Genomic DNA, 57671 nt, shown 5'->3' with positions numbered 1-57671 from the left:
AAGATGTAAACGTATATGCAGCAGTCTTGACAAAGCGCGATCGCATCACTCATTCTTTCGCACCTCAACGCTATGGCTGGCTGCAAGTAGCGCGAGGTACGGTTACGGTGAATGGGTTAGCCTTAGAGTCAGGAGACGGTGCAGCGTTGAATGAGGAAACAGATGTGGCAATAGCGGCAACAACCGATGCTGAAATTTTACTCTTCGATATCAGTTAAAATTAATCTAAGAGTTGCAAAGTTCACTAGATATCCCAAATAATAAAAGCACGCGAGCTAAAATTAAGATGGCACTTAAACCTTTAATCCAGTCTTCACTCAGGCAAGACTATCGCATTACACATCCTTATCATCGTCTGCGTTTATGGCTAGAAGGTCTGCGTAGCAAAGATAAGATTGTAATTTATCAAATGAGTAAGGTTGGCTCAACTACAATCTGGAAAAGTCTTGAGTCTTTAAATCTTGATATTCCCATTTATCATGTTCATACCCTAAGACATGAGCAGATCAGTAGAGCTATAGAAAGGGACAAAGCCAATTTTCCCAAACTACGCTTCATGTATCCTGAAACCATTCACTCAGAATACTTGCGAAGTCAACTGGATCAAAAGAATATAATGCATCCTTGGAGTGTGATCACTCTGGTCAGAGATCCGGTTGCGAAAATATTATCGAGTTTTTTTCAGAACCTAGAAAGAGAATTTATATTAGGACTTGATTATCGAAAAAAAATAAAAGTAGAAGGCGACACAAAAGTTTTGCAAGAAGTCATTGAAAGATTTTACCAAGAAAAGGTTGACAATTCCAGACGTAAACACCCATTTGAGTGGTTCAATTTTGAGTTGAAAGACAATTTGGATTTTGACATATTTGCTGCACCTTCCATAGCCGGGAGTAATTACTATATTTACAACACTAAGCTTGCCAGAATCCTTTTGTTAAAGTTGGAATCTCTAAATGATTCATACCAGAGTGCCTTTCAAGAGTTCTTGGGACTCCAAAACGCTAATCTTGTTCAGGCTAATGTAGGTCTACAGAAGCGATATAAGAGTCTCTACAAAAGCTTTCTGAGGAATGTTGATTTGCCTGTTGATTATCTTGATGAAATCTATCAAACAGAATTGGTTAGGCACTTCTACTCAGAATCAGAGATTGAGCAATTTTATCAACGATGGACAAGATCTTAGGTTGAATGCCACTGACTTAAAGATGGTGGGCAATGCCCACCCTACTGGCTTGGCAAGCTTAAAGTTGTGGGTAAAATTTTTCTGGATCGCTACTCCCATAAGGGTTCCTTGAAAATACTTGACCACTGTTTTAAGCTTGCCAAGCTACTACGATAGATAAAGGGTTTTGGCGCTCCCCAAATGCTTATTTCAGTGCTATTCATCTTAGGTTGAATGGCACTGACTTAAAGCTGGGTTTGTAGTAGGCACTTTAGTGCCAGAAGCGCTAAAGCGCTGACTACAAACTCTAAAGTCAGTGACATTCGACTTAAGGCTGGTGGGTAATGCCCACCAGCATACCATCTGAATGCAAGCGACATCCATCAAATTAGGGGATTATGCCACTACAGGGCTATCTGTTGAAATAGTAAAGCCACTTTATCCAAATCTTTATCTCCGGGCGATCGCTCAACGCCACTGGATAGATCAATCCCATCGGGGTGCAATCGTTTCAACGCTTCGCCAATGTTATCTGGGGTTAAGCCGCCAGCCAGAAACCAGGGTAAAGGGGGATTAAATTCAGCCAGGGTTTCCCAGTCAAGTGTTTTACCCGTACCCCCTAGCATCTGGGGATGATAAGCATCGAGTAACAAGGTATCGACACAACTGACATAGCGATCGCCTAACTGTAAATCTTCCGGCGTTTTCACCCTCAACGCTTTGATCAATTCAATCTCAGGCAGACATTGCCGCAATTGGCGGCAAAATCCGGGGGATTCACTACCATGAAGTTGAATGCCGTTCAATCTGGCTTGGGCAACCGTGGCGCAGATGTCTTCAACGGAAGCGTTGGCAAATACGCCGATAGTATCCATCGATATCGTCAATGAGTCTACGATCAATCCGATTTGATTGGGGGTGACGTACCGGGGGGAAGCGGCTACACATACGAATCCCAGGGCGGTTGCACCCTTTTGCGCGATCGCTTGTCCTTGTTCCGGTTTGGTAATGCCACAAATTTTAACCCGCATTGATAGCCCCATTCTCGTTTTTTGGTCAAATTGTTAAATATTACAACATTTTATGAATTTTATCCCGATAATTCTTTATCATTTTTTCACTTGTATCTGTTTATCAAGACCAGGAGAATATACAATGCTTAACACAACCTTATTCGCGGCGGTGCAATCGTCTGTACCCTCAACCCCTAGCTGGACTCCCACTGTGGGGCTAGTGATGATCATCTGCAACTTGGTGGTACTGTTTGCAGGGTACTACGCGATTCAAAATCCGGGTGTGGGACCGGATTTACCCCTGCCCAAACCCGCTATTTTCAAGCGTTTCGGTGTGACCGAACTGCTGGCAACGGCTAGCTTGGGACACCTGGTTGGCGCCGGTGTGATCTTGGGACTGAGTAACGCCGGGGCACTCTAAGTCGGGATTTCGAGATCCCTTCTTCCCTTATGAGATCCCCAACTTCTTGAAGAAGCTGGGGATCTAAAAGCTGATATCTTAGAATACGAATACTGAACCGTTTCCAAAAACTTAATCATAAGGATACATAAGTATACATAAGTATACATATCTAGGCAAAACTTAACTTACTGACCCCTAGTCCAGGTAAACGTCACAGGAAGCAAAAACCTTGATACAGTCAAATTGGCGAATTGGCTCATTATTTGGAATACCTTTCTTTATTGACCCGTCGTGGCTTTTTATCTTAGCCTTGGTGACCTTACTCAAGGCGGGGAATTTCGATCCGAGTTTTCAGTCAATTTCCGCCTGGAGTCTGGGGTTGGTGATGGCGCTATTATTGTTTGCTTCGGTGTTATTGCATGAACTAGGGCATAGTTTAGTGGCGCAATCGCAGGGAATTAAAGTCAATTCGATAACTCTGTTTATCTTTGGCGGCGTGGCGGCGATTGACCGTGAATCTCAGACACCGGGGGATGCGTTCCAAGTTGCGATCGCAGGTCCTGGGGTTAGCCTCTGCCTGTTTGGTCTATTCTATGGGTTAACTCAGGTACTGCCTACGGACAATCTGGGATATCTGGTGGCGGCGGATCTAGCACGGATTAATCTTGTATTAACCCTGTTTAATTTAATCCCCGGATTACCCCTCGATGGTGGACAAGTTCTCAAAGCGGCAATCTGGAAGCTGACGGGGAATCGCTTGCAAGGGGTGCGTTGGGCAGCACAGGGGGGTAAACTGATTGGCTCTTTAGCGATCGCGGTATCCGTAGGACTGACTTTGTTGACTGGAGTATGGACAATCCTGTGGTTGGCGTTGATCGGCTCTTTTGTGTATCGCAATGCCAATGCTTATGATCGCCTGACCATCTTACAAGAAGCCTTACTTCAGCTTCACGCTTCCGACGCCATGACCCGCGATTTTCGTGTCCTGGATGCCACCATGAGCTTACGGTCTTTTGCTGATGAGTACATTCTGGCAGATATTCAGACGAATAAGCCGTATTATGCCGCGTCGGAGGGACGTTATCGCGGTTTAGTTAAGATTCAAGATTTACAAACAATCGAACGCAGTCGCTGGGAAATGGAGTCCCTGGAGAGTCTGGTTCACCCGTTATCGGAAATTGCCACAGTTGAGGAGAAAACTCCGTTAATAGACGTAATTAATACTCTGGAAACTTGTCAGCTAAAGCATCTAACCGTACTTTCTCCCGCAGGCGCGATCGCGGGTGTTATTGACCGAGGCGATATTGTCCGGGCGGTGGCAGGGCGTCTCAATTTACCGATTTCCCAGGAGCAAATCCAGCAGATTAAGGCAGAGGGGAGTTATCCATCCTGGTTAAAGTTGTCTGCGATCGCTAAAGCTACAACGTCATAGAAGGCAGAAGGCATCTTATCTAGGGTTTGCTGAATAAGTCTTGTGGTGGGGAGAGGGAACACCTCGACTTCGCTCGGTGTGTCATAGGGAATAGGCTTTCTTGCAATGGTTTCAACCCTCTGTCGAGGGAAAATTTGGCGCTGACAGAGAAGGAACTACTGGAGCAGGGAATTAAAAAGTGCTAATGAAGCCCGTTTTGCTGTGAGTAAAATAGACCCGACAATGAGCAGTTTTATCGCGAGTGGCGCTAAAATCAGATTCAACACCAGACAAAGTAACGCAATGATTGTTGCCCCTACTTGCACTAATTCCTCTGCGACATGGGTATGAATGTAAACCGCGACGAGAGCGATCGCCAGAATCAGCAGGGACGGTATAATCATCGAACAGTGCCTCAATACAGCTTGTGATGGTTATTTTGATTATCGACTACATCCCCCAGTCAAGACTTCCGTAAAACTTCTTAATAGAACTACGCCGATTGGCTGAACGGCTAGATTGGTGGTTCATCACCTTCAGCTCCCTCTGCTCCCTCAGCTTCCCCTGCTTCCCCCGCTTCCCCTGCTCCCTCAGCTTCCCCCGCTTCCCCTGCTTCCCCTGCTCCCCCCGCTCCCTCTGTTTCTCTTAACCTGACCCTCCATTGAGTTAGCCTTGATTTACTGGGATAGGAGCGCCGCTATGATACAGTACAACCCATTGCAATATCTTCCCACTGCTGAAGAACTGCCCGACTCTGACGATACTCCTGTGGATAATGAACTGCAAAACCTGATTCCCAATCTGTTACGAGCAATTCTGGCTTGGCTATGGGCAGAGCGCATGGACTGGTTTTTAGGAATCAATATGGGGGTCTATTACTCTCCAGGTGCTGACGCGATTGTGCCGGATGGTTTTCTCAGTTTAGGAGTAGAGCGATTCAAAGCAGGTGGCAAGCTTCGACTGAGCTACGTCCTTTGGCAAGAACAGGACATTGTTCCTCAGTGGGTGTTAGAGGTGGTCTCGAAAACGCCAGGTGATGAGTACGACGGGAAAATGACCAAGTATGCCGAGATGGGTGTGCTGTACTACACTATCTACAATCCTGACTACTGGAAACGCGATAAGCATGACCCGTTTGAGGTTTATCGCCTGATGAATGGGATCTATGTACGTCAAAAGGGGACGAAAGTGTGGATGCCTGAAATTGGGCTAGGAATTGGTTGTGAACAGGGTACTCATGAAGGATGCACCAGGGAGTGGCTCTACTGGTATGACCAAGAGGGAAACCGCTTGCCCGCTCCCGCGAATGTCATTGAACAGGAACGACAGCGAGCTGAACAATTAGAACGGCAGCTATTTGACTTGCGTACCAAGTTACGAGAACAGGGAATTGACCCAGACCTTCTTTAAGTATCTTCCAACTTTGGGGTCTATTTTGTTGGGTTTCCTTGCGTTTTCCCAACCTACTGGACTGACACAGCTAAAATTGTGGAATAGATTGATGGTTAAATTGGGCGCAAGCCTTGCGCCCCTACAATTCTAATTCATCAAAATAAGGTGTGCCACGCCAATACAATGGGTTATAACTTATAATTCATCACCTCTTGCTTGACTCGTTGATACTCGGATTCAATGTGGGCAACGAGTTCACATAAGCCTGTTGTAACTTGAGACTTGCTTAAATTTTCTAAGTCTTGGCAAAGCTGGGAGAATTTAATTGCCCCTAATGCCGCACTGGATGATTTTAAGGTATGAGCCGTGTGTTGCAAAGTGGGTAAATTATTCTCTTGCAGGGCTATTTTAAGCGTTTCCAACATGGCGGGGGTATCTTCTAAATAAATATCAATTAATTGATGCAGCATTTCCGTCGCACTCTCGCCCATCATGTCGTGAAAGGTTTGTAAGACTTGGGGGTCAAGGGCTGACTCGGTTTGGGGTGCGGGTTCTGGGGGTTCCTCGGTTGGCTGACTCTGAGATAGAACCCGAACTAATTCATTGACGCGGATCGGTTTGCTGATATAGTCATCCATTCCTACCTCCAAACATTTTTCGCGATCGCCTTGCATGGCGTTGGCTGTCATGGCAATAATTCGCGGGCGGTTTGCGGGTAACCATTGCTGGCAAATATGGCGGGTGGCGTCTAAGCCATCCATTTCTGGCATTTGTACATCCATGAATACGACATCATAAGGCTGACGGCGCAGGGCTTCAATGACTTCCAATCCATTCCCGGCGACATCGGCGCGATATCCCATGCGCTGCAATAACTGCAAGGCTAATTGTTGATTCACTTTATTGTCTTCCGCCACTAAGATTCGCAGGGGGATTCGTTGCGCCAAAGTGGGATCAAGCGAGGGAGAACCTACAGGCGATCGCTTGATTTTTGTCGGTTGTCCACTCAGGATTTGCGTTAACAAGTTGTAGAGTTGCGATTGCTTAATCGGCTTACTTAAAAAGGCAGCAAAATTCGCTTCCACGACTCCAGAGGCAATCTCAGGTTTACCCATGGACGATAAGATTAATAAGGGGAACTCTTTACCCTTAAACTGTTGGTGGATTTTTTCCCCCAAGGTAATCCCATCCATTCCTGGCATTTGCATATCCAGAATGGCAATATCATATTCTTGCCCTTGAGACAGCCATGCTAATGCCTCTTGACCCGATTCCGTGGCTTGTGACAGCATCCCCCAAGACTGGGCTTGTCGGATTAAAATTTGGCAGTTTGTCGTATTATCATCGACAATTAATAGCCGTTTTCCAGCCAGGTGAGTGTCACAGATTGGTTGTTCTACTACGGCTGAATCGGGGATGGATTCAGACAAAATTGTAAAGTAAAAGGTTGAACCTCCAGAACTCTCTTCTCCGTTATCAGTGGCTATCCATCCTGGAGGTGGATTTCCGGCGACTGATCCACCACTTTCTACCCACATTTGACCTCCCATCATTTCGCACAGGCGTTTACAAATGGCTAATCCTAATCCTGTTCCTCCATATTGACGAGAGGTGGATGAATCAACCTGGCTAAAGGATTTAAATAGGCGATGAATCCGATCAGGGGGAATACCAATTCCTGTATCTTTTACCGCAAATTGTAACTGATAGCGATCGCCCTCATCTTCCCTATCTCCCCCATCTTCCCTATCTTCCCTATCTCCCTCATCTCCCCTATCTCCCCCATCTCCCTCATCCGCCAAAATCTGGGCGGTTACGGAAACCAAAACCTCTCCAGTTGGCGTAAATTTAACCGCATTACTAATTAAATTGACTAAGATTTGACGCAACCGCGTCACATCTCCGGCAATCCAGTTGGGGGTTTGGGAGTCAATTAAATAGGCTAATTCTAGATTTTTTTCGGCGGCTTTGGTAGTTAGCAGATCCAGGGCTTCCTCAATGCAGGTGCGGAGTTGAAAGGGTTGTTCTTCTAACTCCATTTTCCCGGATTCAATTTTCGAGAAATCTAGAATATCGTTAATAATCGTCAGTAGGGCATCCCCACTATTGCGAATGGTTTCGGCAAAATAGCGCTGATCTGAGGTCAAGTCAGTATCCAGAAGTAACCCGGTCATGCCAATTACGGCATTCATCGGTGTGCGAATTTCATGACTCATGGTTGCCAAGAATTCACTTTTGGCTTGGGTGGCGGCTTCGGCGGTTTGTCGGGCTTTTTCTAATGCTACATTTTGCTCGGTTAACTGTTGACGTTGGCGGGTTTCCTGTTCCCACAAATGTGCCTGGGCGATCGCAATCCCGACTTGATCAGCAACGGCTTCGAGTAATTCAATTTCATGACTTGACCAATGGCGATAGGAATCACACTGATGCAAGCCAATAATCCCATTCGGTTCCCCTTGATAGGAGGTGCGAATTGCCAGCATGGATTTTAATCCAATCTGACAACAGAGTTGGGTACAGCCTAACAACAATGGATCGGCATACACATCCGGTGAGGAGATTGCCTTGTCTTGTTTTAATAACTGTTGAACATGCGGATTTCTCTGAACAGGAACTTCTAATTGGAGAATGGATTCATATCCTGTTTCTAAATATTCTGCCACCAAAGGAATGGCTGGTGTCGGTTCCGTCAGGTAGGTATGAATAATACAGCGATTGACGCCAAAGGTTTGACCAATTTGGCTGGCGGTGGTTTGAAAGATTTCTTTGGTGTTTAAACTGCGGCGAATTTCTTGGGTGATTTGCTTTAGCAGAACGGTTCGCATTAATTGTTGCTGAAGCGCAATCTCGGCTTGCTTGCGATCGGTAATATCAATGGATACCCCTAAGACGGCGGGAACATCGGAGTCAGCGACACAAAAGGGTATTTTTGTAGTTTGCAGAATTCGAGTTTCGCCTTTAGCATTGGTAATCGTTTCTTCGGGAATATAAAGAGTTTCTCCACTGTTAATAACGTGCAAGTCTGCTTCTCGATATTCATGGGCATCGTCTACTGATGGGGCAACCTCTGTTTCAGGTTGATCCAGTAAGGCTTCGACGGTGGTTCCGTAAGTATCAGCGACGGCTTGATTGACTAAAATAAACTGACCGTCTTTATTTTTAGCAAAGATGAAATGGGGAACTAAATCAATCACCTGGCGAAGCTTTTGTTCGCTAGCTTTGAGTTGAATATCTGCCCATTTGTAGTGAGTAATATCGCGAAGTGTGCCAGAGGTTCCAGTGATTGTATTATCGGGGGCAAAGGTTAATTGGGCATGAACTTCAATCCAGCGATATCCGCCATCTTTGGTCAGATATCTGACTTCATGCTGGCAATAGTCTTTTTTTTGTTCCAGTAAGGGTTGAAATAGGTCTACGTTGCGTTGGCAATCATCGGGATGAATATACTCTAAGAAATTGGTGCCAATGCTTTCCCCTAATGTAAAGCCAGTAATCTCTGTCCAAGCCGGATTCAAGAATGTCCATACCCCCGTTGCATCGGTTTGGAAAATGACTTCTTTAACGCTTTCAATCACTGAACGATAATTCTCTTCACTCTCCCGCAGTCGTTCTTCAACCTGCTTGCGATCGGTAATATCAATACAAGAACCGGTATATCCGGCAAAATGACCAGTGGATGTAAACCGAGGCACGCCTGTATCTAAAATCCAGCGATAGTTGCCATCATGTCGGCGTAAACGGTATTCCATGCGAAACCGTTTTTGGGCTTTAAATGCGTTGGAATAGGTTTCGATACAATAGTGATAATCATCAGGATGAACTCCGTCTGTCCAGCCATCTCCTATTTCTTTTTCTAAGGTGCGTCCGGTAAATTCTAACCAGGTTTTATTGAAAAAGTAACAATTACCATCGGTTCCGGCTAACCAGATCAAGACGGGGGCGGTGTCGGCTAAAAGGCGAAAGCGTTCTTCACTTTCTCGCAGTCGTTCTTCGGCTAGTTTACTTTCGGTAATGTCTTCAATTGAGCCTTCATAATAGAGAATGGTTCCCGATAGGTCGGTGACGGCACGGGCATTTTTGCGAATCCAAATTTTTTGCCTATCTTGGCGATAAACCTGGGTTTCAAATTTAGAGACGGATTTATTTTGTTGAATTAATTGGGTTAAACGTTGATGGTCATCCGGATTAACATAAAATTGTTGTTCAATATTTTTTAGGGACTGTAAAAAATGGCTGGGTGAAGCATAGCCTAGGATTTGGGCAAAGGCGGGGTTAACACTAATATAGATGCCATCAGGGGTACGTTGAAATATGCCCTCAACTGCATTTTCAAAGATACTACGATAATTGGCTTGACTGACACTTAATTGTTCATTAGCTGTCTGGAGTGCAGCGGTTCGTTCTTCGACCAGTTCTTCTAAATGATTACGATAGTCGGCTAATTCTTTCTCGGTACGAAGGCGTTCTTGAATTTCCGCGATCGCCCGATCTCTCATGGTGCGATAGTTATGAACTTGTTGGGTGAGTTCAGTAACATCTTGAATCGATAATAGGGCATAATACTCGCCATCTTTTTCACTAGGAATGGCGGTAACGGTGGTATGTTGAATCCGTAATCCTCCATCGGCTAAAGGCGCAGGAATCAGGTGGACATGAAGTTGGGAGGAAAAGACGGTGGGGGGTCCTCCAGTAAAAATTTGTTGGAGACGGGTGGTATATTTGGGATGATTCAGGTGGGGAAAATGATCGGTAATTTTTTGACCTAAGATTTGCTGTTTGGAGATATGCGTCCAGTTTTCCAAGCAGCGATTCCAATATAAAACCACTAAATCTGATCGCAGGACACAGTTACCCATAGGGACTTGATCCAGGACATGAAATTGATGCGCCGCTGTTTGGATTTCAGTCGCGATCGCGGAATTATTTCCAGGGTGGTTTACGTGAGATGATGATAATACCATGTTTATTGAAAAATGCAATAGGTTAGGTCATTAATTAACCAATTGTAGGGGCGGGTTTAGGAACTCAATTCGGCTATTTACCGATAACTGAACAGCAAAACCCGCCCTTCCCCGCCGATAACTCAATTCGGCTATTTACCGATAACTGAACAGCAAAACCCGCCCTTCCCCACCGATAACTCTGTAGGGGCGGGTTTAGGGATTAAATTCACCTGTTTACCGATAACTAAACAGCAAAACCCGCCCTTCCCCACCGATAATTCTGTAGGGGCGGGTTTAGGGACTAAATTCACCTGTTTACCGATAACGGAACAGCAAAACCCGCCCTTCTCCACCGATAATTGAATAGCAAAACCCATCCTTTCCTAATTCATTATTTTATAAATAAATTATTCAATCTATACCGATAAAGGCAATGTAACCGTAAACATAGTTCCTTCTCCCACTTGACTGTTTACCGTAATCTCACCCCCTTGTAAATCAACCGCCCGTTTAACAATCGCCAACCCCAATCCCGTTCCCGAAATATTCCCCACATTTTGCGCCCGATGAAACGCCTCAAAGAGTTTTTCTTGATCCGCCAAGGGAATCCCAATCCCTTGGTCTTTAATTTGAAAGATGGCGGATGAATCCTGACAGACGAGGTTCACGGTAACGATTCCACAATTGGGAGAATACTTAATCGCATTCGAGATTAAATTCGTCAGAATATGCCGCAACAGCTTCTCATCCATGCAGACATTAAGGTTAGGGCACTGATGGGTAAATACCAGAGAATGATGCTGTCCTAAACTCAACTGTAACTCCTCAATCAAGCCGTGGCAAAATTCAACTAAATCCAGAGGAACAGGCTGCAACTGAAGTTTTCCGGCTTCGGCTTTGCCAATCAGAGTCACATCTTCTAAAACTTGGACTAAATGTTTAACGGTTCCTTGAATGCGACGGATATGAGTCAGCTTTTTATCCGGTGTCCATTTATGACCATAATGTTCGAGTAATTCCGCAGAACTTAAAATAGTAGTTAGGGGTGTGCGAAACTCATGAGAGGTCATGGTAACAAAGCGGGATTTGAGTTCGCTGAGTTCTTTTTCTTTGGCTAAAGCTTTGCGAACCTCTTCTTCCGCTTGCTTGCGATCGGTAATATCAATTCCCACCGAAACTGCTGCCCGTCCTTGTTGGTATTTCTGAGCAACAATTAAGTAACTCCGGGTGGTATCATTGACGTAAGCTTCAATCACTTGACTAGCCGCTGGTTCGGGACTGGCAATAAATTGACGCATAAAGTCAGCAAAGCTGGGACTCGCTTTCATAAAGCCAACATCTTGACCAATAAAATGATCAGGAGTCAAGCTAAAGGTATCAGCTAGATGACGATTAACCCCCAGATATCGCAAATCCGAATTCACCCAGGAGACAAAGCCAGGAACTGCATCAAAAACTGCTTGTAATTGTTCTTCTTGAGACCGTAAAGCCGCTTCAGCGCGTTGTCGTTCCTGGACTTCTGCTAAAGCGCGATCGCGCATTTTTCGATAGTCTTGAACTTGTTGGCTAAGTTCGGTAACATCTTGAATGGATAAAAGGGCGTAGTAGTCTTTTTCAGTTAAGCCGGGTATGGCGGTGACAGTGGTACGCTGAATTCGCCGTTGTCCATCGGGTAAATAGGCGGGAATAAAATGAGGATGAAGTTGGGCAGAAAAAATGGTCGGAGGTCCCCCGGAAAAGATGGACTTAAGCCGCATTTCATACCGGGGGTGATTCAAATCCCCAAAATAGTCACTGATTTTGTGACCTAAAACTTGACCTCTGGATAGGTGTGTCCAATCCTCCAAACAACGATTCCAGAATAAGACCACGAAATCGGATCGGAGAATACAGACACCCAAAGGCATTTGGTCAAGAATGCCAAATTTTTCAGCAGCGATTTCTATCTCATGCATGGACGGATTAAATGGTCATTGATCATTGGTCATTGGTCATTCGTTATTGTTCAAGAACATGACTCAGATTACACAGTGGTTAGCATCGCGATCGCGTCCAGTAACACATCGAAGGAACCGACTTCAAAGACGAGGATAATATCACCGCGAATCTGAAGTTGTTCGATAAAAAATTGGGTTTGGGCTAACAGGATGGTATTCTCCTGCTGATTATCTCCAACGTTGATTAAGTTTTCGACAGTATCCTCGATGTAGCTGGGAATGGCATAATCGAGACGTTGATTGAGGACGTTACTAATTGACCCAATCACACTATTAATTAAGATATTACCAATCTCGCTTAATGTACCAATACGAACGGCGTCTAAATCCGGGGTTCCTAATTCTTCCCCCGTGAGAACAGCGGCGAGAATTGAAGCACTATCAGTGGGAAAAACTAACTCCGCTAAACCCGAAAAAGACCCAGAGAAGTCTTGGCGAACCGCTGCAACTTGTTCCCCACCGAGGCGAGTTTCCATTTCAGATTGAAAATCCAGAGGCGACCCAATTTTAATATAGGGAACTTGGAGGCGAATCGGGGCTTCCAGCATTTCATTCAGGACGCTAGCCGCCCGACCTACACCAATATTAACGATTTCTTGGATCGCATCAATTTGATCGGGAGTTAAGTTCATACAGTCTCCTGGGGACAAGCTAAGATTTCACCAATAACGCGACGTAATTCGGCTTCTTTAGGGGGTTTATTAATAAAGCCTGATCCGCCTAACTCACGACAACGCTGGCGCACATTTTCTTGAATGTCTGCGGTGATCACAATGACGGGGGTATTAATTTGGCGATCGCGCAAGGCGGCGAGGAGTTGAAAGCCATCCATAACGGGCATGAGCATATCGGTTAAGATACAGTCGGGTTGATGTGCGATCGCCATGTCCAATCCTTCTTGTCCGTTGGTGGCTTCTAGGGTTTCATGTCCATCGGCGACAAGGGTTTTTCGGATCATCCGTCGGGTAAAGGCGGCGTCATCAACGATTAGAATTAATGCCATGATTTTCCTCGATTTGGGTTACAGTTTTTTCAGTTAAACAGTTGGTTAAAGGTAAGCTACAGCCCTCACCCCCAGCCCCTCTCCCAAGCTGGGGAGAGGGGAGTAAGAGAATTCTTTTTTTCCCTATAAAAAAGGGAATGACGAATAGATAAGTATCCAATGTAAAGGCGAGTCGCTGGACTACGGTTCATAGGAAAACCGATAACGTTTATCGACTCGCCCTCATCCCTTATCCTGTATCTCCTTGTCTTTTATTGTCTAGCAAGTCGGTTGGGTTGAGGTACGAAACCCAACTCTCAACGAATCTGCACCGTTGATCAGGGCGGGTTTAGTAACATCAGGATGAAAAAAAACCGATAAGGGTGAAACCCGCCCCTACTCATCAAAACTGTTTCATCCTTGTCTTTTATTGTCTAATCCATGTCCGAGAATGTCATTCGGTGAAATCACGGATCTTTCTAAAACAGCCCTCTCAAGTTGGGTGGTATCACCGATAGCAGCGTTCCCTGCGCCAAGATAGACTCGGTTTAGTGGCGAAACACAGACGTATCTTTCTTCTGCTATTGCCTTTATCCACTATCGTGAGTTTCACATCTCCAATCAAAACACTATATAAGCTATTCCTCAACCATCATGGATGAAGATATCAAAGCCTTTTTGGTAGAAAGCTACGAAAATATTAGTCAGATTGAGACGGATCTGGTCACATTAGAGAAAAATCCGACCCATCAAGATTTACTCGAAGGAATTTATCGTTCCTTACATACAATTAAAGGAAACTGCGGCTTCATGGCGTTTCCCACCCTAGAAGCCCTAACCCACAGTGGTGAAAATTTACTCAGTTGTCTGCGAGATGGACAATTGCAGCTAAATGCAGAGATTACCAGCAGCTTGCTGCAACTCTTAGACGCCATGCAGCAAATCTGCGCCCAGATAGAAGCGATCGGACAAGAAGGCGATGTTGACTATTCTGGCTTAATTCAGACCTTAACTCAACTGCAATCTAGAGATACGGGAGATGAGGGCGGGTTTTGTACCAACGTTACCATTAATAGCCAAAAGGAAATCCCTAAACCCGCCCCGACAAATCCTGAAGGGTCAAAACTTCCCTGCGATCGCGAGGAGTTGATGTCGGCGTTGACAACCCCAAATACAGTACAGTCAATCCGAGTCGATATCAATCTTTTGGATAAGTTGATGAATTTGGTGGGGGAATTGGTGTTAGTTCGCAATCAGATTCAACAATTCTCCACGCTGCAAGATGAAACCGCCTTTGTTACCACCTCCCAGCAATTAAACCGACTGACAACGGAGTTGCAAGAAGGGGTCATGAAAACCCGAATGCAGCCGATTAGTACAATTACGCGCAAGTTTCCCAGGGTGGTTCGGGATGTGGCGATCGCGACAGAAAAACAAGTGCAATTGGAGATAGAGGGAGAAGAGACGGAACTGGATAAAACGATTATTGAGGCGATTAAAGATCCCTTAACGCATTTACTCCGTAATTGCGTGGATCATGGAATTGAATCCCCAGATATACGTCAAACTCAGGGGAAATCCGCCACCGGGCGATTACGTCTGCAAGCCTTTCATGAAAGTGGGTATGTAACCATTGAAATTTCGGATGATGGGGCGGGAATTGATTCAGAAAGCTTGACACAAAAAGCGTTAAGTTTAGGCTTAATCACGCCGAATCAAGCCAATCGCTTAAGTGATACCGACGCCCTTAATTTAATCTTTCTTCCTGGCTTTTCCACCGCTAACTGTATAACTCGCTTATCTGGGCGAGGAGTGGGAATGGATGTAGTAAAAACCGATGTAGAAAAGGTTGGTGGTACGGTAGACGTTCATACTCAACTTGGCTTAGGAACGACATTTAAACTAAAAATTCCCTTAACCTTGGCAATTATTCCCGCCTTAATTATCACCAGTGGCGGCGATCGCTATGCGATTCCTCAAACCAGCCTTTTAGAATTAGTCCGTTTGCAGGGAGAACAAGCCGATCGCGGGATCGAATATGTCCACAAAGCCCCTGTGTATCGACTGCGGGGGAAATTATTACCCCTGGTGTATTTAAACCGGGAACTTGAACTCACAGAATGGAACCCGGAACCCGCCCATTTGCAATCGGAAACCATGCTGAATATCGTGGTTCTGCAAGTCGATAATTTTACGTTTGGCTTAGTGGTTGATGCGATTAATGACACCCAAGAAATTGTCGTTAAACCCTTAGGTAAACTCCTCAAAGAAACCCCTTGTTTTGCCGGAGCCACAATTTTAGGGGATGGAAAAGTGGCATTAATTTTAGATGTATTTAGTCTAGCATCACGGGCGGGGGTGCTTTCAGATGAACAAAAAAATGCCTTAATTCAGCAAGAAATGTCCTCTCAATCCACTATCGAAACCGTGCAAATGTTACTGTTATTTGAAGCCTTGGATAATAGCCGCATGGCGATTCCTTTATCGCGGGTAGTGCGCTTAGAAGAATTTCCTAAAACCGCGATCGAACAAGTGGGCGATCGCCAGGTAATTCAGTATCGCGACCAAATTCTCTACCTGGTTAATTTTGCCAATGTATCTTTTGTTAGTAGTCAGCGCTTTAGCGCTGCTAATCCAAAAACAGCCGTATTAGACGCTGATCCGCTGCAAGTTGTCGTCGTTGCTTGTCAAAGTGGACGCCAAATTGGATTAGTGGTGCAACGCATGGTGGATATCGTCATGGAAGACCTTTGTATCACAGGTGAAGCCACTCGTCCAGGGGTGCAGGCGATCGCGGTTATTCAGGGTCAAGTTACCGAAATTTTGGACATTGAAGCGATTTAATGTCATTCGTCATTTGTCATTCGTCATTCGTCATTCGTCATTATAAATACTTCCCTCATCATGGCTCAATTCCATCAATTTTGTACATTTTTTCTCGACCATTTTTTCCTAGGGCTAGAAGTGGAAAACGTGCAAGAAGTTATTCGCTATCAGTCGATTACCCCCGTTCCCTTAGCACCGCCAGCCGTGCGGGGTTTAATTAACCTACGGAGTCAGATTGTTCCGGCTGTAGATTTACGTCAATTTCTGGAGTTAGATCAGGATGTCACTAAGATACCCATTGAAACACAACTGGATGAAGATAGCGAACACCTCCCTCTCAATGTGGTTGTGCGAACGGCTGATGAGGTGATTAGTTTGCTAGTCGATGATGTGGGAGAAGTGTTAGAAATTTCCGATGATGGCTTTGAGAAATCCCCAGAAACCTTACGAGGAAACGCACGACAATTAATTCGTGGTGCGTATAAACTTGCTGATCAACTTCTGCTAATTCTCGATACAGAAAAAGTGGTTGAACTCACCGTTTTGAAGCCGACGCTACGGAATTAAAGACTATGTACGTCAGCAAGTCAAGGGCTAAAGAATACAGAAACGTCAAACTCATTCCTTAACGAATGACCAATGACAAAGGACAAAAAATAATGAACCTCGACCATCTCAAAGGAATTCACAAATTAGGAGAAGCCATGAACCTCGATAAACTCAGTAAACCTGGACGCTTGGTCTTTTTCCAAAATCAAGAGACTAATGGAAGCAATGAACATCATCACAGTGAAACCATGGTATCTGAACCAAAAGCCACCCCGACTGTTTCCCAGCAAAATCATGAAATTGAGGGAATCCTGTTATCCCCAGAAAATTTTTCTGAACTCCTCCAAGCCCTAAAAAGTGCCAGAGATGGTAACTTTAATGCCCGACTCACTGAGGAAAACGGCTGGGGTGAAATTGCTCAAGTTTTCAATGAATGGATGGGGGTTAACCAAACCGTTATCCATGAAATTGTCCGAGTTAGTAAACAGGTTACTCAAGAGGGTAAACTCACCGAACGACTGGGACGCCAACAGCAAACCACCGTATTAAAGGATTGGGAAAATTATGCTGGGCGCTGGTTATATGGGGCTGAACCTGTATCTCCACCCCCCTATTTAAAAGGAGGATGGGCAACAACAACCACCGCGATTAATACCATCATTCACACCCTCGCCCAACCCACCCTCGCCGCCCAGGATGCACTGAAGGCGATCGCGGCGGGTGATTTGTCCTGTAAAATGCCTCTAGAGATTGACAATCAGCCGTTAAAGGGTGATCTCTTAACCCTGAGTACCACAATTAATACGCTGCGGGATAACATCGAGGCATATACAAATGAGAAAAACCGAGTCGCCCGCTTAATTAGTGTCGAAGGAAACCTGAGTAGTCGCGCTGTTGTGGAAACGGCTACCGGAATCTGGAAAGACTTAACCGAAAACATTAACCAGATGGCGGCAAATCTAAAGGAAGAAGTTGAAAATATTACCCAATTAACCTCAGCCATTGCTCAAGGCGATCTCTCCCAAAAGGTTACCGCAAAAACCACAGGAGACTTCAAACAACTGACCGATAATGTCAATCGCATGGCAAGCCAATTAACCGAATCCGTCGGCAAAATTGCCTCCGTTGCTACCGCTGTTGCTCAAGCTTCGGAAGACATGAACCTGGTGAGTCAACAACTCAATGAAAACGCCGTACATACCTCTGGACAAGCCCAAACTGCGTCAGCTTATGCCGAAGAAGTCAACCGCAATGCTCAAGTGGTAGCGACAGGGGTAGAAGAAATGAGCGCCAGTATTAAAGAAATTGCCAAAAGTGCGGCTGATGCAGCGCGAGTCGCAACAACGGCGGTTAATATGACCGAAAGCACTAACCAAACGATTAGCAAACTGGGTCAAAGTAGCGCAGAAATTGGTAATGTGATTAAGGTAATTACCTCCATTGCCCAACAAACTAATCTCCTGGCTCTTAATGCAACAATTGAAGCCGCCCGGGCTGGGGAAGCGGGTAAAGGATTTGCCGTTGTTGCCAATGAAGTGAAGGAACTGGCGAAACAAACTGCTAAAGCGACGGAAGACATTAGCCAAAAAATCGAAGCGATTCAAGGTGACACCAAAAGTTCCGTTGAAGCGATTAGTCAAATTACCACGATTATTAATCAAATCAACGACTTCCAAAACACAATCGCCAGTGCGGTAGAAGAACAAACCGCTACGACGAATGAAATGGCTCGCAATGTCGCCGAAGCCGCCCAAAGTACCTCCCAAATTCCCCAAAATATCAACAATGTCGCGGACGCGGCTCAAAAAACTACCGCCCTCGCTAGTAACACATTGAAATCGGCGGCGGAACTTGCTGAACTCGCGTCGGAATTACAAGCCCTGGTGAATCAGTTCAAGTATTAATTAGGGGCTGATGAATAAGTCTTGTGGTGGGGAGAGGGAATAGGGAATAGGCAATGGGCAATGGGCAATGGTTTCGACCCCCTGTTGAGGTAAGATTCTTCGTTCGCCAAGCGTTTTGATTGTGTAGGGGCGGGTTTTACGACTATCGTTTCTTACCTCACCTAAATGTGACTAAACCCGCCCCGCACCTCTTTTAGCCCATTTATTCTCGTCACAGATAGGGTCAAAGATAGGGGTTTTTATCTGTCCATAAGGATATTAATCAGGCTTCATCTTTGGAGATACTAATGTCGATATCTCACTGCTCCTCCTGCTCCTCCTGCTTCCCCTGCTTCCCCTGCTCCCCCTGCTCCCCCCGCTCCCTCAGCTCCCCCTGCTTCCCCTGCTTCCCCTGCTTCCCCATCTCCCCTGCACCATAATGCGTAAAATTCGCCTGCTTATCGTTGACGACTCGGTAATTGTGCGTCAAAAACTCAGTGAAATCCTCTCTCAAGACCCTTTTTTAGATGTAATTGGAATTGCCGCCAATGGTCAAATTGCCCTCTCCAAAATTCCTCACCTACACCCTGACTTAATCATCCTAGATTTAGAGATGCCAGAAATGGATGGCTTGCAAACATTAACTGCCATTCGTCAAAGTTATCCAAATTTACCCGTGATTATGTTTAGTGCCTTCACCGAACGCGGCGCATCAGCCACGTTAGAAGCCCTTTCTCTCGGCGCTCAAGATTATGTCACTAAACCAACAAAATTGGGAACAGGTGAGCCAGTTTCCGATTATTTAAAACGCGAATTAATTCCTAAAATTAAAGTCTTTTGTGCCGATATCTTAGGCGTATCTGACAATGCACCGATCGCGCGATCGCGCCTCCCCAGCCCAACCGCCACCCTGAAACTCGCCAAAGCCCAAGTTGTCGCGATCGGTGTGTCTACCGGGGGACCCAATGCCTTAGCCACGCTGTTATCCCGATTTCCCGCCGATTTTCCCCTACCCATTGTCATCGTGCAGCATATCCCCCCCTTATTTAGCAAACGTTTAGCCGAACGCTTAACCCATCAATGTCACATTTCCGTCGCTGAGGGCTATGAGGGCGCTGAACTGCGTCCGGGTCATGCGTGGATTACGCCGGGAGATTTCCACGGAATTGTCGTGCGCCGGGGGAAAACGGTACACCTGAGTTTACACCAAGCCCCTCCAGAACATTCCTGTCGTCCGGCGGTGGATGTGTTATTTCGATCCGTTGCTAAGACATTTCCAGGGAGTGCGATCGCGGTGGTGTTGACGGGTATGGGACAAGATGGCTTGCAAGGATGTCACCATATCCGCGACGCCGGGGGACATATTTTGGTGCAGGATGAAGCCAGTAGTGTGGTGTGGGGAATGCCCAAATCTATCGCCCAAGCAGGTTTAGCTAATAATATTTTACCCCTAGACCAAATTGCCGATGAAATTATCCAACTGGTTTGTTGAAATTCCTTAAGAGATTCACACAAATGAACATAGCATCACGAAATCTGTAGGGGCGACCCGCTTTTCACATTGAACAACACCAATCCACTCAATCAACTCGGGTCGCCCTCTTCGCCTCAGTCAGGGCGGGTTTAGTCCCATCTGTTGTGATGTCAAAAACGTTAATCGTAAAACCCGCCCCTACCTAACAATTAAACCTTAAAACAATGCCAATACATCATCAAGATTTTAACTATTTACGCCAATTAGTACGCCATCATTCCGCCATGGTTCTGGATGCAGATAAAGCCTATTTAGCCGAGTTACGCTTAACCCCTCTAGCGACGCAAATGGGATTTAGTTCTCTAGGGGAAATGATTGCCAATCTGCAAACGCAACCCTTTAATCAACGCCATGTCCAGGTGGTTGAGGGAATGCTGCTGACGGAGACATCCTTTTTCCGCGATCGCTATCCCTTTGATGCCCTTGCCAACGTCATTCTCCCCGAACTTTTAGCCAAACGGCAAACGCAACAAACCTTAAATATTTGGTGTGCGGCTTGTTCGAGTGGTCAAGAACCCTATAGCATTGCCATGTTACTGCACGAAGAGTTTCCCGAACTGGCGAACTGGAAACTCCAATTAATTGCCACCGATCTCTCCAATGAGATCCTCAACCGTGCCAAAGCCGGACTCTACAGTCAGCTTGAAGTGACACGGGGACTTCCCCTGTCCTTGTTAAATAAATATTTTCAAAATCTAGATAACCAGTGGCAAATTTGTGATAAAATTCGCCGCCGCATTGAATTTCAGCAACTTAATTTAGTAACCCATTCATTTACCCAATTCCATAAATTGGATATTATTTTTTTACGCAATGTTTTGATTTATTTTGATTTACCTGTCAAAAAAGCCGTATTAGAAAAAATCCGGTCAATTCTCGCACCGGACGGTTATTTATTTTTAGGGGGTGGGGAAACTACCTTAAATTTAGATGACTCCTTTGAACGGGTGCAAGTCGATAAAGCGGTGTGTTATCGTCAGCGTTTATAGCGCTTTCCCAGCGTGTGAGGTACACCTTGTAGGGGCAATGTAGGGGCGCAAAGCTTGCGCCCTTAACGATGTATCGCATCAAACCGGAAATTGCTATATAGGGATTTTCGTTAGCGTAGTAGGGACACGAAATGTCGCGTCTCTACAGATACCGCCTGTACTAAACTCTAAACCCTAAAATTGCTATGGTTCGTCTTCCTGCTCAAACTGACCCACCCCTTTCCCCTCGGCAAACCCTACCGACGATGTATGATTTACCGAGTAAACACCTGAAGGAACCCGGATTGCCTGACGAATTTCATAGCTTACAGCCACACCTATTGCGACAAACGTTTCAGCCAGTTAACTGGAATCCAGAGGAGATTTTTGTGGGTGTTGACATTAATCTCTATTATGATTTACATCATCCCAACTGGTACAAACGCCCGGATTGGTTTGCGGTGGTTGGTGTGTCTCGACTCTATGAAGGTCATGACCTGCGTTTAAGTTATGTGTTGTGGCAAGAATTGGTTAGTCCGTTTGTGGTGGTGGAATTATTATCTCCAGGGACAGAAGATGATGATTTGGGTCGAACCATTCGTCAACCGGGGAAACCTCCGACTAAGTGGCAGGTATACGAACAGATTCTGCGAGTTCCTTATTATTTTATTTTTAGTTGCTATACCAATGAACTGCAAGCATTTCGCTGGGTGGCTGGTGCTTATGAATCGGCAGAACTGACCAATGGATGTTTGCTGATTCCTCTGTTGGGATTAAGTTTAGGATTATGGCAGGGATGTTATCAAGGAATTGAGCGGTTGTGGTTGCGCTGGTTTACGAGTCAAGGAGACTTAATTCCCCTTCCTGAAGAAGACGCGATCGCGGCAAACCAACGGGCTACCCTCGCCGAAGAACGAGCCGAACGATTGGCGGCGCGGTTGCGGGAGTTAGGCGTTAATCCAGATGAACTCGATTGACACCAATCGAACCAGTAGGAACACAACCTGTTCGTTCGTAGTAGGCGCTTTAGCGCCTTAGCCGCGCCGTTTCGGGAGGATATTAATCCAGATGAGATTAACATCCTCCCACCGCCTTTATCTAATCAATGGTGACACGGAAACGAACAAACCCAACGTTATCCGGTGCTGTACTAGGTACATCTCCCACATTAACGAACACTGATCCATTGGGATTGTTGGGATTGGGACAAGGAGGAGTGACAGGTGTTAACTCACCAAAAAAGGTTCCTTGATCCGCATCCGCATTATCAGTTAGCGATGTTTCATTCAACTCAATAGTATTGGTAACGAAACTCGTTTGTTCGGGAATCGCGTCACAAATTTGCACATCGTTGACCACAGGTCCACCATCGGACAGGTAATAAATCGTGTACTCCACTTCATCGCCACTCTGGAGTGATACTTCTGTGCCTAAGTTGAACACTCCCAGGAGTCCATTGGGAAGTGCAGACCAGCCAGCCACGTTATCATCGGGGTCATTTTGGTCATCAATTACCTGATCCAAATTAACGTTATTGAGTGGAACATCGTTTCGGAACACCTCCGTTATCCGCTTGACTAAACGCAGATTCGGTTGTCCCAAGGAAACTACCGTAGGTTGGTTATCATTTCCGGGATTACCATCATTATTTGGGTCAGGATTCGTACCCGGAGTCGAGGCGTCACTCACGATTGTGCCATTGCGAGTTCCTTGCGCTACGGCGCTGTTTTCAAACGGACCAAAGTTACGACCTGGAGTCACTGTCACATTTAACGTAATGGTTGCTTCTCCATCAGTAGGTAGGCTTTGGGTACCAGAAAGCAGATTCTGGTCATTGTTGCCATCAAAACCCTGATTAACCTGACTCAGCGCACCGGTGACACTCAGATTACTGATCTGAATCGTCTCAGTACCACTAAATGTACTCCGGTTATTGCCAAAGAGGTTCTCGGTCACTTGTACATTGGTCAAGGTTGTATTTCCCAGGTTCCTCACATCGATGGTGTAAGGAATCGTGAATGTGCCATTGCCATTGTCTTGTACCGTACCCACACTCTTTGCCACACCGATAGCCGTACCCGGAGGGTTTCCAGGAATCAGCGGGTTTTCCGGAGTTGTGGTAAAGCGAATGATTGTGGGGTCGTTTTCCTCGGGTTCATTGGCATTATTATCCCCATCCGGGTCAGGTTCAAGACTATCGGGGTCAGCCGGAACACCGTTATCGGAAAAGTCATCTACCGACGTTCCGCTGGGTGAGAAACCTACCGCTTGCACTTGATTTTCATAGTCAGCATTCAGGTTGGGTGGGGTAACATCGACAACTAACTGTAGGGTTGCACTTTCATCCACATCCAGCGTATTACCCGCCGCTAACAGATTAATGATCGTACTACCGTTATAGTCGGGGTTTGCCGTTAAGGTTTGATCCGGGCTAGTCACATTGACGACGGTGAAATTACCAGCACCAAAGGTTTCGGTGAGATTTTCCAGGAGTCTGACATCCTCTAAAGAAACATTCCCTAAATTTTCGACCAATAAGTCATAGGTGACTTGGAAGCGATTGTTGCCGATGGGGGCGATAGAGGTGGCATTTTTGGCAACACCAATGGCGGGAAGTTCACCAAAGTTAACCGGAGTGGGGGTGTTTTCCTCCGGTTCATTGGCATTACCATCGCCATCAGGGTCACTGGGGAAACCATTATCGGATAAATCATCCACTTCAGTCCCCCTCGGTGACGTCCCTGTGGCTTCCACTTGGTTGTTGTACGTTCGGTCGGGGTTGGTGAGGTCAGGGGTGACGATAACCTCTAATTGCAGCGTAGCGCTTTCACTGATATCCAGGGTATTGCCAGCCGCCAATAGATTCACCGTGGAGTCACCTGGGTTGCCAATTCCGGTAAAGTTGGGGTTCGTGGTCAGGTCATCACTGGTGACACTGGCTTCAATGTCGCTATCGACACCAAACGTGTCTTCTAGGTCTTCTTCCAGGGTGACATTGCTCAATGGTACATTTCCCAGGTTATCCACACCTAAATCATAAATGATGCGGAAGCGATTTCCTCCCAGGGATTGGATAGAACCAACACTCTTGGCAACACCAATGGCGGGGTTTTCGGGAATGGTATTGAAATTGACAGGAGTGGGGGTGTTTTCCTCGGGTTCATTGGCATTATTATCCCCATCCGGGTCAGGTTGAAGGTCATTGGGATCATTGGTTGGCACATTATCATCAGATAAATCGGTGACTTGAGTCCCATTGGGTGAAGTCCCTGTAGCTTCCACTTGGTTGTTGTAGGTTTGGTTCAGGTCAGGTGGCGTGACTTCAATGACTAGCCGTACTGTCGCGGTTTCCCCTGTATTTAAACTGTTACCTGCCCCTAACAGATTGAGAATATTATTCCCATCATAGTTGGGGTTCGTTGTCAAGGTGGGGCTGGTGACATCGTTGACGATGAAATTGTCGCGACCAAAGGTATCGTTGAGATTTTCCGTCAGTGTCACAGGGTCTAACGTTACATTCCCCAGGTTTTCAACCAGTAAGTTATAAGTAAGGCGGAAGCGATTTCCTCCTAAGGGTGTAATTGTCCCCACACTCTTAGCGACACCAATCGCAGGTCTTTCAGTCGCACTAAAATTGACGGGAGTGGGGGTGTTTTCCTCGGGTTCATCGGCATCACCATCCCCATCTTTGTCCGTTAGGGGAACATTGGGATCAGTGGGAATTTCATTATCGGATAGGTCATTCACCGTTGTGCCACCCGGAGACGTACCCGTGGCTTCGACTTGATTATTGTAGTTCTGGGTGAGGTCGGGTGGGGTGACGACGGCTTCTAATTGAATCCGGACGTTTTCACCTATATCCAGGCTATTGCCACTGCCGAGGAGATTTAGGGTCGGGTCACCAGCATTGCCAATCCCAGTAAAGTTGGGATTAAGCGTCAGGTCATCATTGCTACTGACAGTGGTACTGACGACATTACCAACACCAAAGGTATCTTCTAAGTCTTCCAAGAGAGTGATATCGTCTAAACTCACGTTACCCACGTTTTCGACCACTAAGTCATAGGTGACTTGGAAGCGGTTACCTCCAAGCGCAGTCACATCAGTGACCTCCTTGGCTACCCCAATAGCCGGATTTGGATTTAACACGATATCTACAGTCGATTCATTATTCTCTGGATTTGGATCAGTATTAATTTCGGGAGGACGGACTTCGCCAAGGGCGGTGTTGGAAATTGTCCCTGTGGCATCAGGAGCAACCGTTCCTGTAATGTCTAAGGTAATCTCCTCACCAACACCCAGATCAATATTTGTCCAGTCGCCTGTATTGGGGTTGTAGTCACCTTCACTCGGTAGAAATGAGGGATTCTCAATTTCTGTCGGCAGAACGTCAGTGACGTTGATTCGGGTGAAAGCACTGAGTACCTGTACCGGCGAATTCGGGTTACCCTCGTTAATCGCCGTAATCTGGTATGTGACCTGATCCCCTGGGACTGGGTCATCCGGAGAAACCGTTTTCTCAATGACTAAATCAATCGGGGCGAAGGGACAGGATGCACCATCATTTTGAGCGACTGAATCTAGATTCGAGGCAACTTGAATAAACCTTGCCTCATCGGTATTCGGATCTTCAAGTCTATTAACCTCTCGAATTCTGTAGAGATTACCTGTTTGATTTTCGTAGGCGAATAAGTTGCCTAGGGCGTCAAAGAAGATAGCGCCCACAGCGCCAACTTGCTGACCTCCAACTGTCGGATCACTGAAATCAGCTTCAAAAAATGTAACATTTCCAGTATTCGGATCAATGCGAGCTAGTTGTCGTGTACCTGACTCATAACTATAGAAGCTGTCATCGACGGGGTTAAAGGCAATGTCAAAAAAGCTGCGATTTGGTGTCGTAATATCGACGACATCGACAACATCTGGCGGAATGGGTGGATTCGCGGTTGGATCTGCCACTGTCACATCAATTTTAACGAGCTTTCCTGTCCCATTTTGGTTTCTGGAGTAGACATAATAAAACCCCTCCTCGTCAAAATCCCCAGCAAAATAACGACTATTATCAGCCCCGCCAGTTGGCATTGGAAATTGAGGATCAGTTTGTATAGTTCCTATGTTCTCAGTTACTCCGTTTCGACCAATTCTGAAGATTGAAAATGGATCAGGAGGATTAGACACTGGGTTTCCTGGCGCGTCTGTAAGAGTGTCTGTAAATGGGACGATGCCGTAAATAAAACCGTCGGCAAAACGAAAACCTGCCGCGTTATAAGTTACACCCGGTTCAGGCTCAACCTGGGAGTCTAGTTGAAATGTATTTGTATTTAGAAAACTCAGTTCAGTGGGAAAAGGAGCATTAGTTGCTTGGCTAATATAAAGAATACCATCGCAATTGAATGGGACGGGAGCTGCCTGTGACAATGCCGGAAATGAATTGCCCAATACAACGACCAAATAAGCAACCGCGATCGCGAGGATGTGAAATTTAATCCAGGACTTTCGCCCAGACAACGGATTCAGATATCTTTGGCGCGAGAAAACCTGATCGTTTTTCCGCCTACCTGAAAAAACATGGAACAAAAACCGGATGAATCGTTTGGCAAGTCGGGAATACATAACACCTTCAACCCAATGAGGACATAAGAATGGGAACTAGAGTATCGTTAACGCCAGAAATGGGCTTCAATGGACAAGAGAGACACTCTCGGTTATCTTGATTCAATTTGTAAGTCTGTTTCTTGGTCTTCAAAAATAATCTCTAAGCCTCTCAAATCTTGGGTTGATATTTGGTGGTACGGAGGGATTATGACCATCCCCGACTTGGAAATAAATCGGTTCTACATGCTGCTGGGCATTCAGGTCAATACTCAACCCTTCCAACGCCGCAAACCGATTGGTGTCAATCATATTGCCATAGGTATCCGGGTAAGCCGTCAGTACGACACTTGGTCTTGGTTGATAGGTGATTTTATTCCCCATGACAAAATTCCCCATGACAAACGTTGACGTATTTTTTGGCATTTATCTAATCAACCCTGACGCGGAAGCGGACAAACCCCCCATTATCCGGAGTTGTAATTGGCACATCACCCAGATTAATCAACACTGATCCATTCGGATTGTTGAGGTTTGGACAGGGAGACGTGACAGGACTTAGAGGGGGGAGAAATTCGCCGCGATCGTCTCCTGATTGATTAGTTTGGTTGGTATTAGTTTCGCCTTGATTGACTAAAATTCCTTGACCTGGATTAAAACTATCCGTGATAAACGTTGTCTCTTCTGGAATAGCGTCGCAGATGGTGATACCGTTCGCAGGAGCTGTACCATCGGACAGAAAGTAGATGGTGTATTCTACTTCGTCCCCACTTTGGAGCGATGATTCTGAGGGTAAGGAGAAAATCCCCACGGGTTGTACTGAGGTTTGACTGAGTATGTTGTCATCTTCATCTTCTGGGTCATCTTCAACTGTGTTGAAGTTAACTCCACTAATTGGTGCGCTATTTCGGATAATATTCGTAACTCGCTTGACTAAACGCAGGCTGGGGTTACCCAAAGGTTGGACTACGAGCAATGTGGGTTCATCATCCCCAGTTCCTTCTAAGTTACCCTGGTCAACGCCATCATCTGATATTTGGGGCACATCTCCTGTTTTTGCAAAAGCATCGGTGATAGACTCGTCTACCGTACCCCCATTTGAGCTGGCGACGGCTTGGTTGCGAATTTCCGCTCCTGCGGCGGCGATTACTTCTGCCTGGTATTGGATCACAACTTGACCCCCGTCTGAACCTAGGACTCCTGGGTTATTCAGGTTGGGGTCACTGGTGCCGTTATAGGTAGAGTTTGCTGTCACCGTTGTCCCTGTACCACTGGCAGTAAAATTGTAACTACCCTCGACAAACTGCAAGCTAGTGGTATCGATTTCATCAACGGCTTGGAAGTCGGTAATCGGGATTGAGGGATCGGAGTTGGTGTAGGTAATTGTGTACTCGACAATATCACCCTGGGTCAACGAGCCACTGCCATCGGTATCCTGAGAGAGTTCGACGGATTTAATCCCCACCGGTTGAACTGGACTCGGTTCAATCGTGGTGTCTTCTGGGTCAGTGTTATTGTCCTCATTGGGGTCTAAGGTATCATCTGGTGGGTCAACGGTTGCGGTATTATTCAATGTCCCAGATGCTGTTGGAGAAACGATACCATTTACCGTAATCGTGGCGGTGGCACCGACATTCAGGTCTACGGTCAAATCAATGGTGTTGCCTGTACCACTCGCTGTACCACAAGCCCCTGTATCCGGAGCTGATGTGATCTCACAATTCCAGGTAACGTTGGTAATATCGTCGGGTATCGTATCGCTGACTGTGGCTCCAGTGACATCTGAGTAGGTTTCTCCCTGTGGCGGCTGTTCACTGGTTATGGTGAGGGTATAGGTGATCTGTTCCCCAGCCACGATGGGGTCAGGCTGATCGGTTTTAGTAATGGAAAGATCTGCCACCTGAACCAGGATACCCCCTTCCAGTTCAAGCGCTTGGGAAGGAACGTTAATCCAAGTATCTATGCCTTTTTCATTGCCAAAGTCAGAACTGAATACATGACCGCCGCCACTACTATTTTCCCCCTCAGGTAAGACACTGTCGCCGCCTACTGGTGTATCGTCATAATAGATAATAGTTTCCTCTCCAGGCGGACCATTGAGTCGTCTAAGGATAATGCCATTAGGATTGTTTTCAGCATCGATGAAGGGAAAATGCGCTTGACCGGCATTGATTTGTATTTCGGCTTGGTAGGGAACATTATTGACGGGAACTGGATTTCCTTCACCATCTAGTCCATCCCAAGATACTTGGTTTGAGCCGGAAACTGTGTCACCGCTAAGCACGGGATCTATACCATCGGGCCTACCATTGTTATTCAAGTCAATAAAGATGTCATAAGTTCCTGGCACATTGGCGTCAAAATTAAAATTACCACCTAATGTTTGACCCACTTGATTACGAGTTCCGTCTGTCCCGATAAAAGTAAAGTTACTAACCTCAGGAGCCACAAAGTCCGGTCGTAAGAATGTTTCACCATCGGGAGTCATGGCTGAGGTCGGCATGTTCGGATCGGGCTGATTCAGGAAAACCTTATGGGTGATATCATTAGTCGCCTCGTTGTCAGATTCACCCGACGGATCGAGTAAAGTGCTGCCTTGAACCATCATCTCACTGCTAAGAATGATCTCACTTTGATTAATGGATGCTCTACGTCGTTCACCCGTAGTCGGCTCCAGAAATCCTTTACTATTGGCAAAAAAGATAAAGCCAAAGGGGTCGATACCATTCAGGTCGATTTCGTACTGATAACCCTGATCGGTTTGGATTGTGAATTGAGAATTGAGAGAAATCCCGTTGCTTCCCATGTTTAGAGCCAAATAGTTGGCAAAGACTCGACCTAGGATTGGACTGCCTGTACTATCGACTACGGTGACATCCCAGGCGGCTATCCAACCGACATCATCTTCTTGTGTCCATTCCTCTGTTACCCCGATAGGATCTGGATTAGCGTTACTACCTTTGTCAGGGCTAATAAATTCTATTTTCCAAATTCCAGTTTGACCGGCTTGGACAGTAACCTGACAGGGTGTATATCCAGCTGTAGGTCCAGTACTACCTGCTATTTCTGCCTCTCTGTCAGGAATCAAACCTGTTCCGGGATCAGAGCTACTACAAGTATCACTAGAACCATTGGGTGCAGTATACTTAATATCACCTATCATATCAATCCCGCCAATCCCAATCCCGATCGCACTAGAGCCAAGATTGATTGTTTCTCCTGCCTCAGCGTATACCTGAATAATCGTTTGGCGGATTAGACCCTCTATGTTTGAGCTAACATCCTCACGATACTCTAAGAAAGGGCGCTCGCCTCCATTGTCAATTAAGTCTGCACTCCCTTCAGCGCGGACTCCCTGAGTCCAACCCAACCCCATGAAAAGGGCAAGAAAACCTAGGAACCATCCTTGTTTAAACCTTTTGTGTCCTAATTGCAGCATTCGGTTTACCTGTGCCATTAGGGGAGCCTTTTGATCACCATTCATGGGTAAACTAGCCATTACCTATCTCCTCCCCTAGATTCAATTTGTAAGTCCGTTTCTTGGTCTTCAAAAATAATCTCTAAGCCTCTGAGATCCTGGAAAATAATTTCCACTCGGCGATCGCGTGCGTAATCCACAACGCTGCTACCGGTTGTCCGGCGCTGGCTTTCGCCGAAGGATCGAATCGTCATCCGTCCCGGATCGATTCCTTGACGCAATAGATAATTCCGCGCGGATAACGCCCGCCGTCTGGCTAAGGCTTGGTTATAGGCGACACTAGCGCGGGGGTCAGTGTGTCCTTGTAGTTCAATGGTGAGGAAGGGATACTCTTTGAGAACCGCCGCCACTTGATCCAATACCGCCGCACTCTCTGGCGAGATATCCGAACGATCTAGGGCAAAATGCACATTCCGAGGCACCCGCAGCGTCAAGGGTTGTTGAACGGGTGGCGTGAATTCTGCGGGAGGTGGAGGAGGCGTTTGGGTGAGACATTGGGGAATCACGGGGGGTAGGGGTTCTGGGTTCGGCGGAATTGTACCATCTGACGACTTCACCACCGCATTCAGGGCGGGTTCTGATGTGCCGTCTTGGGGGTGAGTCGCGATCGCACTAATCGTCTCTCCAGGCTGTAACCCCGTCAACGTAACGCTAAATTGACCCTCTCCATCGGTTATCGCACTACCAATCGGTTCACTCAACGGACCATAGACACTCTCGGCGGGTTCCCGCACCCGATAGAGTTCCACCGTGGAACCGGGTTCCGCTTGACCCAATACTTCTAGCTGATCCCCCAACTGAACCAATTCCTCGGAGGCAAATTGAGGGGCATTTATCCCATTGTTCCCTGTAGTCTGACGTTGGTATTTGGTCGTCCGGGGGGGATTATGACCATCCCCGATTTGGAAATGAATTGGTTCCACATGCTGCTGGGCATTCAGGTCAATACTTAACCCTTCCAACCCCGCAAACCGATTGGTTTCAATCAGATTGCGATCGCTATCTGGATACGCCGTCACCACCACACCGGGTCCCGGTTGATAAGCGATTTGATTTTCCCTAACTTGGTGATTATTTCCCATCAAATACACCGCCGCCCGTCGCAGGCGTCTGCCATTAAAAATAATCTGGTTTTCGCGAATTTGTACCGCCCCTTCCGGTTTAAACAAATACACACCACTGCCATCATTCCCACAAATCAAATTTCCGGTAATTTCGGAGTCATTAATTATCCCTTCCAAGCGAATCGCATCCGGCATTCCATCTATGCCATTCCCGACAATAATATTTTCGCTCACCTGTAAATTATTCGCTTGTACGGAGGTAATAATCGCACTGCCATCATGGTCAGTAATCCGATTTCGGTAAACCCTTGTGCCTAAACTATTAAACACATACACCCCAAATGCTGACCGGGTTTCTGGCATTTCCCCATCCGGAGGAATTCCCAACCAATTGAACTCAAGATTCACATCTTGAGGCGGAACATTTTCCGGATAAAAGGGAAACCGATAATTGGGGGTTTCTTGCTGACTAATATCCGGAGGCGGTGAGGCATGGGCAATAAAAATATCCGCCGGAGGAGTGGCTAAAGTTGTCTCGTTTACGGCTTTAAATCCATAAATACTCAAGCCTCGCACCGTGACCCCATCTGCCACAATGGTTAATCCCCGCAAAATTGACTGACCGGGTGTCGGAGTAATGGTGACAATGGGTTGAGGAATGGCAATTTCCGCCGTGGGTGAGGTTGTCGGATCATACCCCGGTTGAGTTGTGCCATCCACCACGAGTCCTGGACTTGCCAACGGGGGCAATAATTCAGTCAGATAAATTGTAGTGTCTTGCGGGGGTAAATTAAACTCAATTCGGGGCGATTGTCCAGAATTGGAACTAACCAACGTTCTTTCGGTATCACTTAATTGATTAACTGTCAATTGACCATTGGTTAGTTCAATCGCTTCCCGTAAGGTGATAAATTCATCGGGCGTGATACTATCCTGAGTGCTATTAACAATCACTCGTAAATTCGGGGATTGGGCTGTCGCTAACGTTGGCAATGTTAAGACACTGGCTAACGTTAAAGTTTGTAGTAAGCGCTTTAGCGCTTCTGGCACTAAAGTGCCGACTACGAACAGGGGGTTTGTAGTAAGCGCTTTAGCGTTTGTAGTAAGCGCTTTAGCGCTTCTGGCACTAAAGTGCCGACTACGAACATAGTTATTGAACACCATTTCTCACTCCTCACTCGTGGGATTTGCCGTTGGTTCATTATTCGCCACGGGCTGTACTTGAGATTCTTCCTGCTGGGGTGGTGGGGCAACTTTTTGCCGTCCAAATCCGCCAAAGAGTTCATTCACTTTAAAGGTGACATTCAGATAGGGACCCCCTTCGGAACGATACCCGGTAAAATCTCGGTCATCGACACTACCGAAGCTATAGCCCACCCCAACTCGCAAATCCGGGGTGAGATAGTACCCCGTTTCCAGCGCCCAACCCCATTCATCAAAATCAACTGAAGGTTGACCAATCCAGCGCCCTTCTACCGCTAAATCCATCCGGTATCCCAATCGATAGGTGATGCGTGACTGTCCCAAATAAATGGTGCTACTATTGCTGAAATTGTCAGCTAAATCGGTGGTACTGCGACGCAGGGCAAATTTACCATAAAATTCCCAGCGCCAATTGGGTGCATAAATCCCTTCACCGGAGAAGACGTGATCATTGGAACCCGTACCACTGCCAAAGAGTAATGTATCCGGAATCGTAGACGGATTTTTGCGATATTCGTATCGCATTAACGCATTAAAACGGTCATCAAATGGATTGCGGTAGGCTAATCCCAACTTGACCGACAATGTATCATCTAAGTCTTCTAAAAGTTGACTGGCTGCACTCGCTTGTTGGTAACGGAACAAAGCGGTTAACGAAGGAGAAACTTTACCCAGCGCCGCCGCCGAAATTACCGTGTTATCGCCAGCCGAACTATCCCGATGTTCCAACCGCGCCGAGGCTTTAAAGTCAGGATTGGCGGTATACTCCACACCAACGCTAAAGGAATCCCGTTCCGTGAGTCCCAACGACGCCGCACTTTGACCGACAGCATAGGGTTGAGAAAAGCGATCGCCTGCGGCTGTAGACTCAAAGATATCATCGGCAATGCGTTCGTAGCCCAAGTTAACGCGCAATCCCGGCGCTAGCAGTATACCGTGTTTAAGTCCCAATGCCGCTTGTCCAGTCATGCCATTCATCCCACCAATAACCGAATATCGGGAGGAAATAGATGTATTTTCACCTAACTGATATTGGGTAATCGTTTCCAGACTGGTAATCGAATTATCGTCTAAGAGTCCGCCATCGAAAAACTGATGCGCCAGTCGCAGGGTTACTCCCGGTTCCACCGCCCAATCTAAACCCAGAGTAGTCCGGGTGGGATAGAGGGGGTCACTATCATCCAGGTTCAATTCGTTTTGCGCCCGGAAGGTGAAAACCTCGTTCAGGGGAACATTCAGGCGAGACACCAATTGACTGGTATTCGTATCAAAGGTATCACCCAAATTGTCTTCCCGTGAACGGTTGACATATTCTAAACTCAGGTCAGATGTGCCAATTTGTTGTTGTACCCCCGCCCGGAATGTGGTCAAACTATTATCCACCCGACTACCGGGTAAAGCTTCACTCGCCCGATTAAAGATATTATCCTCATTAAAGGGGTCAAAAAACTCGACAACATCGCGGTCTCGCGCTGCGGTACCAAAGTTATCTTCGTGATCAAAACTCACTCGCACATTAGTATTTTCACTCAATTGTGCCGCTACGTTTGCGCCATAGCGAGTTTGACCGGGGGTAAAACTGGTGGTGGCGTTATTGGCAAACCCTTCTTCTACGGAACGGTAATATGCCCGCCCTTGAATCCTATCTGAAAAGGCACTGATGGCTTCCAACCGATAGGCATTTCCCGTCACCAATCCCCTGAAGGGAGACTCATTCGTGGAATGACCATATTCCCCAACAATCCGTCCTTGCGTCCCCAAGGAAACTAAGAAGTCCGCGCCATAGAGTTCAAAGTTTTGTAACCCTTGGTTTTCCCGCAGATAGGTGGTTCCTACCCAACGTTCTTGTTGAAAATCTTGGGAGAAGTTATATTGCAACCGTCCCCCATAGATATTAGTGTCGTCATCCGCTTCAAACTGATAAGTCACCACAATTCGCCGCACTAAGGTATTACCAAAAGGGTCAAATTCTGTGGCTCGCATCGGACGCCGAAACAGGAGTGAGCCTCGGTCATAATCAATTTCGTAATCGGGACCGCGATAGAGGGCTTTGCGTTCAATGACGGTACCAGGGCGATTCAGTTCTTCGGTTTCAATGTAAACATTTTCACTTCCCGGAATCAGCAAGCGACGAGAAAGGAAGTAGTAGCCACTGGTGCCATCGGGAAGAATGGTATCCCGTTGAAATCCTTCCACATCGGGGCTAAATAGGGCAGTAACTTGCAGATTCCCCAGGTTATAATTCCCTTTAAATCCGTGTAATGCCCTCGCTGTAGCCGTAAATTCCTGGGAAGCACGGGTAAATTCGGTGGTATTATAATCCCCCCACATCGCATAGTCGGGTTCTGCACCAGGAACCAGAGAGGAACGCTCAAAGCGCAGATATACGCTGTCTTTGGATGGAGTAATGTAATCTACTGTGGAACTATCCCCATACACAGGGTATTGGTTTTCACAGAACTGGGGTCCGCGAAATAGGCGGGTAATCCCATCACAGGTTTCATTCAACGGGCGATCGCTATTATATGCCCCCGTGAATAACCATTCCCCAATTCGACCTGTGGCAAAAATAGCACTGTCTAGGTCAGCTTCTAGACCATCGTCAATCAAATCGGGATTGAGAAACTCGCGGCGACTTTCCCAAAAGTTGGTTCCCGCTTCCCCAATCCGCAAATTAATCACCCCAGAGACTAAGGAAGGGCGCAGGTGGGTGACGAATTCGATTTGGGTATAGGCTTGGATGGGTTCGGAAAAGGTGGGAATCGCAGCGCTCAGCGTACTCTCTTCTAGGGTAATTTGTTCGATGTCGGGGACACCGAGTCGTTCAATCGCCGCCCGAATCCGCACTTTTTGGGCGTTTATTCCGGATTGCAGTCGGGCGCTAAATTGCCCCTTTTTCGCCAGAACTTGAAAGCCGAGTTGATCATCATCATAGTCAGCGCCGACAAATTCTCCAGCGGCTGCGGTGAGGGTGACGATCGCATCTTCTTCGATGAGTTCCCCGGTTTCTCTGGTGATACTGCCTTCTAGGATAATTGTCGATCGACCATCAGCAGGGACACGGGGATCACCAACTGGAGTGAGGCTAATTTGGACGTCGGTTTGGTCGGCTATAGGGTCAACGGTAAGCTCTAGACTAACGGGTGTGCCGTTATCTGGGGCAACAGTAATGGTATTGTCACCTTTTTTGAGGGGGACGCCGTACCAGATTTGGGTAACAATGGCTTGAGTTTCATCCCGTTCTATTGTCGTCCGGGTTTGAGCAGAAAGAGGTTGTTGATTAATCGTCACCTGAACCTGACTATCGGCGTGATACTGAATCATCAAGTCCGTTGTGCGATCGCCAATTGTACCGGGTTCCGGACTGAGAATGCGAATCTCACCGGGAGCCAATTGCAACCCATTATTAATTGTTTGTTGCGCCGTGCGGCTGAATTCATCTTGGAAGGCTTCAAGTTCCGACTCGGCGGTTTCTGCTTCCCCAGTTTCCTGGGATAGGTTATCCGTTAAATCCGCCCCGACAGATTGATCAAACTGGGCGGGTTGAGTCAAGTTATCGGTTTCCTGAGACAGGTTATCCGTTAAATCCGCCCCGACAGATTGGTTCTGCTGTACCTCATCTCCCTCATCCCGAATCACCTTGGGTAAAGGCGCTAAAGGCGACTCCATCCGCGCAGGTTCAATATTGCCAAAGTCTTCACTACTCTGGGATTGGGCAATACTTTCGGACAGGGTATTGGCGAAATTATCCGATTCAGACGGTACAAGATTAGAGGGAGAAGGCTCTATCGTTTGTGTTTCACTCAACTGGGATTCTTCCTGAACCCCATCACTGGGAATGGCTAACTCGTGCTGCGGATCAGGTAAGTTCGAGGTGCTGAAAACATTGGTATCAATCCCTTCTGCCTTCTGCCCGATTGGTGAGCCTGTCGAACCACTGGCTTCTGCCTTCCCCAGTTGCCAATCCTCGGTTTCTGATTCCGGCGACACCTCATCGGCTTTCGCCACCGGAATGATGCCAATGATCCCCACCAGAATCACTAGCAATCCTAAAGACATCGAAGACAACCATCGTTTACCGGGAACACTGTAATCATCGATACCTTTGAGTAACGAAAAATAAAGCGTGAATCTCAGTAGTTTGGCTTGACTCGAGTCGTCCCAACTGTTCTGATCCTGAGTATTATTCATCACTGCTCCTCCCCATAAGCCGGTGTCACCGCAAAGTTCATCCGCGCCATCCCTCCAGGTGAAAGTCGCACCAAGCGAGACTGACTATTCCCTTCGATGAAATAGAGATTGGGAGCGAGGCTGTATCCGGGCAAACTGCTCAAATCCAGTGTCCCACTGCGATTTCCGGCGATAACGTTGGCTAATGAAAACAAACCATCGGTATCCGTCGTAATCCGGTTACCATCATCCATGTAAATCACCGCATTCGGGACTCCCGGTTCTCCCGGTTGCTGTTCGCCATCAAAGTTCTTATCCACGAACACTCGCCCCACGATGGTGCCGCAATCGGATAAAATTCCCGGTCGAATCCGCATCAAAAAGCTGGCGATATTACTGCGTCGTTCTTGGGCAACATTTCGACCATCGCCCCGAACCGCATCGGGTGTGATCACCGCCGCATAGATAATATTTAGGGTTTGATTGGGTTCTAAGCGGGGAAACGTAAACGCGACATTGCGCCCATCCCGCTCTGCTGAGGGTAATGTTACGGGTTCTGTATTAGTGCCTGTGGTAATCGAACCTTGCAGTGACTCCGGCAAAAATCGCACACCCAAGGGCGATCGATCCGTCACCACAATATCACTTGCAGGGGCTTCACCGCTGTTTCTCAGGGCGAGGCGGTACACCACCGTATCTCCCGGTTCTGCGGCAGCGCGATCGGCTGTTTTAATCAGCTCTAGAGCCGCTTGACCTGCCACTAGGGAGGTTTCGTTAGAGTTAACAATACCTGTAGGCAAATTATCACCGGACGCCGACGCTTGATTTTTAATTTCTTGGGCAGTAGCCGATGAAGTCCCAGTGAAGAATAATGCAGCAATAAGCATAGTTAGGAGCCGATCATAGCTCCCTAACGTTGCCGTTAAAGATTTCATCAGAAGGTAGCACCCCAAAAGGGAATTGAATTGTTCAACAGTAAGGAAACCTGTTTGTCCATCAATTGACTGACAAACGTTGCTATTGACCGTGAGTTGGATTGACTGTTTTTGGGATTTTTACAAGAAACTAAGAGCTTAAGACACTGTATATTAGCGTAAAATGTGTTTATCCCTTTTTATGTCGCTCCCCTTTAATTGGTTGAATTTGTGAGTTTCAGTATATTCACTGATGTGAATGAATGAACTCTAGCGTTAATATCAATAGTCAGTTGGAGCAATTAAGTTATCGATTTTGACTCAACCTCTAAACGCTAAAAAGCATCTAGCAGGTTAACCCTGCTCCAATGGATTGATAGCTAAGACCCGTTAATTTAGGCTCTCGCAGTTCATTATATTAGCCTATGACCAATGACCTGACAAGAGGTCGTGTAGATGCCCTGATAATCACGATTATAAACCATTACTCTACTGATAGAGTAAAGCCATGAATGAGTTATAATCCATATCGAAACCCTGCCAGAGCTTGAAGTCTGGCAATTTTTTGTGGTCGGGGTAAACTGCCCGAATTAAGCTATCGTAACCTATGACATCTGACCTGACAAGTCATTTTGTTGAAAAATTTACTTCATAAAGTTTTGATAGACTTTTGAGCGGTCACTGAATAAGGAACAAGGAACAGGGTCAAGTCAAGTTGTGAGCGCATATAGCACTTTCTAATCCTGTGTAATAACAGTAGCCATGAGAAATTTCTGTCATTCTCTATCTTTGGGTCTATAGCCGTAAAATCGAAATATGTTAAATTTTGTGAATGTTCCTCCAACCCTTACAAATGACGTAGCTTGCTTCTCAAGGGAGTGAGTTCTCCGCCGTTAACTTTAATTGTCCCCACCTACTTACCATAAAACGTTTAATTTTCGTCGTTTAATTTTTGTAGGGACGTACTATAACACGTCTGGGTTGACAATTAACGGTAATTCCTGGTTCAACGCTTTCGGTTTATCAAGACTTAGTTGCAACAACACGCTGGGCGCTCACCTCATTAGGACAAGGACGACCCGACTCGATATCGCTAATGTTAGATAAGGTTGTCTGAGCAATATTTTGCAAAGCATCTTCAGTAAAAAAGGCTTGATGACCTGTAATCAAAACGTTAGGAAATGTTAGTAGTCGTTGAAAAACATCATCTTCAATCACTTCTGTAGACAAATCTTCAAAGAACAAATTAGATTCTTGTTCGTAAACATCTAAACCTAGATAGCCAATTTTTCGAGACTTGAGCGCATCAATAACGGCTTGCGTATCAATAAGTGCGCCGCGACTGGTGTTAATCAGCATTACGCCTGATTTCATTTGCGCCAATGATTGGGCATTGATCAGATGACGGGTTTGGGGTGTTAACGGACAATGGAGAGAGATAATATCGGAAGTCGCGAAGAGTTCTTGGAGATCAACATACTTGACCCCCAATGCTTCACAATCAGGATTCGGATACAAATCATACGCCAGTAATTGACAACCAAATCCATGCAGAATCTGGGCAACCAGGAAACCAATTTTACCCGTACCGACAATCCCTACCGTTCGCCCATGTAAATCAAATCCCATGAATCCATCCAGGGAAAAATTTCCTTCTCGCACCCGGTTATAAGCGCGATGAATTTTACGGTTAAGGGTTAAAATGAGTCCGACGGTATGTTCAGCGACAGCATAAGGTGAATAGGCGGGAACTCGCACCACAGTTATGCCAAACTCAGCCGCCGCATTTAAATCAATATGGTTGAACCCCGCAGAACGTGTAGCAATCAGCTTCGTCCCCTGTGCAGCCAGCACCCGCAAGGTTGTTTTATCAAGCTGATCGTTGATAAACACGCACACCGCCGGAAACCCGACGGCTAAGGCGGTGGTTTCCTGAGTCAGGCGGGGTTCCAAAAAAACGAGGTCATGATTATAATTCGCGTTGGCAGTTTCTAGAAAATTTCGGTCGTAGGATTTGGCATTGAAAACAGCGACTTTCATGGGTGTTTATTGTTTGATATAAAGTAAAAACAAACAGCCAATAACTGACTGCAAGTCTATATTGTATTATATGATATCTATATTATGATTAAAAAATATTACACAGACAGATCCCGGACTTCTCCAAGAATTCGGGGATCTTGCTTAGAGTAAATTATTGGTGACAGGGGGGTGGGGAAAGCTTACAGGTGTAGGTTATTTTATTACCCTTGTGAGCTACTTAGGTTGATAAACTTGACGCAGTTCCTCAATTGTGTTTACGGCTGGTAGCGCTGCTAGGATTGCTCGTAACTGTTCCACATCCTGAATTTCCGAGATTTCGGCTAAGATGTCTAACGGTTCGCTGCCAAACTTCAATCTTAAACATATTTCTATACCTTCTAATAGTCCTTGCCGTATTCCCTCCGTCTTATGCCACAACGGACGCAGTTCCTCTAGAGTATTTATGGTTTTTAGTCCTGTAAGAATTGCCCTTAAGTTTTCCACATTCTGAATTAACAAAATTTCCGGGAATAGGTTTAACCCTTCCCTACCAAATTTCAAGCCTAAGCCCAATTCAATTCCTGCCAACAGCCCTTCTCTGATTCCCTCTTGACGACCTTCTTGACGACCCTCTTGACGACCTTTTTGAATTCCAATCCTTTCAACACTGGTAATATAAGGCATTCTCCTTTCCTCCTCGTACTGACCTAATTCCGTCCAAAATTCATTTTCCAACTCTTGAGGTAAGCTCATTACCCAGTCTATAAAATGGAATAAGTTGATTATATCTTCTCGCTCATAGCCCCGTTCGTACAATCCCCGAATTAGAGCCAGTTTTAATGATTTACGCCTAATTCTATTATTCCTGGTTTCTTGGGCTTGTAAATGCGCCATGACGACGGTAGCAAAGGGATTGCGGGAAGTCTCTAGGATTGACCACCTCTGGGAATAGTCTAGCAATTTCACCACGGGAAAGTTAAACTGAATCTCACTTGCCCATAGCTGATAACCATACTGATTAGGTCTCCAGGTAGATCGTTCATCTCCCAAAATCGCTAAACTGGCAACGTTGCGCTTATAACGGTCAAAAATGCGGTAATGGTAAACGAACATCCGTTCCGCAAAGTTAGTTTCTTCTTGGCTTTGAACTTCAATGTGGATTAAAACCCAAGCTTCTTCACCCGTGAGTAAGTAAACCTTGGCTAGCTTATCAGCTAAACGCCGCCCTACTTCAGCATCGCGCACCACTTGTTGCAGTTCTTTATCTAAAAATTCGTAACCTCGACTCCAATCAATTTCCGGCTGCGCTTCAGGTAAAAAGAAGGCGATGAAGTCTTCAAAGTAGTTTTCTATGGCATCTTTCCAGGGGCTATCGTAATCGGTTGGAGTTGGCGTCATAAGTAGTCGGACAAAACTCAAGTGAACGGTTGAGATTAGAGAACACCTTGGACTTCGGCGTGAGTTAATGGTGGGGTTAGGGCGGGTTTTGTTGTTCAGTTAATGGGAACAAAGTGAATGAAGTCCCTAAACCCGCCCCTACAAATGACAAATGACGAATGACGAATGACAAATGACGAATGACAAATGACAAATGACAAATGACGAATGACAAATGACAAATGACCAATGACGAATGACAAATGACAAATGACAAATGACTTATTTCCCTATTCCCTAAAGCAACGAATTAATTCTGCCACAGACCAAGCTTGGGCGATCGCGCCTTGGGGGAGATGGGGTTCGTCTCCATCGAAAATCTCGGAAATAGAGCCAATACAGGCTTGATGCTGTAGGTGATCTAGCAAAGGTTTCCAGTCAAAGGGAAGCGGTTCTGTGGGGTAGAAACGTTTCCACGCCCGACAAAAGGGTCCAATCAGCCAACTCCAAACCGTTCCTTGGTGGTAAGCACTATCCCGATGCCAGCGATCGCCATTATAATAACCAATGTACTCAGAGTCAGCCGGATCAAGGCTTCGCAAACCGTAGGGAGTTAACAAGCGATCGCGTGCTACTTGCAAAGCCTGTCGCGCTTGATTCTCTGCAAAGCCACAATGATACAGAGACAGTGCCACTACCGCATTGGGGCGAATTTGAGAATTGCGGTGATCATCGGGTTCTATGGTGTCATAAAAGTATTTTTTATCGGGATTCCAAAACCGCTGCAATGACGTTTTTACCTGTTGTGCTTGCTGGATATAATGTTGAGTATGGTGCAACAAACGCACCCGATCCTTAACCGCCCCCGTTGCCATTTTTTCAGTCCATTTACCAATCCAACACAACGCTGAATACCAAAGCGCATTAATTTCAATCACTTTTCCCAGACGAGGTGTAATCGGTTGACCATCCAGCACTACATCCATCCACGTAATCGCCACATCCGGCGCGTCCCAGGTTAGCAGTCCATCTACGGCGTCAACTTGAATATTGTAACGAGTACCTGCCGTATAAGCTTTGTAGATTTTTCGCACCGTTGGATATTGCTCAATCAAAAAATCCCAATCTTGGGTGATTTCCAAATACAGTCCTAGGGTTTCCAGCCACCACAAAGACGCATCAATACTGTTATAAATCGGGTCACTTTCTGCATCGGGAAAGGTATTGGGAATTAAACCATCGCGACAATAATTGCCAAAGGTTTTGAGTAGTCCCCTGGCTAAAGTAAAACGTCCTGTCGCTAATGCCAATCCGGGCAAAGCAATCAGTGTATCCCGCCCCCAATCATTAAACCAGGGATAGCCAGCCATCACCGTTGGACTACTAATCGAGGCGCACCAGGCAATAAACTGATCGCCAGCTTTGAGTAACTGACGCCAAATCTTCTCCCACTCATCTCCCCCAGCTTCCCCAGCTCCCCCAGCTTCCCCAGCTCCCCCAGCTTCCCCAGCTCCCCCAGCTCCCCCAGCTTCCCCAGCTCCCCCAGCTTCCCCAGCTCCCCCTGCTCCCCCTGCTCCCCCAGCTCCCCCAGCTTCCCCAGCTCCCCCTGCTGCTATAGCCACTAACTGATTTTGTCGCTCTTTTTCCCCTTGCACCGCCGCCTCAAACACTTGAGCATTTAACTGGAGCGCTGCTGTATCTTGAGGACATCCCACTCGCGCTTCCAACGTAACGGTTGCGCCCGGTTCCAGAGAAATAGTAAGATAGCCAGGACTATAGAGGTCTTCGCGATCGCCTAACCCGCGCTGGTTTTCTTCAGGATAGTAGTAATTCCAATACCACAATTCATCCGGTTGATACTCTCCTACACTCCAACCCAACTGCCAAGGCGTACCCACTTGATCCGGGCGCATGGCTTGCAGGTAAAGGCATTGATGTCCAATTAATTGAGAGAATTGTAAATTTTCTTCGTCGAATTGCTGGTGATGAAAGTTGCGATCGGCAATCAAAGGACGTAACCTTAAGGTTGCCACCTCACTACCTTGATAACGATACTGAATCAGAATCCGGTGGCAAAACTGGCGCGTTTCCCGAAACCCTTCCTCATCCTCAACTAACCCGTAAGGCATAACCAGTTGACGTGTCAATTGCCATTGCTGGTATCCCCAAACCCAGTGAGGAACAGGATCAGTGTCAAAAGAACGCAAAAATTGATAGCCTACCGGATCAATCGTTTTACCCCCATTCCAGAAATTGGTCGAAAGCGCCCAAATCTTGCCCCCGATCTCCAGACTGGTATCCAAATGAGAGAATAATAACGTCCGTTGTCGGGGAGGATCGAGCGCAGCAATCAACCATCCGTGATAGGTGCGAGTACGAGCATCACATACCGTACCACTAGCAAAACTGCCTAATCCATTCGTGAGCAGCCATTCCCGTCGATCTAAATAATGCACCACAACGTTTTTCTCCCAACAGAACACCTAACCAGTTGTCGCAGAACTTTCCGCGTCGCTTATACACGGCTTATCAAGCCAAGAAACCCAAAAATGTTGCTTAAAATAGTCTAGTTTAGCGGATATCGGCGTCTTCCGAGATTGCACTGGCGTCAATAAAATACCCTGACTTCATCATTTGTACTTTAGCCGTCATGCTTTCTCACAATCGTTATGACTATGATATAGTCGTAACAGTTCGTAAATAATTGACTAAAACTGATAAGCTATAGCGAACGCATACAGCAAAACATTCAAGGAGGATAATTTCATGGAAGGATGTCTGCGAGTTGGTCAACCTGCTCCTGACTTCAGCGCGACGGCGGTCGTCGATCAAGAATTTAAGACCATCAAACTGTCCGACTACCGGGGTCAATATGTAGTCATATTCTTCTATCCACTAGACTTCACCTTTGTCTGTCCCACAGAGATTACAGCATTTAGCGATCGCTTTAGTGAATTTAAAGAAGTTGGGACTCAAGTTCTCGCCATCTCCGTGGACAGTGAATTCTCTCACCTCGCTTGGATTCAAACCGATCGCAAGAGTGGTGGTGTGGGTGATCTCAATTATCCTCTAGTTTCTGACATCAAGAAAGAAATCAGTACCGCTTATAACGTTCTTGACCCCGATGCAGGTGTAGCCCTACGGGGATTGTTTATTATCGACAAAGATGGTATCATTCAGCATTCGACCATCAACAACCTCTCTTTTGGTCGGAATGTAGATGAAGTGTTGCGGACTCTGAAAGCGATTCAATACGTTCAAGCGCATCCAGACGAAGTTTGCCCTCAAGGTTGGCAACCCGGTGACAAAACCATGGTTCCTGACCCGGTTAAGTCCAAAGTTTACTTCTCAGCCGTTTAACCTTTACCAAAAGATACCCGGTAGGGGCGCACCGACGTGCGCCCTTTGCCGTTATAGCTGTTGTTGTAAAGGCTAAGACAGATTAAAAAACTATTTACCATCTGCCTTTTACTATAAAATAAGTTGTTGGATCAGATTCAGCCAATGCTAACATCAACTGACTTTAGGGGTTTATTCAACGAGCGTTTTCTGCGTAATTTTTTTCCCATCCCGGCTACCAATCCTTTGAGATTAGGACAACTGACTCCGGATTTTGAACTACCGGATATCACGAATAATCGTCAGGTGAGATTATCCAGTTACCGAGAACAGCAACCGGTTCTGCTGGCATTTACCCGAATTTTTACCGAAAAGCAATATTGCCCCCTTTGCTATCCCCATATTCAGGCGATGAATGAGCAATACGAGCAATTTACTCAGAAGGGGGTAGAGGTGTTAATGATAACGAGTACCGATTTTCAGCAAAGCAAAACTGTGGTCAAGGATTTAGGGTTAAAAATGCCCCTGTTGAGTGATCCAAGTTGTCGCACCTTCCAAGCCTATCAAGTCGGTCAAGCACTGGGAGCGCCTTTACCTGCTCAGTTTTTGATTGATAAACAAGGCAAACTCCGCTTTAAACATTTGTTTTCATTCTTATCGCCAAATGCTGAGATGGAGAAGCTACTCTCAAACCTTGAGTAGTTGGTCTTATGTCAGGGAACAGGGAACAGGAAACAGGGAACAGGGAACAGTTAACAGTGAACAGTTAACAGGGAACGTTCTGAGTAAACTCCTCTATCTTCCCCCGCTTCCCCCGCTTCCCCTGCTTCCCCCGCTTCCCCTGCTTCCCCCGCTCCCCCTGCTTCCCCTGCTTCCCCTGCTTCCCCTGCTTCCCCTACTTCCCCTGCTTCCCCTGCTTCCCCTACTTCCCCTGCTTCCCCTGCTTCCCCTACTTCCCCCGCTTCCCCCGCTCCCCCTGCTTCCCCCGCTCCCCCAGCTTCCCCTGCTTCCCCTGCTTCCCCATCTCCCCTTCTATCCTTTCCCCAGATGTTGACGCACTGGAATTTGGAGTACAAACTCGGTTCCCTGTCCTAAATTACTGTGACAGAAAAGCTGACCCCCATGTTTTTCAACGACGATTTGATAGCTAATCGATAATCCTAAACCTGTCCCTGTCCCCACAGGTTTAGTTGTAAAGAAGGGATGAAATAGTTGTTGCTGAACTTCCTCCGTCATTCCGGGACCATTATCAATAATTCGGATCGCGACCTCTTGGTTATCTACAATTTCAGTTTGCACTCGAATTGTGCTGGGGTTGGCTTTAAGTTCGTCCAATGACCGCTTTTTGTTTTGCTCATCAATGGCATCAATGGCATTGACTAACAAATTCATAAACACTTGGTTAATCTGTCCGGCGTAACATTCAACCTTCGTCAGTTCACCATACTCTTTAATCACCTGAATGCCCGGATTCTCGCCTCGTGCTTTGAGTCGGTTTCGCAGAATCATCAGGGTACTATTAATCCCCTCATGAATATCTACGGCTTTCATTTCCGCTTCAGCGATACGAGAAAAATTCCGCAGGGAGTAGACAATTTCACAAATCCGCTCTGCTCCGACTTTCATCGAATCCAGAAGTTTAGGCAAGTCTTCTATCAAAAATTCCAGATCGATCGCGTCCATTTCGGACTGGATTTCGGGGGTGATCTGGGGATATTGCTGTTGATAGAGTTCGATTAACCCTAAAAGATCAGTAGCATAGTCACTGGCATGGACTAAATTACCATAAATAAAGTTAACTGGATTATTGATTTCATGGGCAACTCCCGCGACTAACTGCCCTAAACTGGACATTTTTTCACTTTGCACCAACTGCGCTTGGGTTTTCTGGAGTTTGGTAACAGTTTGCTCAAGCTGTTGGGCGTGGGTTAATGCTTTGGCTTCCGCCTTGCGACTTTGTTTGTAGAGTTCCGCTTGTTGGAGTGCGATCGCTAATTGATCGGCGATGGTACAAATCAACTCCACCTCGGCGTCTTGCCAATTGTAGGCTCGATTATCCATCATCAGCCCTAGAGCGCCCCAAACCGAGTTACCACAGTGCAGGGGAACCAACAACCACGCCCCCGGAAACTGTTGCACGATGGCTGTATTAGTTGCGTCTACAAAACAGCGGGTATCATTAATCCGCACCACTTCTAAGCGTTTGATTCGTTCAGCCAGAGGATTATTTTCATCGGGAATTTCTACACCCAAGGCTTTGGGTAAACATTCATCGCGACAGGACTCGGCTACATTCACCCAGAGTTGGCGTTCTGGCACATACTGGATAATTTGAGCGCGATCCACTTGCAAAAGGTTCTCAATTTCCTGAGTGGCGGTAGAAAAAATCGTTTGTAAGTCGAGGGAGCAACGAATCGCATGAGTGAGGTGATTAATCGCTTGTTCTCGTTTGAGGTGATACTGAGCCTGATGGTACAGTTGACTTTGACCGATCGCGATCGCGACTTGGTCAGCAATGGCGACGATTAATTCCACCTCTGAGTCTTGCCAGGAATCGGGATGATTGGTTTTGCCTAAGGTTAAACTCCCTAATATCTGAGAATTAAAGTGTAAAGGAACCCATAACCAAGCTCCTGGAAAGTCTTGAGCTAAACCTTGGTTAAATGTACTCGTATCCTCGATGCGAATAATTTCTAATTGCTTGAGTCGTTCAGCCAAAGGATGATTTTGATCAGGAATTTCCTGTCCCAGAGTACTCTTTTCCTCTAGAGAGCGGCGATAGTCTGCCACCGATAACCAACACTGGCGTTCCGGCACATATTGGACAATTTCCGCCCGATCCACGGGTAAGAGTTCGCCAATCTCCTGGACGGCTGTCTCAAAAACCGTAGTTACATCCAATGAACGCCGGATGGCTTGAGTCACTTGATTGAGGACTCGCTCTCGCCAGAACAGAGATTTTGCCTGTTCGTAGAGTTGGCTTTGTTGAATGGCGATCGCCACCTGAGAGGCTAACCCGTCGAGTAAGTCAATCTCAAAGGATTGCCAGTTCCGGGGTTGGCTACAGTGATGGGCAATCAGTAGTCCCCATAAGCGGGTTGGGCTTTGGCTGGGGGTTTTGACATCGGCTTGGGACTGTGGGATAGGTAGGGGTTTGGTACTGTGAACAATTGGCACAACCAGGTTAGCCCTTACCTGGAACTTGGCGAGTAAGTCAATATAACATTGACTCAGATTAGCTGCATAGATATCGTCTAGGGTTCTCACTCGACCTTGTTGGTAGCGTGAGATATAGGTTTTCTCAAAACAGGGGTCATAGATGCGGTTGCCTAAAATCGAACACCAGCGCGGATCGACGGATTCAACCACCACCTCACCACTCCAGTCGGGATTAAAGCGCAAAATAATCACCCGATCCGTTTGCAGAACTTGTCGCACCTCCGCCACGGTGCGTTCGAGAATATCCTCTAAGTTCAGCGATTGACGGATGTGTTGAGTAATCGCCCCGACTAACTGCTCTCGCTGAACTTGTTGTCGCAGGGTTGCTTCTGCTTGTTGGCGTTGGTGGATTTCAATTTGGGCTTGCTGATAAAGTTCCGATTGTTGAATGGCAATGGCTGTATGGGTGGAAAGCGTTTGCAATAATTCGATTTCCCAAGGTTGCCATTTTCGGGGGGTTTGGCACTGTTGAGCCACCAGTAATCCCCACAGGCGTTCCTCATGGACAATGGGGATAACCAGGTTGGCTCTAACTTGGAATTGAGCGAGTAATTCAATATGACAGTCGGTTAACCCAGCGTTATAAATATCTTCGACGGATTGAACCCGCCCTTTTTGGTAAAGGTGGATATAGTCTTCGGCAAAGTAGCGATCGTTGATCACGGTTCCGGAAATCGGCTTCCAGTTCACGTCAACGGATTCGACTTCCACGACACCACTCCCATCTCCATAGAGGCGAAACACCAGCACGCGATCGCACGCCAAAATTTGCCGCACTTCGGCGACGGTAGTATTGAGAATCTCGTCTAAATCTAAGGAATAGTGAATCCGTTGCGCGATCGCCCCAATTAACCGCTCCCGCAGATATTGCTGTTGCACGGCTGTTTCGGTTTGCTTGCGATCGGTAATATCGATGCACGATCCGATATACCCTAAAAACTGACCACTAGGCGTAAATCGAGGCGTTCCTGTATCTAAAATCCAGCGATATTCTTTATCGGCTCGTCGGAGGCGATATTCCATCCGAAAGGTTTGACGAGCATTAAACGCCTGCTGATACGTCTCTAAACAAGATGATAAGTCGTCAGAATGCACCCCCTCAGCCCAACCATTACCTAGTTCTTGTTCCAGAGTGCGTCCAGTAAACCGCAACCAGCCCTGATTAAAAAACGTACATAACCCATCTGTACCGGACATCCATAACAGCACAGGGGCATTATCTGCCATCGTGCGGAATCGGGCTTCACTCTCTTGCAGAATGTCTTGGGTGTAGTTAGTCTTACTTAGTTGTTCCGTTGTCGGATCGGCTAGGCTAGGTGCTAACCGATCAGCCTCAGGTTGCCACTTGTCTGCAACGAACTGGCGATTCGTGCTATCCCGCAAGCGATAAAGTATTGTTCCTCCCTGGATAGAAACTGGCTTAACATTAACCAATACAGTACGAGGTTTGCCTGTCTTATCAGTAATTTCTACTTCAACATTACGAACATTTCCCGCGACAGCTAAAGCTTGCCAATTCCAGGGTAAGTTGCCCAGCAGGTGAGTAATATTACCCAGAGCGCGGACTTCCGACAAAGAATAACCAAAAATAGAGGTTATATTAGGACAAATATAGGTAAAATCCCCGTTGTCATTGGTGATTAAAACAGCTTCATCATGATTGCGATCGGGAGTTGGGAGCGACGCTGGGGACTTAGCCTCTGTCATCTCTTCACAAACGAGACTGATCACCGAATTCGAGGCGGTTATCGGCAGCAAACGGGTTTTTGCCTTAAGCCAAATCATCCTGCCATCTTTAGCAATTAACCGAGTTTCCCATCGATGAATTTCAGTCGGATGCTGGCTTAGATGAGTCAATAGGGCTTGATATCGGCATTGGCTTTCTGGATCAAAAAGCCGATGAATTGGCTTTTGGACTAACTCCCAAAAATCATACCCCAAATAGGCTGCACCGAACTGACTTACATCCAAAATCACCCCATCAAAATTAAGGGTGAAATAAATGCAGGGAAGTGTCTCATACAATATCCGCATCCATTTTAGTTGATCCGGACTATTGCCTGTCCATGTTAATTTTCCAGGCTGATAATTCTTTTTCGCAATGTTCATCCATTGGGACTTTTTTAAATCGAATCTTTTCATAAGTTGACTCATGCCAATTCGATGATCAATTGAGGCATTTTCTCGATCATAACCCTCAAATTATTATTTATTTTTTCACCTTTAGAGGAATGGCTGTAAAAAATATTTAACTTTGACGGGAGATTCAGACAAGAGTTAGCCTCCTTCACTCATGCCAAATTCCAGACTAGACTAGCTCCGAAACCCTTTTCCCCTGTCTTCAGAGAAGCTAAAGCGCAGCGATTTTTCTTACCTGGTTATCGCTCGCTATTTATCTCTACTTTTTCTTTTTCCCAGACGCACTGAACTTGGTGATTATATCATGTCAAACTTTGCCAATAAAAAAACACGGCTTGTTTCCGTCTCTCCAGATTCCTGCGTCCGTTTCTCATTCACAGGTTCAATTAGACATGATATGACAATGCATACAGTTTTTGGGCTATCTAATCATAAGCTAATACAAATTCCCATTACTGTGACGGAATCCATGAATAAGTTTAAAAAACGTTATAAATCCGTTACGTATTTTGATTTACTATCCGGTTAAGTTTATTTATCTTTACCAAGCCCCAAAGGGATGCACCCGACAGTCCTGTACCCTAAAAACCTTCATTGTATCACATCTGTCTAAACAGTTACCATTGTCTGGTAAAAATCCGGAGATGGGGGAGATGTTCACGTTAGCGAAGCGAGGGGTCAAACCTTACAACTCCCCCCACACCGCTCTAAAGACGTACCTGAGACAAATAGCTGCGGGGATCGAAATGACGGCTTTCCCGGATTTTTTCATAGTACTCCCGCTCAACTGACGTGATATCTTTTGGTGTAGCGATGACAATCCGCACCAGTTGATCACCGCGTCCACCTTTCGGTTGAGTCCAGCCTTTACCGCGCAACCGTAATGATTGACCTGAGCGAATCCCGGCTGGCACATTGACACTCACTTTACCATCCGGAGTCGGCACCTCAATCGTGGCACCCAAGACTGCCTCATCGGGCATCACTGGCACTTCACACAAGAGGTTATCACCCTCGAACTGGAAAAAGGCATGAGGTTTCAGGTCTACAATTAAGTACAAATCACCCCGTTGCTGGTTGTATTGGCTCACTTGACCCTTACCTCGAACCCGAATCCGACTTCCTGGTTTAGCACCGGGCGGAATCCGCACTTCGATGACTTCACTACCCAAATTAATCCGTTTTTGCGTACCCCGGAAGGCGTCAGACCAGCTCAATGTAATTGTAGCTTCCCGATCAGCTCCTGCTGCTGCTTTGCCACTTTCATAGCCAGCGAAATCATTAAAGCCACCAAAGCCACTGGTAAAGTCATTAAAGCCAGCACCCGTGGCACCGCCTGGAGTAGAGCGATAGGTGTAGGTTCGACGACTTCCCGCCCCTCCTGGCGTCCCTGTAGCGGCTGTATTAAAGCGCCCTAGAAGTTCGTTAATAAACTCGTCAAAACTACCGTATTGACCAAAATCAAAATTACCGAAATCAACATTAGCACCCCCGGTTCCAGGGTATCCACCAACTCCGGCTTGCTTCCAGTACTGACCAAACTGATCGTATTTCTTGCGTTTTTCGGGGTCAGACAAGACTTCGTAGGCTTCATTCACTTCTTTAAATCGAGCCTCGGCTTGTTTGTCACCCGGGTTCATGTCTGGGTGGTATTTCCGCGCCAGACGTCGAAAACTCTTTTTAATTTCATCCGCACTAGCCGTCTTGCTCACTCCTAGGACGGCATAGTAGTCTTTAAAGTCAGTTGCAGCCATGAAGGGTTTCTCCTCTACTCCAAGGATTTAATCGATAAACTGGGCTAATAGGTCTCTACCTCAAAGCTAGAGTAACAAACCCCAGCATGGGTTTAAGTTCGGATCTTTCTCACTCACGCGATCGCAATTTCCACACCTGACGCTTCAAATAGAGAAGCAGCGGCATTTTTCCCATCATGCCTTACCTCAACCTATAAAGCATAACCCTAACTCAGTGTCGATGGCTAATAATCGTTAAATTAGCGTAGCTTCTGTTAACTAAACAGTGGGGATTTCCCGGTATCCTGTTTCGGGAGACAAGAGAGATGAGGAAGCAAACAGATCGAGATCTGAGTAAACTTAACACTTTCTTTTCCTCATCTCCCTAGTCATTAATCAAGACCTAAATGACTGTTCCATCGGGAATTACGGCATTTTTGAGGACAACGACAATGCCATTACGGATCAAAAAGCCTTGTTTTTCACGTTCAGCTTCCTCAACGTGATCTTTGTTGACAATTTGAACATCGTGACCAATGCGAGCATTTTTGTCAATGATGGCACGGCGAACTGTGGTTCCTGCACCAATCCCTAAGGGGACACGTCCGGTTTCTACGTTGGATTGACGTTCGGCAAAGGGTTCATAGAAGTCACATCCCATAATCAGAGTGTCTTCAATCACACAACCCGCTTCAATGCGAGAGCGAACTCCCAATACCGAGTGATGGATACGACAATCTTTAAGAATACAACCTTCTCCCACAATCGATTGCGTCACATGACTATCCAAAAGTTTAGTCGGAGGCAAATAACGGGCGCGAGTATAAATCGGTGCCTCTTTGTCGTAGAAACTAAACGGTGGCTGGGGTTGGCGAGTTAACGCTAGATTAGCCTCATAGAACGCTTCAATGGTACCAATGTCTTCCCAGTAGTCGTTGAACAAGTAGGCTTGAACGTTATGATCTCCTGATGCCCCTGGGATGATTTCTTTACCGAAATCGGTTTGTTCGGGGTTGGCTTGCAACAACTTAATCAACGCCTCTTTACTAAAGACGTAAATTCCCATCGAGGCAATATAGGGTTTTTCCTTTGCCTCATCGGGTTTCAACCCTAAAACTGTCGTATCTACCTGCATTTGCTTCAGCGCATCCCCTTTGGGCTTTTCACTGAAATCAATTACCCTGCCGGTGTGATCAATTTTCATCAAACCAAAACTGGTTGCCAGTTTTTCACCGATAGGCACTACAGAGAGGGTGATATCAGCTTTCGTTTCACGGTGGTGTTCCACGAAATGGCGATAGTCCATCCGATAGAGATGGTCGCCGGACAGAATGATATATTCATCAACATCACACTCCTCTAGGAGCCACAAATATTGACGAACCGCGTCTGCTGTGCCCTGAAACCAGCTAGGATTTTCAGCAGTTTGCTGGGCAGCTAGAACTTCAACAAATCCGTCGGTAAAGCCAGCAAAGTTATAGGCACGGGTAATGTGCCGATTCAAAGACGCTGAGTTAAATTGGGTAAGAACGTAAATTTGATAGATCTCGGAGTTGATGCAGTTACTGACCGGAATGTCAATCAGGCGGTACTTACCCGCCAAAGGAACAGCCGGTTTAGCCCGCAATTTGGTTAATGGATAAAGGCGGGTGCCCGCGCCACCTCCGAGAATGATACCTAATACTCTTTTCACGAAACACCTCTGGAATGCCGATAGACTCTCAAGTCCTAGTGTCCGCTTGTGTGGAACTCTTTTCAAGAGGGTAAGGGAGAAAGTTGACTCTCTCCAAAGAAAGAAAAACTCAAAAAACGGCGGGAATAGAGGCACGAAGCGAGACTTCTACCCCAACTAGAGTAATGATTTGAGTCCGGTGTCCCCCTCAACGCTGGGGTTGAACTGGTGAGTTCTACGCCGTTATTATAAATTTCCATTACATTGGGATAAAGAATGGCAAAGGAAGTGAGAGATGTCAGCACAACTGTTACTGGTCGATGACGAACCGGGGATTCGGGAATCAGTCCCCGCCTATTTAGAAGAGGTGGGAGGGTTTACTGTCGATGTTGCCAGTAATGCCAATGATGCATGGCAAATGTTGCAACAAAAAACACCTGATCTTGTAATCACCGATGTTATGATGCCTCAAGTTGATGGGTATCAGTTTCTTAAGAAACTGCGAGAAGACCCTCGTTTCAAATCACTGCCAGTGGTCTTTCTCACAGCTAGAGGCATGACCACAGACCGGATTCAAGGCTATCAGGCAGGTTGTGATGCTTATTTGTCTAAACCATTTGATACGGATGAATTAGTCGCCATTGTGGAGAATTTGCTGGAACGTCGTGCTACCACGGCTCAGGAAACGGCGGGTACAGCGGATTTAGGGAATATCGAAAAAGAGCTAACTGCGATTCGGGAAATGTTGGCTCAACGGGGTAATATTTCTCAAACTCCCCCACCCATCCGCATTGACTTTACGCCGCGAGAGCAAAGTGTTCTGGATTTGGTTGCCCAAGGGCTGATGAATAAAGAAATTGCCCGCCGCCTGGAAACCAGTGTCCGCAATGTAGAGAAATATGTCAGTCGCTTGTTTAGCAAAACTGGAACCAATAGCCGCACCGAGTTAGTCCGCTATGCTCTTGAACACGGCTTGACCCAGTAAAATTCGTGCTGTAGCTGGGTCTAAGTTTTCACGGTATGTGGCGCAACGCAAGAAGGTAAGTTTCAAGTGGAAGAAATGGATGTGGTAGATGTCAGCACAACTGTTACTGGTCGATGATGAACCGGGGGTTCGAGTGGCGGTCAAAGAGTGCAACAATTTGCATTCCGGTTGGGGTTTTGGTAAATTTAACGGTTCCCATGAATTGGGTTGGATCTGAGGTGCTTGTGACAATGGCTTGAGCCATTGGGGGTGTGGTTTGCGCTAAGGCGGATGGAGCATAAATTAGGGGAACTAATGTGAATGCGATCGCGATCACAACGAGTTTAAAGAGTTGATGAATTCTGTTCATAACCACTTAAAATCAGACTGTGGAGTTATTCTACGAAAAAGCGGCTACACTAGCCCATTCTTCCTTTTGATGATTCCCACCGCTCTCGGTTTGTGGAGTCAACTACCCCCGGTAAATGACAACGAACAACGAATAGGAACTTTATATCTTTAACTTATATTAAGTATAAATTAAATTAATATTAAAAATATGAATTGATGACCGAATCCCTAACTATCATGAAGTCACAACTTTGATCAAGTTCAGGGAAAAACGTCTAAAAAGGTCTAAGGGAAGAACTAGTATAGTGCGGTAAAAAGCAGTGACCCTGTAACAAGCCGTAACCCAGTAAACATTCATAGATGCACTTACGGTTGCTGATCACGAATCACTGATACTAGGCTATCGACCGACTATGTGGGTGTCGTCTTGCTTTCTCTAGAGTACCTGTTCAGTAAGCAAAATTGTCGGCTGAAGTTCCTGATAAAGAGTAACAATAGCTACAGAGAATAAATTTTGGGCGGACTAATTTTGACGAATTTTAATCCCTAACTGCGATTAAGGAACTGACGTTCTATCTAGAGAGAGTCAATTAGAAATTTTATCTGGATTTGAATAAATTGGCAGAGCTTTGAAAACATTCTGAATAGAAATTAGACCGAGAGTAGGCGTGTACAACTGTAGTTCAGTTTATAAACTGTCACAGTTTAATTTACTACAGCCTGATCTTCCCTTTTAAATAACAGTCAAACTGAGTAGAAACAGGTTCTTAGGCAAATCTTATGTTATCGGTGCTAGACCCTACCCAAAACCCCAACACTATATCGCTGAAGGTTCTCATCGTCGAAGATGGTTACCAAACGATAAAACTATTGGGAGAAGGATTATGTTCTGAAATTAGATATTCGTTTATTATTCAACAAGTTAGGCAGAGTTGTCAAGCCCTAACCCGATTAAGTCAGGAAGCGTTTGATCTTCTCGTCGTTCATTTGTCCCACGCTGATCCTCACGTTTTTGATACGGTTACTCAGATAAAACAGTTGGGCTTAACCCTGCCAATTCTCGGATTAAAAGCTAACCAGGATGAACCCTTAACCCTGCAAGTTATCCAAGCGGGGACACCGGATGATCAGGTAACAGAAAATCTCAAAAGTTACCGATTAATTCGGGCATTACGTCATGCTATTGACAATCAGCAACGCCAAGAATCCCAACGTCTGAATCAGGAAAAATATCAGTCGGTTATCGATAATGTCAAAGAAGTCATTTTCCAAACCGATACCCAAGGACATTGGACATTTCTGAATCGGGCTTGGACAGAAATTAGCGGATTTTCAATCGCTGAAAGTATCGGTACATCATTTTTAAACGGTATTCATCCGGATGACTGGCAAAAGGGGCGAGACAACTTTGATGCGCTGATTACTGGAGTTCAACAATCCTGTCGCCCTACGGTGCGCTGTGTGACAAAATCGGGTGACATTCGTTGGTTAGAGGTACATGCACGGACAAATTTTGCCGCCGATGGTACGGTTTCGGGAACCACAGGAACCCTAAATGATATTACGGAACAGGTGTTAACCCAATCCGCCTTACGCATTTCCGAAGAACGACTGCAAATGGCGTTATCTGGGAGTGATTTGGGATTATGGGATTGGCAATTAATCACTGGAGATATTTATTTTAATCCGCAGTGGAAAGCGATGCTGGGGTATGCAGAAGACGAAATCGACGATAATTTTCAGGCATTTGAACAATTAGTGCATCCTGAGGATTTATCCAGAGTTAAAGCCGTATTAAAGGCTTATATAGATAGATTAATTCCTATCTATGAAGTTGAATTCCGGATGCGATGTAAAACCGGGGAATGGAAGTGGATTCTGTCTCGTGGTAAAGTCTTTGAGTGGGATGAAGCAGGGAACCCGGTAAGGATGACAGGGACTCATCGGGATATTAGTGATCGCAGACAAGCGGAGGACGCTTTACGGGAGTCAGAAGCGCGGGAACGGAAAAAAGCGTATCAGTTAGAAATTGCCTTGTGTGAACTTAAAAATACCCAAGCGCAGTTGGTACAAACGAAAAAAATGGCATCCTTAGGACAGTTAGTGGCGGGTATTGCCCATGAGATTAATAATCCCATTGGTTTTATTTCCGGAAATGTTAGCTTTGCCCATCAATATGGGTATGATTTGCTCAAATTGATTGATCTCTATCAACAGTATTATCCTCACCCTGTTGCCCCGATTCAAGAGCAAATGGAAGCGGTTGAGCTTGACTTTCTCAGGACAGATTTTCCCAAAGCCCTCAACTCGATTCGAGAAGGCGTTGTTCGGGTTCAAGACATTGTGCGATCGCTCCAGCATTTTTCCCACTTGAATGAAGCCCAGATGAAGACAACTGATTTACATCAGGGGTTGGAGAGTACCTTGATACTTTTACAGAATCGCCTCAATAAAAAGCCCAACCGACCCGCTATTGAAGTGAATAAACAATTGAGTAGGTTACCTAAAGTAGAATGTTATCCAGGTCAACTCAATCAAGTGTTTATCAATATTCTCGGTAATGCGATTGAGGCGTTAGACGAAAAAAGCCAGCAGAATGATTCTTTTATACCCCAGATTAGGATTAGTACGGAAATAGCTGAGTTAAACTCAACTGTGATTATTCGGATTTCCGATAATGGTTTAGGTATTCCTGCTCATTTGCAAGAGCATTTGTTTGAACCGTTTTTCACCACAAAACCTGTCGGACAAGGGACAGGATTGGGATTAGCCGTCAGTTATCAAATTATTGAGAAACACAAAGGAAAAATTACCTGTAATTCTCAAGTGGGTATCGGCACAGAGTTTGTGATTGAAATCCCGATCACGCTGAGCCATAAAACGGAACAATTGGGTCAAATTCAATGGTTACGCCAAGCCATCGGCGCTTGAGGTTGGCTGTCATGCACTGTAAGGATAAAGAGACTGGGTGTAGGCTGTGGGATGTTGCCCATCCTGAAGAGAGATGATCGTCCCAAGCTTTTGCTGTATACTCTGACCCTAGGGCGCAAATATTATCATCTGGTCAAGTTTACTAAAGGTATATTTATAATATTTTACCGATAGAAGCGATGGTGAAGGCTCCTGCGCTCTATAGCCAGGAGATGAAACCGAGCAAACCGTCTAGGTAGCGAATTTATTCGCCAGTCAAATAATCCGGATAACACTCAGCCAACAATGTAGTATAATATCAGTAACATTGCAAAAGGTCGAGCAAGTGTTTAATCTGATTTACGAGTTTAAATTAAAGCCAACTTCCGCCCAAATAGCCACTTTTGCTGAGTGGTTAGAACAATGTCGTAGGGTCTACAACTATGCTCTTTGTGAGC

General features: G+C 46.1%; 36 protein-coding genes and 1 pseudogene (1 of these 37 running past the window's edge). 16 read left to right on the top strand and 21 right to left on the bottom strand.

Features of this window, described 5'->3' with window-relative positions:
* Window positions 1-218, top strand: partial view of a pirin family protein gene (locus RIC07_RS21020; RefSeq protein WP_446396217.1) — the 3' end only. 481 nt of this gene lie to the left of the window's left edge; the window shows 218 of its 699 coding nt (coding positions 482-699); the start codon falls outside the window, past its left edge; the stop codon is at window positions 216-218.
* A gap of 68 nt (window positions 219-286) precedes the next feature.
* On the top strand, window positions 287-1186 hold the full coding sequence (locus tag RIC07_RS21015; RefSeq protein ID WP_446396216.1) for a putative capsular polysaccharide synthesis family protein: 900 nt from the start codon (window positions 287-289) through the stop codon (window positions 1184-1186).
* Between the two features lie 383 nt (window positions 1187-1569).
* Here RIC07_RS21015 and RIC07_RS21010 read toward each other — a convergent pair whose 3' ends face one another.
* Window positions 1570-2196: a phosphoribosylanthranilate isomerase gene (locus RIC07_RS21010; RefSeq protein WP_446396215.1), complete on the bottom strand. Its 627-nt coding sequence runs from the start codon at window positions 2194-2196 to the stop codon at window positions 1570-1572.
* A gap of 124 nt (window positions 2197-2320) precedes the next feature.
* On the opposite strand from RIC07_RS21010, the gene psaK reads away from it, so the two are divergent.
* Window positions 2321-2599 (top strand): photosystem I reaction center subunit PsaK, encoded by a 279-nt coding sequence (gene psaK, locus RIC07_RS21005; protein WP_446380054.1) that lies wholly within the window; start codon window positions 2321-2323, stop codon window positions 2597-2599.
* Between the two features lie 214 nt (window positions 2600-2813).
* Window positions 2814-4013 (top strand): site-2 protease family protein, encoded by a 1200-nt coding sequence (locus RIC07_RS21000; RefSeq protein WP_446396224.1) that lies wholly within the window; start codon window positions 2814-2816, stop codon window positions 4011-4013.
* Window positions 4014-4168: 155 nt separating this feature from the next.
* On the opposite strand, the gene RIC07_RS20995 is transcribed toward RIC07_RS21000, so the two are convergent.
* Window positions 4169-4396, bottom strand: coding sequence for a riboflavin synthase subunit alpha (locus tag RIC07_RS20995; protein WP_446380053.1), 228 nt, complete (start codon window positions 4394-4396; stop codon window positions 4169-4171).
* A gap of 295 nt (window positions 4397-4691) precedes the next feature.
* Between RIC07_RS20995 and RIC07_RS20990 the strand changes: the two genes are divergently transcribed.
* Window positions 4692-5402 (top strand): Uma2 family endonuclease, encoded by a 711-nt coding sequence (locus RIC07_RS20990; RefSeq protein WP_446396214.1) that lies wholly within the window; start codon window positions 4692-4694, stop codon window positions 5400-5402.
* A gap of 170 nt (window positions 5403-5572) precedes the next feature.
* Here RIC07_RS20990 and RIC07_RS20985 read toward each other — a convergent pair whose 3' ends face one another.
* The 5 genes from RIC07_RS20985 to RIC07_RS20965 all read right to left on the bottom strand — a co-directional run bounded on the left by RIC07_RS20985 (window position 5573) and on the right by RIC07_RS20965 (window position 13327).
* On the bottom strand, window positions 5573-10345 hold the full coding sequence (locus RIC07_RS20985; RefSeq protein ID WP_446396213.1) for a PAS domain S-box protein: 4773 nt from the start codon (window positions 10343-10345) through the stop codon (window positions 5573-5575).
* 131 nt (window positions 10346-10476) lie between these two features.
* A complete protein-coding gene (locus tag RIC07_RS20980; protein ID WP_446396212.1) occupies window positions 10477-10704 on the bottom strand; it encodes a hypothetical protein in 228 nt (75 codons plus the stop codon).
* Window positions 10705-10743: 39 nt separating this feature from the next.
* Window positions 10744-12282: a PAS domain-containing sensor histidine kinase gene (locus RIC07_RS20975; protein ID WP_446396211.1), complete on the bottom strand. Its 1539-nt coding sequence runs from the start codon at window positions 12280-12282 to the stop codon at window positions 10744-10746.
* Between the two features lie 68 nt (window positions 12283-12350).
* Window positions 12351-12956 (bottom strand): chemotaxis protein CheC, encoded by a 606-nt coding sequence (locus RIC07_RS20970; RefSeq protein ID WP_006104199.1) that lies wholly within the window; start codon window positions 12954-12956, stop codon window positions 12351-12353.
* Window positions 12953-13327, bottom strand: coding sequence for a response regulator (locus tag RIC07_RS20965; RefSeq protein ID WP_446380048.1), 375 nt, complete (start codon window positions 13325-13327; stop codon window positions 12953-12955). The genes RIC07_RS20970 and RIC07_RS20965 overlap by 4 nt, the downstream gene beginning before the upstream one ends.
* 633 nt (window positions 13328-13960) lie before the next feature.
* On the opposite strand from RIC07_RS20965, the gene RIC07_RS20960 reads away from it, so the two are divergent.
* The 6 genes from RIC07_RS20960 to RIC07_RS20935 all read left to right on the top strand — a co-directional run bounded on the left by RIC07_RS20960 (window position 13961) and on the right by RIC07_RS20935 (window position 22043).
* Entirely contained in the window at window positions 13961-16150 is a 2190-nt protein-coding gene (locus tag RIC07_RS20960; protein ID WP_446396210.1) for a chemotaxis protein CheA, read from the top strand.
* Window positions 16151-16210: 60 nt separating this feature from the next.
* Window positions 16211-16699, top strand: coding sequence for a chemotaxis protein CheW (locus RIC07_RS20955; protein ID WP_446380046.1), 489 nt, complete (start codon window positions 16211-16213; stop codon window positions 16697-16699).
* A 65-nt stretch (window positions 16700-16764) separates the two neighbouring features.
* A complete protein-coding gene (locus RIC07_RS20950) occupies window positions 16765-18585 on the top strand; it encodes a methyl-accepting chemotaxis protein (RefSeq protein ID WP_446396209.1) in 1821 nt (606 codons plus the stop codon).
* 418 nt (window positions 18586-19003) lie between these two features.
* Entirely contained in the window at window positions 19004-20056 is a 1053-nt protein-coding gene (locus tag RIC07_RS20945; RefSeq protein WP_446396208.1) for a protein-glutamate methylesterase/protein-glutamine glutaminase, read from the top strand.
* 206 nt (window positions 20057-20262) lie between these two features.
* Window positions 20263-21087, top strand: coding sequence for a CheR family methyltransferase (locus RIC07_RS20940; RefSeq protein ID WP_446396207.1), 825 nt, complete (start codon window positions 20263-20265; stop codon window positions 21085-21087).
* A gap of 185 nt (window positions 21088-21272) precedes the next feature.
* A complete protein-coding gene (locus tag RIC07_RS20935) occupies window positions 21273-22043 on the top strand; it encodes a Uma2 family endonuclease (RefSeq protein WP_446396206.1) in 771 nt (256 codons plus the stop codon).
* Between the two features lie 121 nt (window positions 22044-22164).
* Here RIC07_RS20935 and RIC07_RS20930 read toward each other — a convergent pair whose 3' ends face one another.
* From RIC07_RS20930 to RIC07_RS20890, 9 genes and pseudogenes are all read right to left on the bottom strand, one after another.
* Window positions 22165-26679 (bottom strand): DUF6923 family protein, encoded by a 4515-nt coding sequence (locus tag RIC07_RS20930; RefSeq protein WP_446396205.1) that lies wholly within the window; start codon window positions 26677-26679, stop codon window positions 22165-22167.
* Window positions 26680-26808: 129 nt separating this feature from the next.
* Complete coding sequence (locus tag RIC07_RS20925) at window positions 26809-27084, bottom strand: hypothetical protein (protein ID WP_446396204.1); 276 nt, start codon at window positions 27082-27084, stop codon at window positions 26809-26811.
* 4 nt (window positions 27085-27088) lie between these two features.
* Window positions 27089-30157, bottom strand: a complete 3069-nt coding sequence (locus RIC07_RS20920) for a hypothetical protein (protein WP_446396203.1) — start codon at window positions 30155-30157, stop codon at window positions 27089-27091.
* Complete coding sequence (locus tag RIC07_RS20915) at window positions 30157-32364, bottom strand: OmpA family protein (RefSeq protein WP_446396202.1); 2208 nt, start codon at window positions 32362-32364, stop codon at window positions 30157-30159. Before RIC07_RS20915 ends, RIC07_RS20920 begins: the two co-directional genes overlap by 1 nt.
* Before the next feature lie 3 nt (window positions 32365-32367).
* Complete coding sequence (locus RIC07_RS20910; protein WP_446396201.1) at window positions 32368-36594, bottom strand: hypothetical protein; 4227 nt, start codon at window positions 36592-36594, stop codon at window positions 32368-32370.
* Window positions 36594-37508 (bottom strand): hypothetical protein, encoded by a 915-nt coding sequence (locus RIC07_RS20905; RefSeq protein WP_446396200.1) that lies wholly within the window; start codon window positions 37506-37508, stop codon window positions 36594-36596. Before RIC07_RS20905 ends, RIC07_RS20910 begins: the two co-directional genes overlap by 1 nt.
* 1002 nt (window positions 37509-38510) lie before the next feature.
* Window positions 38511-39527 (bottom strand): 2-hydroxyacid dehydrogenase, encoded by a 1017-nt coding sequence (locus RIC07_RS20900; protein WP_446396199.1) that lies wholly within the window; start codon window positions 39525-39527, stop codon window positions 38511-38513.
* A 414-nt stretch (window positions 39528-39941) separates the two neighbouring features.
* Window positions 39942-40907: pseudogene (locus RIC07_RS20895) on the bottom strand (Rpn family recombination-promoting nuclease/putative transposase); the annotation flags it as partial.
* 269 nt (window positions 40908-41176) lie between these two features.
* Window positions 41177-43342: an amylo-alpha-1,6-glucosidase gene (locus RIC07_RS20890; protein WP_446396223.1), complete on the bottom strand. Its 2166-nt coding sequence runs from the start codon at window positions 43340-43342 to the stop codon at window positions 41177-41179.
* Between the two features lie 310 nt (window positions 43343-43652).
* On the opposite strand from RIC07_RS20890, the gene RIC07_RS20885 reads away from it, so the two are divergent.
* Together RIC07_RS20885 and RIC07_RS20880 are read left to right on the top strand one after the other, a co-directional pair.
* A complete protein-coding gene (locus tag RIC07_RS20885; protein WP_446380035.1) occupies window positions 43653-44246 on the top strand; it encodes a peroxiredoxin in 594 nt (197 codons plus the stop codon).
* A 144-nt stretch (window positions 44247-44390) separates the two neighbouring features.
* Entirely contained in the window at window positions 44391-44927 is a 537-nt protein-coding gene (locus RIC07_RS20880) for a peroxiredoxin family protein (protein ID WP_446396198.1), read from the top strand.
* Between the two features lie 50 nt (window positions 44928-44977).
* On the opposite strand, the gene RIC07_RS20875 is transcribed toward RIC07_RS20880, so the two are convergent.
* From RIC07_RS20875 to RIC07_RS20860, 4 genes are all read right to left on the bottom strand, one after another.
* A complete protein-coding gene (locus RIC07_RS20875; RefSeq protein ID WP_446396197.1) occupies window positions 44978-45301 on the bottom strand; it encodes a hypothetical protein in 324 nt (107 codons plus the stop codon).
* Window positions 45258-49553: a GAF domain-containing protein gene (locus tag RIC07_RS20870; RefSeq protein WP_446396196.1), complete on the bottom strand. Its 4296-nt coding sequence runs from the start codon at window positions 49551-49553 to the stop codon at window positions 45258-45260. Before RIC07_RS20870 ends, RIC07_RS20875 begins: the two co-directional genes overlap by 44 nt.
* Window positions 49554-50290: 737 nt before the next feature.
* Window positions 50291-51337 carry a DnaJ C-terminal domain-containing protein gene (locus tag RIC07_RS20865; protein ID WP_446396195.1) on the bottom strand — a complete coding sequence of 349 codons (1047 nt, stop codon included), beginning with the start codon at window positions 51335-51337 and terminating at the stop codon, window positions 50291-50293.
* Between the two features lie 382 nt (window positions 51338-51719).
* Window positions 51720-53009 (bottom strand): glucose-1-phosphate adenylyltransferase, encoded by a 1290-nt coding sequence (locus tag RIC07_RS20860; protein WP_446396194.1) that lies wholly within the window; start codon window positions 53007-53009, stop codon window positions 51720-51722.
* Between the two features lie 274 nt (window positions 53010-53283).
* Here RIC07_RS20860 and RIC07_RS20855 point away from each other — a divergent pair, with 274 nt between their 5' ends.
* Window positions 53284-53973: a response regulator transcription factor gene (locus RIC07_RS20855; RefSeq protein ID WP_446396193.1), complete on the top strand. Its 690-nt coding sequence runs from the start codon at window positions 53284-53286 to the stop codon at window positions 53971-53973.
* A 103-nt stretch (window positions 53974-54076) separates the two neighbouring features.
* On the opposite strand, the gene RIC07_RS20850 is transcribed toward RIC07_RS20855, so the two are convergent.
* Entirely contained in the window at window positions 54077-54322 is a 246-nt protein-coding gene (locus tag RIC07_RS20850) for a hypothetical protein (RefSeq protein WP_446396192.1), read from the bottom strand.
* 761 nt (window positions 54323-55083) lie between these two features.
* Here RIC07_RS20850 and RIC07_RS20845 point away from each other — a divergent pair.
* Both RIC07_RS20845 and RIC07_RS20840 read left to right on the top strand, forming a co-directional pair.
* The gene (locus tag RIC07_RS20845) at window positions 55084-57234 is read left to right on the top strand and encodes a PAS domain-containing protein (protein ID WP_446396191.1); all 2151 of its coding nucleotides are present in this window, start codon (window positions 55084-55086) and stop codon (window positions 57232-57234) included.
* 325 nt (window positions 57235-57559) lie between these two features.
* Window positions 57560-57671 (top strand): helix-turn-helix domain-containing protein (locus tag RIC07_RS20840; protein WP_446394069.1); only part of this gene is annotated, 112 nt, incomplete at its 3' end.

This window comes from Coleofasciculus sp. E1-EBD-02 (assembly GCF_040218245.1).
Classification (GTDB): Bacteria; Cyanobacteriota; Cyanobacteriia; order Cyanobacteriales; family Coleofasciculaceae; genus Coleofasciculus.
The sequence above is the reverse complement of the archived record's forward strand: the minus strand, read 5'-3'. Positions and strand labels throughout refer to the sequence as shown.

What these genes read in the sequence shown, in the direction of transcription:
- RIC07_RS20845 (WP_446396191.1), top strand. Translation starts at nt 55,084, where the DNA reads ATGTTATCGGTGCTAGACCCTACCCAAAACCCCAACACTATATCGCTG.
- RIC07_RS20995 (WP_446380053.1), bottom strand. Translation starts at nt 4,396, where the DNA reads ATGATTATACCGTCCCTGCTGATTCTGGCGATCGCTCTCGTCGCGGTT.
- RIC07_RS20925 (WP_446396204.1), bottom strand. Translation starts at nt 27,084, where the DNA reads ATGCCAAAAAATACGTCAACGTTTGTCATGGGGAATTTTGTCATGGGG.
- RIC07_RS20855 (WP_446396193.1), top strand. Translation starts at nt 53,284, where the DNA reads ATGTCAGCACAACTGTTACTGGTCGATGACGAACCGGGGATTCGGGAA.
- RIC07_RS20975 (WP_446396211.1), bottom strand. Translation starts at nt 12,282, where the DNA reads ATGCATGAGATAGAAATCGCTGCTGAAAAATTTGGCATTCTTGACCAA.
- RIC07_RS20950 (WP_446396209.1), top strand. Translation starts at nt 16,765, where the DNA reads ATGACCAATGACAAAGGACAAAAAATAATGAACCTCGACCATCTCAAA.
- RIC07_RS20910 (WP_446396201.1), bottom strand. Translation starts at nt 36,594, where the DNA reads ATGAATAATACTCAGGATCAGAACAGTTGGGACGACTCGAGTCAAGCC.
- psaK (WP_446380054.1), top strand. Translation starts at nt 2,321, where the DNA reads ATGCTTAACACAACCTTATTCGCGGCGGTGCAATCGTCTGTACCCTCA.
- RIC07_RS20865 (WP_446396195.1), bottom strand. Translation starts at nt 51,337, where the DNA reads ATGGCTGCAACTGACTTTAAAGACTACTATGCCGTCCTAGGAGTGAGC.
- RIC07_RS20870 (WP_446396196.1), bottom strand. Translation starts at nt 49,553, where the DNA reads ATGAACATTGCGAAAAAGAATTATCAGCCTGGAAAATTAACATGGACA.
- RIC07_RS21010 (WP_446396215.1), bottom strand. Translation starts at nt 2,196, where the DNA reads ATGCGGGTTAAAATTTGTGGCATTACCAAACCGGAACAAGGACAAGCG.
- RIC07_RS20965 (WP_446380048.1), bottom strand. Translation starts at nt 13,327, where the DNA reads ATGGCATTAATTCTAATCGTTGATGACGCCGCCTTTACCCGACGGATG.
- RIC07_RS20970 (WP_006104199.1), bottom strand. Translation starts at nt 12,956, where the DNA reads ATGAACTTAACTCCCGATCAAATTGATGCGATCCAAGAAATCGTTAAT.
- RIC07_RS20850 (WP_446396192.1), bottom strand. Translation starts at nt 54,322, where the DNA reads ATGAACAGAATTCATCAACTCTTTAAACTCGTTGTGATCGCGATCGCA.
- RIC07_RS20915 (WP_446396202.1), bottom strand. Translation starts at nt 32,364, where the DNA reads ATGGTGTTCAATAACTATGTTCGTAGTCGGCACTTTAGTGCCAGAAGC.
- RIC07_RS21015 (WP_446396216.1), top strand. Translation starts at nt 287, where the DNA reads ATGGCACTTAAACCTTTAATCCAGTCTTCACTCAGGCAAGACTATCGC.
- RIC07_RS20985 (WP_446396213.1), bottom strand. Translation starts at nt 10,345, where the DNA reads ATGGTATTATCATCATCTCACGTAAACCACCCTGGAAATAATTCCGCG.
- RIC07_RS20940 (WP_446396207.1), top strand. Translation starts at nt 20,263, where the DNA reads ATGCCAATACATCATCAAGATTTTAACTATTTACGCCAATTAGTACGC.
- RIC07_RS20920 (WP_446396203.1), bottom strand. Translation starts at nt 30,157, where the DNA reads ATGGCTAGTTTACCCATGAATGGTGATCAAAAGGCTCCCCTAATGGCA.
- RIC07_RS20945 (WP_446396208.1), top strand. Translation starts at nt 19,004, where the DNA reads ATGCGTAAAATTCGCCTGCTTATCGTTGACGACTCGGTAATTGTGCGT.
- RIC07_RS20990 (WP_446396214.1), top strand. Translation starts at nt 4,692, where the DNA reads ATGATACAGTACAACCCATTGCAATATCTTCCCACTGCTGAAGAACTG.
- RIC07_RS20905 (WP_446396200.1), bottom strand. Translation starts at nt 37,508, where the DNA reads ATGAAATCTTTAACGGCAACGTTAGGGAGCTATGATCGGCTCCTAACT.
- RIC07_RS20930 (WP_446396205.1), bottom strand. Translation starts at nt 26,679, where the DNA reads ATGTATTCCCGACTTGCCAAACGATTCATCCGGTTTTTGTTCCATGTT.
- RIC07_RS20955 (WP_446380046.1), top strand. Translation starts at nt 16,211, where the DNA reads ATGGCTCAATTCCATCAATTTTGTACATTTTTTCTCGACCATTTTTTC.
- RIC07_RS20900 (WP_446396199.1), bottom strand. Translation starts at nt 39,527, where the DNA reads ATGAAAGTCGCTGTTTTCAATGCCAAATCCTACGACCGAAATTTTCTA.
- RIC07_RS20960 (WP_446396210.1), top strand. Translation starts at nt 13,961, where the DNA reads ATGGATGAAGATATCAAAGCCTTTTTGGTAGAAAGCTACGAAAATATT.
- RIC07_RS20885 (WP_446380035.1), top strand. Translation starts at nt 43,653, where the DNA reads ATGGAAGGATGTCTGCGAGTTGGTCAACCTGCTCCTGACTTCAGCGCG.
- RIC07_RS20880 (WP_446396198.1), top strand. Translation starts at nt 44,391, where the DNA reads ATGCTAACATCAACTGACTTTAGGGGTTTATTCAACGAGCGTTTTCTG.
- RIC07_RS20935 (WP_446396206.1), top strand. Translation starts at nt 21,273, where the DNA reads ATGGTTCGTCTTCCTGCTCAAACTGACCCACCCCTTTCCCCTCGGCAA.
- RIC07_RS20980 (WP_446396212.1), bottom strand. Translation starts at nt 10,704, where the DNA reads ATGGGTTTTGCTATTCAATTATCGGTGGAGAAGGGCGGGTTTTGCTGT.